Here is a 57,671-nt window from a genome sequence, read left to right as displayed (position 1 = left end):
CGGGTTACCGATCGCCACAGTGTAGTCACCCACGCGCAGCGCGTCGGAGTCGGCAATTTTAATCGCCGTCAGGTTTTTCGGATCCTGAATCTGGATCAGCGCGATATCAGAGCGCGGATCTTTACCCACGACTTTTGCATCGAATTTACGGCCGTCGCTCAGCTGAACTTTAATGGTGCTGGCGTTATCAACAACGTGGTTGTTCGTCACCACGTAGCCTTTCGCCGCATCAATAATCACCCCAGAACCAAGCGCCATGAATTTCTGCTGCTGGCCGCCGCCCTGGCTGTCATCCCCAGCGCCACCGCCCTGACAGAACGGAGAGCTCTGGAATGGCGAACCGTCCTGGCAGAATGGTGAGTTGTCACCAAAGAACTGCTGGAAGTTACGCGGCATACGCGGCGTGTTGACGGTCGTGCTGCCCTCAACGTTAATACTCACCACCGATGGCATCACTTTTTCGAGCATCGGTGCCAGGCTTGGCATCTGCTGCGCGGTTGCTGACGACGACGCGGTCTCGGCTGCCGTAGCCGTCAGAGGAGACAGCGCTAAACCTAAACTCAGAGCCAGTGCACTCATTGCTAATGTGGTTTTTTTCATGTTTCTCAATCTCGATTTACAGGTAACGCATAATTGCTGTGTAACTCAGATTCGTTTTATACCGCTTAGTTCCGGCGATAAGTTTATGGAAAAGGTAAAAATTTATTGGCCGTCTTTACAAAACTCAGCGTTTATTCCACAGCCATGAGCTTGCGGTATTCATCCCAGGCATACAAATCTGTCATACCGCTGATATAGTCCTGGATAAGACGACAGCGATAATAATATTCCATCACTGGCCATTGGGGAGAATGGCGATCCAGCTTACCGACCGCTTCAACATACGCCAGCCGATGACGGGTTGAGAGTTTCTGATAAAGGCGGGATTCGATGGGTATTCCACGCACGCGTTCTTTTTCCACCAGTTCACTGAACTCATCGACCGATAACTGAAGCAATGGAGAGTAAATTTCCAGTAACCCACTGATCACCCGGTATCCCTGTAGCTCTAACTGTTCGACATCCGGATGGCTGAATACATGCCGCATTGCCACATGCTTATAAAGCTCAAGGAGTTGACTGAAACTGCTGTCATCTTCCAGCAGCGCGTGATTGAATTCCCCGCTGAAAATCAGCGGCAAATTATCAATAAAACGCGACGCGGCATACGGCACCAGTTTATTTAGTGTATTGACCCGTAAATACATAAAGAACTGATCTTCCGTGCTGCGGCTTAATGTATTTGAGCGCGATTTCTCCCAGGCATTTTCGACAACCTGAGCAAACAACGACCCTTTTTCATGCTTTCCCCAGGCAGTATAAAGATGCTGATAAAGCTCCTCGACGCTGAATATTCTTTTCTCAACGGCATCTTCAAGGTCGGCAACACAATAGGAAATATCGTCTGCGGCTTCCATAATCCAGGTTAATGGAAAACGGCCGTTTGGCGTCAATGAAAGTTCTTTACGTAGCCGTTCAATATAGGCTTCTTCAGAAAGGTAATAGCCCGGCTTTTTCATCAAATAGCTGTGGGATGCGGGCGTCTCTCCCATCCACCAGGCAGGACGCGTATATTTCAGGATACAGCCGACCTGTGCCCAGGTCAGGTTCATACGCATCAGGGAATGGACCAGTCTGATCCCCTGCGCATTACCTTCGAAGTGACACAGATCCTGGCGCACTTTGCGACGCAGATCGTTCAGCCCCTCTTCGCCTTCGCGCAGGCGTAAATCGCGTACGATGCAGCGGTCATCACTAAGCGGCTGGCTTACCGCATCCGAAGGGTAAAGTCGTTGTTTAAACCAGTCATTGATTGCCGCTTCACCAAAGTGACCAAACGGCGGGTTGCCGATGTCATGCATCAGGCAGGCCATCTCAACGATGCTCTCAAAGGGGCCTGTCAGTTCGTCCAGCCCATAGGTTTCCAGCAAACGTTGCTCTTTGAGACGGTTCAAAATCTCTTTGGCAATGTAACGGCCAACCTGCTGCACTTCCATTGAGTGGGTTAAGCGAGTGCGCACTGCAGCGTTACGTTCAAGCGGAAATACCTGAGTCTTTTGCTGCAGACGACGGATGGCGGGCGAGTTAATGATCCGCCCGCGATCGCTTTCGAAGATACGCAGGATCTCATGTTCGGTCTTGTCGCCCTGCGGCGAACGGAAACGTCGGTGCCAGTTAATTTTGGTGCGAAAATCGATCTGCGCCATGTGCTCCCCCGCGTGAGAAATGCGCTTCCACTAAAGCCCATGATAGACTATGCATCTTAACAAGGCACATCGCGAGTAAATCTATGAAAATCGGCATTATTGGTGCAATGGAAGAAGAAGTTACGCTGCTGCGTGACAAAATTGAGAACCGTCAGACGCTCTCTCTGGGGGGTTGTGAGATCTACACCGGCCAACTGAACGGTGTTGACGTGGCTCTGCTGAAATCAGGCATCGGTAAAGTGGCTGCTGCACTGGGTGCAACCCTGTTGCTTGAGCGCTGCAAGCCAGACGTGATCGTTAATACCGGCTCTGCGGGCGGTCTGGCACCGTCGCTGAAAGTAGGTGATATCGTCGTCTCCGACGAAGCACGTTACCACGATGCTGACGTCACCGCATTCGGCTATGAGTACGGCCAGCTCCCGGGTTGCCCGGCAGGGTTTAAAGCTGACGATAAACTGATTGCGGCGGCAGAAACCTGCATTGCCGAGCTGAACCTCAACGCTGTGCGTGGTCTGATTGTGAGCGGTGATGCCTTCATCAATGGTTCTGTTGGCCTGGCAAAAATCCGCCATAACTTCCCTCAGGCGGTGGCCGTTGAGATGGAAGCGACCGCGATCGCTCACGTTTGCCATAACTTCAACGTACCGTTCGTGGTGGTTCGCGCCATCTCTGACGTGGCAGATCAGCAGTCTCACATCAGCTTCGACGAGTTCCTGACCGTTGCGGCAAAACAGTCCACCGTGATGGTGGAACGCCTGGTGCAGAAACTGGCACGTGGCTAAACATACCGTCAGGGCGCTGGCCGCCCTGCTTCTGCTTACGCCGGTATGGCTCTATGCTGTGCCGCGCGTGATTACACTCTCTCCCGCCAACACCGAACTGGCATTTGCCGCCGGGATCACGCCCGTTGGCGTAAGTAGCTTTTCAGATTACCCCCCGCAAGCGGCAGGTATTGAACAGGTTGCGACCTGGCAGGGAATGAACCTTGAGCGCATCGTCGCACTTAAACCGGATCTGGTGCTGGCGTGGCGTGGCGGTAATGCCGAGCGGCAGGTCAACCAGCTCACCTCACTTGGGATCAACGTCATGTGGATTGATGCCGTGAGCATTGAACAAGTCGCTCAGGCGCTACGCTCTCTCGCCCCTTATAGCCCAACGCCCAAAAAAGCCGAGAGCGCGGCGAAACAGATGCTCAGCGACTATGCCGCGCTAAAATCGCGATACGACACTCCAGTTAAAAAGCGCATCTTCCTGCAGTTTGGTAGCCAGCCGCTGTTCACCACCGGTAAAGGCTCAATTCAGAATCAGGTGCTGGAAGTTTGCGGCGGTGAAAATATCTTTGCTGCCAGCCGGGTACCGTGGCCTCAGGTCAGCCGAGAACAGGTACTGGCACGCCAGCCACAGGCCATTGTCGTGGTCGGAAATGCGAGCGAGATTCCTAAAATTGAACAATTCTGGCGAAACCAGCTAAAAATTCCGGTGATCCCACTCAACAGTGACTGGTTTGAACGCGCCAGCCCGCGTATTATCCTCGCCGCAAAACAGCTCTGTGCCGCGCTGGCAGAGAGTCACTAACATAAGACCCTGTTCGAGGATTTAACGATGCTCGTCTATTGGCTGGATATTCTTGGCACAGCCGTTTTTGCTATCTCCGGTGTCCTGCTGGCCGGGAAACTACGCATGGATCCGTTTGGCGTGCTGGTACTGGGCGTTGTGACCGCCGTTGGCGGCGGGACTATCCGCGATATGGCGCTGGCGAATGGCCCCGTGTTTTGGGTAAAAGATCCCACCGACCTGGTGGTGGCGATGGTTACCTGCCTGTTAACCATCGTCCTGGTGCGCCAGCCCCGCAGATTACCAAAATGGATACTTCCGGTGCTGGACGCCGTCGGCCTGGCCGTGTTTGTGGGTATTGGGGTCAATAAAGCCTTCAATGCGGGAACAGGCCCGATGGTGGCAATCTGCATGGGGGTCTTAACCGGCGTCGGCGGCGGGATCATTCGCGATATTCTGGCGCGTGAAGTGCCGATGATTCTGCGTACCGAGATCTATGCTACGGCCTGCATTATTGGCGGAATTGTTCACGCCACGGCGTACTACACCTTTGCTGTTCCGCTGGAAAACGCTGCCATGCTGGGCATGGTGGTGACGTTGGGAATACGTTTAGCGGCGATACGCTGGCATCTGAAGCTGCCGACGTTTGCGCTGGATGATAATGGAAGATAAAAGCAAAACGGTAACCGTCAGGTTACCGTTTTTGGTCATCAGATGCTGAACGACGAACCACATCCGCAGGTGCTGGTTGCATTCGGGTTGGTCACAACAAAACGTGAACCTTCCAGACCTTCAGTGTAATCCACCGAACCGCCTACCAGATATTGCAGGCTCATCGGGTCAACCACCAGCGCAACGCCCTGCTTCTCGATAGTCATATCGCCATCGTTAACCTGGTCGTCAAAGGTAAAACCATACTGGAAGCCGCTGCAGCCGCCACCGGTAATATAGACACGCAGTTTCAGATCCGGATTGTCTTCATCGGCAATCAGGGTTTTCACTTTGTTGGCTGCTGCTTCGGTAAATTCCAGCGGCAGCGCTACGTCATCACTCATCTTATGCTCCCATGAATACTGCTATTGGGCAAAATTCACCCAATTCTTTATGTCATTATCTAATACCCTGGTATTTCATTCAAGTATTCTGCGTGGCCGCCCGTTCAGCCTCTTGTTTTGCCAGGGTACGCGCCAGGATGGTGGAGTATAGCGGTTTTCCACCCAGGAATTGGGCTAATAGTGTCGCGCCGAGGCAGGTAATGATCATTGGCAAAATGAGCTGGTAATTATCCGTCATTTCCAGCACCAGCACGATGCCGGTCAACGGCGCGCGCAGGGATGCGGCCAGCAGCGCGCCCATTCCAGCCACCGCAAACGTCCCGGCATCCAGATGATAAGCCGGGAAACCCGCTTCAGCCGCCATTCCAAACGCGGTCCCCAGCAGCGTGCCCAGTGCCAGCATTGGCGCGAAAATCCCGCCGGGTGCGCCGGACGAGAAGCACAGCACCGTCGTGATGACTCTAGAAATAAACATAAACAGCAGCAGACCCACGCTGAAATTCCCTGCCGCCGCGATGGGAATCAGCCCGAAGCCGCCGCCGGCGGCATTGGGTTCAATAAACCCGAGTACGCCACACATTCCACCCAGCAGGCCGCCCATCAGCACCCATTTGGTGGTATTTCCGCCGTGAATGCGCTGGAACATATCCTGAGCACGGAGGATAAAGGTGTTAAACAGCGGTCCCACCACGCCGAAAATCATGCCGAGGATCAGGTAAAGCCACAGGGTATTAACCGGCGCGTTGGTCAGTTTACCTACCTCAATGACCGCGCCCTCGCCATTGAAGATGCGAAAAACGATGCTCGACATAATGACGCCAGTAAACACCGCTTTAATCGAAATCAGGTTGTAGCGAAACTGCGCGCGCATCTCTTCGATGATAAACAGGATCCCCGCCAGCGGCGCGTTAAACGCTGCCGAAAGCCCCGCCGCCGCGCCGGTTGCCAGCAGCGTATGGCGCGCTTCGGCGCTACGCATCCGAAACAGATCGCCCACCATGCGGCCGACGTTCCCGCCCAGTTGTACGGTTGGCCCTTCTCGCCCCAGAACCATGCCCGCCCCGAGCGTTCCCATACCCCCGATAAATTTTACCGGGATGACGCGCCACCAGCGCACCGGGCGTAACTCTTCCAGCGCACCTTCAATTTCCGGGATCCCTGAGCCGCCAGCTTCAGGAGCAAATTTGCGCACCAGAAAGTAACCCACCATGGCAAACAGCGCCGACAGTCCGAACGCCCATACCCAAACCAGCCACCGACTATCGGCGAAACCGGCTACGGTGCCAACTCGCCAGTTCAGTACCGCATTGACCGCTTTTTCAAATAGTACACCCACCAGCCCGGCGACTGTACCGACCACGGCAGCAGCCAGCAGAATAGCCAGCGGGGTTTTATCGCGATTGAGCAAACGCCGAATGCTAATACGGTGCTGTATGCGTCTGAACTGTTGTTCTTCAAAAGTGGGGATGTCTGCTTTCATTACCGTTTCTTATCGTCATACAAATAGCCCCAGGGATTCTACCAGAGTGCGCCATGTCATCCCGTGAAAAATACTTAACAATTGTTTAGGAATGAAAGAGGCAAAAATTTCATAACCTTCCGCGGATCACTTAGAATAGTGTGCTTAATCATTTTATACGAACCAGGAACGACGCCATGAGCAAGTCTGAAAACCTCTACAGTGCAGCCCGCGAGCTTATTCCGGGTGGCGTGAACTCACCTGTACGCGCCTTTACCGGCGTTGGCGGCACGCCGCTGTTTATCGAACGTGCTGACGGCGCGTATCTGTATGATGTCGATGGCAAAGCCTACATTGATTATGTCGGTTCCTGGGGACCGATGGTACTGGGGCATAACCACCCTGCTATTCGTAACGCGGTGATTGAAGCGGCTCAGCGTGGCCTGAGCTTCGGCGCGCCAACCGAGATGGAAGTGAGAATGGCGGAGCTGGTGACTGAACTGGTGCCCACCATGGACATGGTGCGCATGGTGAACTCCGGTACCGAAGCCACCATGAGCGCCATCCGTCTGGCGCGTGGTTTTACTGGCCGCGACAAAATCATCAAATTTGAAGGCTGCTACCACGGCCACGCGGACTGCCTGTTGGTGAAAGCGGGCTCCGGCGCGCTGACCCTCGGCCAGCCAAACTCTCCGGGTGTACCGGCTGATTTCGCAAAGCACACGCTAACCTGTACCTATAACGATCTGGATACCGTTCGCGCAGCGTTCGAGCAATATCCACAGGAGATCGCCTGCATTATCGTTGAGCCCGTTGCGGGCAACATGAACTGCATCCCACCGCAACCTGATTTCCTGCCGGGCCTGCGCGCACTGTGTGATGAATTCGGCGCGCTGCTGATCATTGACGAAGTGATGACCGGCTTCCGCGTAGCGCTGGCGGGTGCCCAGTCCTATTATGGCGTTGAGCCTGATCTGACCTGCCTCGGCAAAATTATCGGCGGCGGTATGCCAGTCGGTGCATTCGGTGGCCGTAAGGATGTGATGGAAGCCCTGGCACCAACAGGCCCGGTTTACCAGGCGGGAACGCTCTCCGGTAACCCAATCGCGATGGCTGCGGGCTTCGCCTGCCTGACCGAAGTGGCTCAGCCTGGTATTCATGAGACCCTGACTGACCTCACCACTCAGCTGGCAAACGGTCTGCTGGAAGCCGCCGAAGAAGCGGGTATCCCGCTGGTGGTGAACCATGTGGGAGGGATGTTCGGAATTTTCTTCACCGATGCGAAAACCGTCACCTGCTATCAGGATGTGGTGAAATGTGACGTCGAGCGCTTCAAGCGCTTCTTCCACCTGATGCTGGAAGAAGGGGTGTACCTGGCTCCGTCAGCGTTCGAAGCGGGCTTTATGTCCGTGGCGCACAGCGAAGACGATATCAATAACACCATCGACGCGGCGCGTAAGGTGTTCGCGAAGCTCTAAGGGAATTGCCGGGTGGCGCTAACGCTTACCCGGCCTACCTGCTCTGCTTTCTCAACAGATAAATAAAGTACGGCGCGCCAATAAAGGTCGACAGCAGACCTGCCGGGACCTGATAGGGAAACAGCACCATTCTTCCGCACCAGTCCGCAAACACCAGCATTATCCCGCCCGTTAGCGCCGACATCACAATATGCGGCATGGTCCGGCGAAAACCCATCATTCTGGCGATATGCGGTGCCATCAACCCCACAAAACTTAGCGGTCCTATCGTCATGGTGGCCGTCGCCGTCAGACACGCAGCCAGCAGAAGAAGCGCCACGCGCGTTGGCGTTAGCGCTAACCCGACCGCACGTGCGGTTTCGCCACCCAGCGGCAGGATGGTCATCCAGCGACGACACAGCGGCACTACCGCCAGTAACACGATCATCACGATCCCGGTATGAACAACCTGGCTGCCGGTAGCACTGTACGTTGAGCCGGAAATCCAGGTCAGTATCTTAGCCATACGCGGATCGCCACTCGCCTGAAGCAGCATCAGCAACATGGTAAATGCCGTGCTGAGCGCCATCCCGGCCAGCAGCATTCGGTGCGGGGAAAAACCACCGCGACCAGAAGCAATCAGGATGATTAACAGCGTCACCGCCGCACCAATACTCCCCGCAGGCATCAACCAGCCGAAGGCATTTCCCGGCACGAGGAACAACATCAGCACCACGCCGAACGCCGCGCCAGAGCTAATCCCCAGCACTTCCGGGCTGGCCATCGGATTGCCGGTCAGGCGCTGGATAATACAGCCCGCGACGGCCAACATGACCCCGGCAATTAACGCGGAAAGCACCCGCGGCCAGCGCCACTGCAGAAGTTCATGGAATAAATCGCCCATCGCCCAGTGCCAGCCCGCCGCATCACGCCCAAAAGCCAATGCGGCAAACGAAGCAATAATCAGCAACGCCAGACCGGCAAGGCTAAACCACAGTACTGACTGACGTTCAGCATGAACCTTATCGCCGACATCCATCGCCGGTGCGCTAATACTGCGCAGACGCGGGAGCAGCCAAAGCAGCAGCGGCGCACCAATGAGCGCGGTCACCGATCCCGTCGACACTTCCCTCCAGACTTGCGCCAGCCAGAGAATGATCTGATCGGAAAGCCAGAGGATCAGCGCGCCAATCAGCGGGGCGAGCATCAGGCGCGCCAGAAGACGCCGTGCGCCGAGCATTTTTGCCAGCAGTGGTGCAAAGAGGCCAATAAACCCGATGATGCCAACGGCGTTTACCAGCAAAGCGCTCAATACAATTGCCAGCGTCAGCGCCGCCAGACGAGCCAGCGACAGCGCCAACCCCAGGTTACGCGCCACACCATCATCCAGCCCCATTAACGTTAACGGACGCAGGAGCAGCAGGGTCAGCAGTACACCGCCAATTAGCTGCGGCCACAGACGCTCAACACCACTCCAGTCAGTCTGGGTAAGGGTTCCGGTACTCCACAGGAACATGCTTTGCAGCTGATCGTGATGGAACAGCACCAGCAGTTGATTAATCGCGCCACAATAGAGACTGACCACCAGCCCGGCCAGGATTAGCGTCACGGGGGACAGGCGTTTACCCCAGGCCACGCCAAAGACCAGCGCCCCCACCACACATGCCCCCGCGAGAGCCGCAAACTGCGTGGTTAACGCGCCGGGCAGCGCCCACAGCGTGGTAATGGTGATCCCAAGCTGCGCACCTGTTGCAACACCCAGCGTCGTCGGCTCTGCCAGAGGGTTACGCAGTACCTGCTGGAACAAAACGCCCACCAGGCCTAACCCGGCCCCGACCAGCAGCGAGATCGCCAGACGCGGTAGCAGGCTGTAGTGGAACACCATCTGCTGAATGTTGTTGATATCCGGGGCTGTCAGAGCGGTGCCCCACTCCCCGCGCGGCAATGCCGTCGACAGGTTGAACCAGGTTAAAACCAGCGCAGCAAGGAAGAGTAAGGACAACAGCAGTGCCGGGAAGCGTGCAATACGCGTACTCATGCTTTACCTCCCAGCGCATTATCCAGCACGCGGGCAAAATGCATGGCCGACAGCGTCGCGCCGTAGAACCATACCGCTGGCACGCGCTGGAAACGCTGCTCACGCACAAACGGCATCGCCTGCCAGAGCGGAGTGGCCATCAGCGTTTGCATGCCACGTTCGTTGCCGTGGTCGAAACACAGCACGTCGACATCACGAAATGCCGCCAGGCGGTCAATACCTACGGTCGTACTGCCCCAGAAGTTCATCTCACCTTCCCAGGCATTGCGAATACCAACACTGTCGAGCACGTCCTGGAACAGACAGTTTTTGCCAAAGATCAGCATATGGCGGGCATCCAGTAACGTCATCATCAACAGCGGGCGATCGCCCCGATGGGCAAAGCGCGGCTTCAGGGAATCAATCAGGGCGTCGAATTCGTCGAGATGCTTTTTAGCCTCCGCCTCACGGTTGAGGATATGCGCCATCTCGTTAATAGAGTGTCTCGCCATGGTCAGCGGTTTTTTACCGTCACTGAAGGAGAAACCTCGACCGGGCGCAATACGCGCCATTGTCTCTTCTGACGGACCGTACCCCGCAGACCAGAACAGAAATGACGGCTTCATCTGAGTGAGCAGTTCAAGGTTTGGCTCAGTCCGCAGGCCGACGTCGATCACCGAGTCCGGTAGCTTCGGCTCGTTCACCCAGAGGTTATAGTTTGGAATGTCCGCCACGCCATAAGGCGTGACGCCGAGCGCCATCATCAGCTCGACTGGCAGCCACTCAAGAGCCACGATACGGTGCGGATCGACGGCAGCGGCATGCGCCGTATTCATTTTTAATAACAACGGTGATAGCGCCATTGCCGTCAGCAGGCGACGGCGGCTCATTTGCATTGAATCCAGCATCAGAATACAAAGCTCACCGGTGATGCCCCGGCCGGGTGAGGCAGAATACCCATTGGAATTCCGTAAATGTGTTCCAGCGTTTCGCTGCGCATCAGTTCGGATGGTGTGCCCTGCGCAATCATTTCCCCGCCACGCAGCGCGACGAGGTAGTCACAATAACGCGCGGCCATGTTGATATCGTGCAGGACAGCAATCACCGTCAACCCACGCTGCTGGCTTAAGCGATGCACCAGCGCCAGAACGTCAACCTGATGGGCAATATCCAGCGCAGAAGTGGGTTCATCCAGCAGCAGGCAACGGCTGTCCTGAGCCACCAGCATCGCAATCCACGCGCGCTGACGTTCGCCCCCGGACAGGCTATCCACCAGACGGTGTGCCAGCGGTTTTAATCCCACCAGCGAAATCGCCTCTTCCACTTTTTCTCTGTCGGCGACACCGAAACGCCCAAGCGCCCCGTGCCACGGATAACGTCCAATCGCTACCAGTTCACGCACCGTCATCCCCTCCGCCTGCGGCAGCTGCTGCGGCAAATACGCGACTTTGCGGGCAAAGGCTTTACTGCTCCAGCTCTCCAGCGGTTGGTCATCCAGCAGAATATCGCCTTCCGAAGGCGGCTGATGGCGGCCCAGCATCTTAAGCAAAGTCGATTTACCGGAACCGTTGTGACCAATCAGGCCAGTGACTTTACCGGCAGGGAATGTCAAAGAGAGCGGATGCAGCAAGGTGCGCCCGGGTACGCGAAAGGAGAGATTGTTGAGCGTAAAAGTGGTGTCAGATTGTGTTTTATTATCCTGCATGTCAGCCAACTTAAATAAAAAGGGCACGGCGAACCGTGCCCAAAGAGAGATTAGAAGCGGAAGGTCGCAGTGGCTACAACCTGACGTTCAGCACCCCAGAAGCAACCGTAGGTGTTGAAGCAGCTGGCAACATATTCACGATCGAACAGGTTGTTCACGTGAAGCGCGACGTTTGAGCCGGCCATCCCTACACGCGCCAGGTCGTATCTGACAAGTGCATCAACCACGGTATAGCTGCCCACTTTGAAGGAGTTCGCCGGATCGCCAAAGCTGGAACCGGTATAACGAACGCCAGTACCCAACGTCAGGCCAGACAGCGGGCCATCAAACATGCTGTAATCCCCCCATACGGAGGCCATGTGTTTCGGCACCTGCGCTGGCGTGTTGCCTTTGTAGTTGGTGTCCGTGGTGTATTCCGCATCGGTATAGGTGTAAGAACCGACAACGTTAACGCTCGCAGACAATGCCGCTTTCGCTTCCAGCTCTACGCCACGGGAACGGATCTCACCGCCTTCAACGGAGAAGAATGAGCCCGCTGGATCAGCCATCAGGTTGTTGGTTTTCGTCAACTGGTATACCGCACCGGTAATCACGATCGGACGATCGTTCGGCACGTATTTCACACCCGCTTCGTATTGCTTACCTTTAGACGGAGCAAAGATGTTGCCACTCGCACCAGTCTGGGAAGCCGGTTCAAAGGATTCGCTATAGCTGAAGTAAGGTGTTACGCCATTGTCGAACAGATAGTTAACACCACCGCGCCAGGTGAACTGCGTGTCATCACGTTTAGCTGTCGTGTTCGTTACACGGTTATAAGACTCTTGATCGGCCCAGTCATAACGGCCACCAAGGGTTACCAGCACTTTATCCCACTGCGCCTGATCCTGAACGTACAGACCTGTCTGTTTCTGGCGGTTGAGAATTTGATAAGGGCCGGAAGTTGCAGGATCTTTTGAGCCGAAATCAAAATCGCTGTTCACCGGATGGTAGAGATCCAGCAGCGGTACAGAATCGTCATAACCAAACCAGGAGTTGATGTCATTACGCATACGCATAAAGTCAACGCCGGTCAGCAGAATGTGGTCCACCTCACCGGTAGAGAATTTGCTCTGCAGTTGAGTATCAACGGTGAAGTTCTGCAGTTTTTCATGATCGACAACGTATTTACGCGCCAGGTAATGGCCTTTGTCTGCCGGGGCTAACGCTGCACACTGTTTGTTGCCGCTATTTGCAGGATCGGTACAGACGCCATAGCCGTAAACGCTGTTTTGCGAAGTTTTATTCTCGGCAAAACGCAGGTTCTGACGCACGGTAAAGGTATCGTTGAATGCGTGATCGAAGCTATACCCCACCATTTTCTGGTTACGGGAATAGGTGTTGTTCTTCGCGCCTTCGTTGAAGTCAGTCGGCAGACGATCGCCGTTTGGCAGCGGATCAACCGTTCCCTCTTTTGGCAGCCAGCCGTAGTAGCCCGTTTCAGGCTCGTTCTGGAAATAGGAGAGGAACGTGAAGGTGGTTTTATCATCCGGACGCCAGGAGAACGATGGCGCGATAGCATAACGCTGTTCTTCCGCACGTTCCTGCTGGGCATTGTTAGAACGCGCCACGCCGGTTAAACGGTAGGAGTAAATGCCGTCGTCGTCGATCGCATCGCTAAAGTCAAAGCCAGTCTGGAACAGGCTGTCAGTACCCACTTTGAACTGGATCTCTTTCAGCGGCTCAGTGGTTGGGCGCTTACTCACCATATTCAGCAAGCCACCAGGGCTGCTTTTTCCGTACAGAACAGAAACCGGACCACGCATGATTTCAGCGCGTTCCAGCATATAAGGGTCAATCACCGCGTCGTTATAGAAGTTGCCCTGCATCTTCATACCGTCGAGGTAGTTATTCTGGCTCTGACCATCGGCCGCGAAACCGCGAATGAGCAGGTAGTCATAGGTATTGGACGCACCACGCGTGCCGACAGCAACACCTGGGGTATAACTCAGCGCTTCTTTAACAGAGCGTGGCTGATGCAATGCCATCTCTTCAGCAGTCACGACCGAAATGGACTGTGGGACCTTTTGAATCGGGGTGTCCGTTTTCGTTCCGGTCGCGGATTGCCGTGCAGCGATAGTCGCAGCGGGTCCCCAGGCACTTTCCTGTGCCGCAGGCGCTGCGGTTACCGTAATAGTTTCTTCTTTTTTCGGGGTTTCGGCAGCATGTGCATAAGTCGACATGCCGGCAACCGCTGTGGCGACGACGACCGCGAGTTTACGCAGCGACGTGTTCATTGGCTGAGCAGTATTGGAAAGCGCCATGTTGAATCTCTGATGTGAAAGTGAATGATAACGTAAACGAGAATTATTATTATGAGCGCCAGAATAATATGCGAAACGCTGGTTGCATAGCAAGCAGTAAGCAGCCCTATGAGAATTAAGGGTTTAAGAAATCATCAAGAGAAAACGAAGGGTTAATCAGAGTTAAAGCGAGGGTTAACGAAATGAGGTCTACGGGTAAAAAAAGCCCCCTTCCAGGGAAGAGGGCTTTAAAAGGCTAGTTACCGCCGAACATATCCTTAATCCAGCCGGCGACACCGTCGCTGTCTTTCTTCTCATTCTGCTGCTGCGGCTGTTGCTGCTGCGGCTGCTGTGGCTGAGAAGACGAATCAAACGGATTGCCCGATGGTTGTTCTGGCTGACTTTGCTGACACAGCGCGTCCGGGTTGGTCGTCCAGACCGGCAAGGTACGCATCCCGCCACCGCAGACAAAGTTACCGGAACCATCCACGCCCATATCAACAATGTCTTCCGGCGCGACCAGATTCAGCGGCACCGGGGACTGATTCGCCAGATAACGCTGGTAAATCGACATTGCCCCGCTTGCGCCGTACAGTTTGGTCGGCTGGTTGTTGTCGCGACCGACCCAGGTGATCACCACTTCACGGCCATCAATACCGGCAAACCAGGTATCGACGTTGTTGTTGGTGGTCCCGGTTTTACCCGCCAGATGCAGACCCGGATACTTCGCTCCCAGTTGACGCCCGGTACCACGCTGCACAACCTGTTGCATCGTCCACAGCGTCATATAGGCGGCCTGAGCGGGCACCGCACGTTCAGCCTGCGGGAAGCTCTGATACAGCACAGAACCATCTTCAGCTATTACTGAACGCAGCGCAGACAGCTGTGCGCGGTTCCCCCCGCTGGCAATGGTCTGGAACGCCTGTGCGACTTCGATTGGCGTCAGGTTAAGCGCGCCCAGAATCATTGCCGGTACCGGGTTCAGCTGATCTTTCGAAATACCCAGTTTCTGCCAGGTATCAACAATCGCTGGCAGGCCCAGTGACATGCCCAGATTAACCGTCGGTACGTTCATGGAGCGGGTTAACGCATCCACCAGCATCACCTGGCCGCTGAACTGTTTATCATCGTTCTGCGGTGACCATACCTGGCCATTAGGCTGACGCAGGGAAATTGGCGCATCCGCAATCCAGGTATTCAGGCGGTACTGGTTTGGCTGACTCAGCGCAGTGAGATAGGTCGCTGGTTTTGCCAGAGAGCCGATCGAACGACGCGCCTGCATGGCGCGGTTGTAACCTGCAAACTGTGGCTCAGCCCCGCCCACCATCGCGCGAACTTCACCGGTGTTACGGTCAACCACCACCATCGCGGTTTCAAGATCGGAGAGCTTGCGCTGTTTCTTCAGCGCCGGAATGCCTTCCACTGCCGCTTTTTCCGCGGCATCCTGCGCTACGGAGTCAAAGGTAGTGAAGATCTTCACGCCGGAGAGATCTTTAACCTTATCACCGAGCTTACTTTGCAGCTCCTGACGCACCAGCTGCATAAACGCAGGTTGAGGCGAGATCACGCCGCCGCGCGGCTGAACGCCGAGTGGACGCGCGCTCAGCATCTCGTACAGCTCCTGATCGATCACCTGCTGTTGCTGCAGCAAACGCAGCACCAGGTTACGACGCTCAAGCGCCAGTTTTGGGTTACGCCACGGGTTATAAATTGACGCCCCTTTCACCATGCCAACCAGCAGCGCCTGCTGGTCAAGGCTCAGCTCTTCAACCGGACGGCCAAAGTAGTACAGACTCGCCAGCGGGAAACCACGGATTTCGTTATCACCGCTTTGACCGAGGTACACTTCGTTCATGTACAGCTCAAGGATACGATCCTTGCTGTAACGCGCGTCCATCAGCACGGCCATGTACGCTTCGTTGGCCTTACGCCAGTAAGAGCGTTCGCTGGAGAGGAACAGGTTCTTCACCAGCTGCTGGGTGAGCGTACTCGCCCCCTGCACCGTGCGCCCTGCGGTCAGGTTCGCCAGCACCGCACGCCCTATGGAGTAAAGGCTGATGCCATCGTGCTCGTAGAAGTGACGGTCTTCGGTTGCCAGCAGCGTATCCACCAGCAGATCCGGGAAACCGTTACGGGCCACAAACAGACGCTGTTCACCGTTTGCTGACGAAAGCATGGTGATCAGGCGAGGATCAAGACGGAAGAAACCGAACTGGCGGTTGTTATCCATGTTCTCGATGGTGTCCAGACGATCGCCGTCAAAGGTCAGACGCGCCCGCACCTGTCCCTCTTTGCTGTCCGGGAAATCAAACGGACGGCGGATCATCTCGATGCTCTTCGCCTGCACGGTGAATTCACCCGGGCGCGTCATCTTCGACACCTGACGATACTGGGTGGCTTCCAGCAGCTTCACCATCTCGTTCTTACTGATGGACATATCTGGCTCAAGGTTCACCATGCGGCCATATACTGCCGCAGGCAATTGCCAGACTTTACCGTCGATACGGCTGCGGATCTTCTGATCCAGATAGACGCCGTAAATCGCCATCAGCACAACAAAAATAATGAACAGCTTCAGCAGCAGCCAGAACCAGCCGCGTTTACCCCGAGGCTTACGCCCTTTGCCTTTCCCTTTACGCGGCATCGGTTCTTCATCCTCATAATCGTCTTCATAGTCATCGTCATAGTCCTCATCTCTGAGGCGACGACGGCTTACCTTTTCTTTCACCGGACGCGTTGGTTTTCCCTTACGTCCTATTGGCTCGCGGTCATTCCCCGCCATGCTTTTTCTCCGCAACTTTCAGGCGCAAAGGCCCGATTCTCTTTTCTTCCACATCACCGTGAAAGAAGAAATCTCTCAATTAAGAATATTTCTTCGTACGCCTTGTCGGCGCGGTATTCGCCGGATCGTCCGGCCAAACGTGTTTGGGATATCGACCCTTCATCTCTTTTTGCACTTCCCGGTAGCTGCCCGCCCAGAACGCCCCCAGATCGCGGGTGATTTGTAGCGGACGATGAGCAGGCGACAACAGTTCAAGCACCACCGGCACGCGTCCTTCAGCGATGGATGGCGTGGTCGCCTCACCAAACATCTCCTGCATGCGTACCGCCAGCGCCGGAGGATTATCCTCGTGATAACGAATGGCAATCCGGCTTCCGGTCGGCACAGTGTAATGCCCTGGCAGTTCACTATCCAGACGTTGACGTAATGACCAGTCCAGTAAATTCTGTAACGCGACCTTAACATCAAGGGCTTTTAGTGCCCGCAGCGAGTGTACACCGCTCATTTGCGGCAGCAGCCAGCTCTCCAGCGAGGCAAGCAGCGTCTCATCATCCACCTCAGGCCAGGCATATTCTGGCAGCCAGCGCGCGGCACAGTGCAGACGAATACGGTATTGTTCCGCCTCGGGCGTCCAGTTCAGTACGTTCAACCCTTTTCCCCGAATGCCGTTCAGCATCGCCTGATGCAACTCTTCTTCTGACGGCTTCGCCAGCGGCTTCGTGCCAAGGGTCAATTTGCCAATCTGGCTACGCCGAAACGCCTTCAGGGTGCCCTGAGTGTCATCCCATTCGACAGTATCGGATTGCTGAAGCAGTTGCGGACAGGCACGCGTCAGGGCCTCAATATCGACAGCTATCGCCTGTAATATCCGCGCATCCGGCGACTGGCTGCCCTGCAACAGGAGCGGTGCGATCAGCCACTCATGGCGCGTCAGAGCATCGTCGCTGTCCAGCATCGCGCCCATGCCATTTGCCAACTGATAGCGACCGTCCAGCCCGCGTCGGCGCGCAATTCGGTCCGGAAATGCTTGTGCCAGCAACTGTGCGATAATATCGCTGTCTGGCGAGCCACCACGGCTGTTTAGCCGTCTGCTGAGCTGCTGCGCCCGTTGCTGCCAGTTCCCCTGATTGCGTGAAAATGCCTGCGCCAGATCGCTGCTGCCACCACGCGGCGGCTCCTCAAGAATAGCGGCCAGTTTCGCCGCCGTGGCAATTTCATCTTCCCCTTGCGCGGCAACCAGCATTGCGGCCAGACGCGGATCGTTGCCCAGCGCAGCCATTTTCTGGCCGCGTGTCGTCAGACGCTCGCCTTCAAGCGCGCCAAGCTGGGCCAGCAGTGTACGTGCTGCGGTGAGGTTTACGACAGGAGGCGGATTAAGCCAGGTCAGTTGTCCCGGGTCCGGACAGCCCCATTGCAGCAGATCCATCACCAGACCTGATAAATCACTTTGTAAAATTTCCGGGGGACTTTGTTGTGCCGCGCGTTCAGCCTGCTCTGCACTGGTCAAATGCAGGCAGATACCCGCCTCAAGACGTCCTGCACGGCCTGCGCGCTGTACCATCGACGCCTGGCTTATACGTTGCGTCAGGAGTTTCGTCAGCCCGGTACGCGGGTCAAAGCTTGCCACTCTCTCCTGCGCGCTATCCACCACCAGGCGAATACCTTCGATGGTCAAACTGGTTTCCGCAATATTGGTTGCCAGCACCACTTTGCGCTGCCCCGCAGGCGCGGGGAGAATCGCTTTACGCTGGTCGGTCAGCGACAACGCACCATAAAGCGGACACAACAGGACATCGCTACTGACACGGGAGGCCAGGTGCTCCTGCACGCGCTGGATTTCGCCCACACCGGGTAAAAAAAGCAGCAGCGAACCGGGTTCCTGACGCAACAGTTCTGCGGTGGCGATGGCGACCGCTTCATCAAAACGCTGATGGGCAGGTAGCGGTTGATAACGGCGCTCTACGGGAAACGCTCGCCCTTGCGAGGCTATCACTGGTGCATCAGGCAGCGTCTGCTGCAGCCGTTCGTTATCCAGCGTCGCCGACATAATGAGCAGCCGAAGGTCGTCACGCAGCCCCTGCTGAACATCCAGCAATAGCGCGAGAGCCAGATCCGCCTGCAGGCTGCGTTCGTGGAATTCATCCAGAATCACCAGCCCGACGCCGGTCAGTTCAGGATCGTTTTGCAGCATGCGGGTGAGTATTCCCTCGGTCACCACTTCAAGCCGCGTGGTTGGGCCGATACAGGTTTCAGCGCGCATACGGTAGCCCACCGTCTCGCCCGGTTTTTCGTTAAGCAATTCCGCCAGGCGTTGTGCCACGTTGCGCGCGGCCAGCCTGCGCGGCTCCAGCAGGATAATTTTCCCGCTGATATTCCCGTCTTTCAGGATCTGCAGTGGCAGCCAGGTGGATTTACCGGCCCCTGTCGGGGCGTTCAGCAAAACCTGCGGGGCATGTTGTAAGGCAGCGAGAAGCTCGGGAAGGACGACGGCGACCGGCAATGAGGACACTAACAGCTCCAGAGGGTTAACATTAGTCGGCGTACATTGTAGCATCGGCGCATATCATTACCGAGTCCCCCGTATGTCTGAGTCGAAACGGCTGTTTTTTGCTATTGAATTACCCGCCCCAATACAGCGGCAAATTGTTCGCTGGCGCGCTGAGCACTTCCCGCCGGAAGCGGGTCGCCCTGTTGCCGCGGCTAACCTGCACCTCACGCTGGCCTTTTTGGGTGATGTGAGCGCCGATAAACAGCGGGCCCTGGCATCAATGGCCGGACGGATCTCTCAACCGGGGTTTACGCTACACCTTGATGATGCCGGGCAGTGGTTGCGCTCGCGGGTGGTCTGGCTGGGTACACGCCAGCCGCCTCGTGGGATATTACAGCTTGCGAATATGCTGCGCGCCCAGGCGGCACGCAGCGGCTGTTACCAGAGCCCGCAACCGTTTCATCCGCATATCACGTTGCTGCGCGATGCAGGTCAGGCCGTTGCCATCCCACCACCAGGTTTTCACTGGGCCTTTCCGGTTAATGAATTCGCACTTTATGAATCCGTCTTTGCACAAGGACGCACCCGCTACACGCCGCTACAGCGCTGGACGCTGGGCAATACCGTTAAGGACGCCTGATGAAGTTTAGCCCTCCCCTGCAGCACGCCACGCTGATTCAACGCTACAAACGCTTCCTCGCAGACGTAGTCACGCCTGAAGGAACACAGCTCACCCTGCACTGCCCCAATACCGGTGCTATGACGGGGTGTGCGACACCGGGTGACCGGGTCTGGTATTCCACATCAGAGAATATGAAACGCAAATATGCCCATACCTGGGAAATGACCGAAACACAAAGCGGGGCATTTATTTGTGTTAACACCCTGCGCGCCAATCAGCTGGTTAAAGAAGCGCTAATGAATAATGCCCTTCCCGAACTGGTGGGTTATGACACGCATAAAAGCGAAGTGAAATATGGCGATGAAGGCAGCAGAATTGACTTCATGTTACAGGCGCAAGACAGGCCTGAGTGCTATATTGAAGTAAAATCAGTGACGTTAGCGGAACAGGAAAATGGCTACTTCCCGGATGCGGTAACGCTACGCGGGCAGAAGCATCTGCGAGAGCTAATGTGTGTTGCGGCGGCGGGCAAACGCGCCGTATTGCTGTTTGCGGTGTTGCATTCAGCCATTGAACGATTCTCTCCTGCCCGCCATATTGATCCTAAATACGCGCAATTGTTGAATGAGGCACAAAAGCAGGGGGTAGAGGTTTTGGCTTATAAAGCGGAACTTTCTGCCGATAATATGACTCTGAGATCCTCTCTTCCCATTGTCTTATAAGGGATTAGACGATTGATGATTAAGTGTTCTGGCCGCGTGCGCAAATACGCTTTTCCTCACAGGCTTGTCAAGTGTTACGTTTAGATAATTGCCATCCGGAAAAGCATCTGCTATTTATAGCGACCTGATTTTTCCCCCGACACGGGGATCGATAGTGCGTGTTAAGGAGAAGCAACATGCAAGAAGGGCAAAACCGTAAAACATCGTCCCTGAGTATTCTCGCCATCGCTGGGGTGGAGCCGTATCAAGAGAAACCGGGCGAAGAGTATATGAACGAAGCCCAGCTGTCGCACTTCAAGCGTATTCTTGAAGCATGGCGTAATCAACTCAGGGATGAAGTCGATCGCACCGTTACTCATATGCAGGATGAAGCTGCTAACTTCCCGGATCCGGTCGACCGTGCCGCTCAGGAAGAAGAGTTCAGCCTCGAACTGCGTAACCGTGACCGCGAACGCAAACTGATCAAAAAGATCGAGAAAACGCTGAAAAAAGTCGAAGACGAAGATTTTGGCTACTGCGAATCCTGTGGTGTTGAAATCGGTATTCGTCGCCTGGAAGCGCGTCCAACTGCCGACCTGTGCATCGACTGTAAAACACTGGCTGAAATCCGCGAAAAACAGATGGCCGGTTAATACCAGCGCTGTTTATACACTCCAAAGGCGGGAGTCACTCCCGCCTTGTTACTGTTGATATGTCTGAATCACACTATATTGGGCGCTTCGCGCCATCTCCTTCCGGTGAATTACACTTCGGCTCATTAATTGCCGCGCTCGGCAGCTACCTGCAGGCTCGTGCCAGCCAGGGCAAATGGCTTGTTCGCATTGAAGATATTGACCCTCCGCGTGAAGTTCCCGGTGCAGCAGACACCATTCTGCGTCAGCTGGAACATTACGGTCTTCACTGGGATGACGACGTTCTCTGGCAATCAAAACGTCACGATGCGTATCGGGAACGGCTGGCCTGGCTTCGTGCTCAGGGGCTTTCCTATAACTGCACCTGTACCCGCGCACGCATCCAGAGCGTGGGAGGGGTTTATGACGGTCATTGTCGTACGCTTAATCTTCCCCCGGAAAATGCCGCCGTGCGCATCAAGCAGCGCTCCCCGGTGACGCACTTTAACGATTTACTCTCCGGCAAGATCCACGCCGATGAACGTCTGGCATGTGAAGATTTTATTATCCACCGCCGTGACGGTCTGTTCGCCTACAACCTGGCCGTTGTCGTGGATGACCATTTCCAGGGCGTCACGGAAATCGTTCGTGGTGCAGATCTCGTTGAACCTACCGTGCGGCAAATATCGCTCTATCACCAGTTTGGCTGGAAAGCGCCGGATTACATTCATCTGCCGCTGGCGGTCAATGAACATGGCTGTAAGCTGTCGAAGCAAAACCATGCGCCATCCCTGCCACACGGCGATCCACGCCCGGTTTTGATCGACGCGCTGCGATTTCTCAACCAGAATGTAACCAACGAATGGCAGGATCTGCGTATTGACGAACTGCTGAAAATGGCGATCGCCCACTGGACGCTCACGGCGGTGCAAAAAATCCAGCATTCTCAAATGCGTTGCGCTGAGCTATGATTAGCCGCTTTTTTCATAACAAAACACACTACGAGGTGTACCATTTTTACCCGAGTCGCTAATTTTTGCCGTAAAGTGCTAAGCCGCGAAGAGAGCATGGCGAATGATGCTATTGCACAGCCACACATGTCGGTTATTCCGCGTGAGCAGCACAATATTTCCCGCAAAGATATCAGTGAAAATGCCCTCAAGGTGCTCTATCGTCTGAATAAAGCGGGCTACGAGGCCTATCTCGTGGGCGGTGGAGTGCGTGATTTACTGCTGGGCAAAAAGCCAAAAGATTTCGACGTGACGACCAGCGCCACGCCTGAGCAGGTGCGTAAATTATTCCGTAACTGCCGTCTTGTTGGCCGCCGTTTCCGTCTGGCTCACGTGATGTTTGGACCGGAGATCATCGAAGTGGCGACCTTCCGCGGCCACCACGAAGCGGGCGCATCGGATCGCACCACGTCGCAGCGCGGCCAGAACGGTATGCTGCTGCGCGATAATATCTTCGGTTCTATCGAGGAAGATGCCCAGCGTCGTGACTTCACGATCAATAGCCTTTACTACAGCGTGGCGGATTTCACCGTGCGTGATTACGTCGGCGGTATGCAGGACCTGAAAGAAGGTCTGATTCGTCTGATTGGCACGCCGGAAACGCGCTATCGTGAAGATCCCGTGCGTATGCTGCGCGCCGTGCGTTTCGCCGCCAAGCTGAATATGCGCATCAGCCCGGAAACGGCAGAGCCTATTCCCCGTCTGGCGACGCTGATCAACGACGTGCCCCCTGCCCGTCTGTTTGAGGAAGCCCTGAAACTGCTGCAGGCCGGCCACGGCTTTGAAACTTATAATCTGCTGCGCGAATACAACCTGTTCCAGCCGCTGTTCCCGACCATTACCCGCTACTTCACCGAAAGCGGTGACAGCCCGATGGAGCGCATGATTGCGCAGGTGCTGAAAAATACCGATACCCGTATTCGCAACGATATGCGCGTGAATCCGGCGTTTCTGTTTGCGGCGATGTTCTGGTATCCACTGCTGGAAACGGCTCAAAGAATCACTCAGGAGAGCGGTCTCGCCTATTACGATGCCTTCGCACTGGCCGCGAACGACGTGCTGGACGAAGGGTGCCGTACGCTGGCGATCCCGAAACGTATTACCACGCTGGTGCGTGATATCTGGCAGCTTCAGTTGCGTATGTCCCGTCGTCAGGGCAAACGTGCCTGGAAGTTGATGGAACATCCTAAGTTCCGCGCGGCATTCGATCTGCTGTCACTGCGGGCTGAAATTGAAAGGAATCAGGAGCTACAGCGTCTGGCGCAGTGGTGGGCCGAGTTCCAGGTTTCCGCCCCGCCTGAACAGAAAGATATGCTCACCGGGCTGGATGAAGAGCCGGAACCACGTCGCCGTCATCGTCGTCCGCGCAAACGTGCGCCGCGTCGTGAAGGTGCTTCATGACCCTCGCGTATATCGCCATCGGCAGCAATTTAGCCTCTCCGCTGGAGCAGGTTAACGCTGCCGTACAGGCGTTGGGCGAAATTCCGCAAAGCCGGATCGTGGCCGTCTCTTCGTTTTACCGTACCCCACCGTTGGGCCCGCAGGATCAGCCAGATTATCTCAATGCCGCCGTTGTGCTGGAGACCACTCTGGATGCCGAAACGCTGCTGGATAATACTCAGCGCATCGAACTGCAACAGGGTCGCGTACGCAAAGCCGAACGCTGGGGGCCACGCACTCTCGATCTCGATATTATGTTGTTTGGTCATGAGGTCATAAACACCGACCGCCTCACCGTTCCGCACTACGACATGAAAAACCGGGGTTTTATGCTCTGGCCGCTGTTTGAAGTCGCCCCCGATCTCACCTTTCCGGATGGTATCTCGCTGAAGGCTATTCTGGACACTCTCAAGGCGGAAAGACCCGCTCGCTGGTAATCCTGCATCTTACCGATTAACCCTGAAATATTTGCCGTTAATCGGTTAGCTAAAATCATTGTTCCCCCGAATGTTACTGTTAAAATGCGCAAAGATTCGCTTTTGGGCTATCAGGAAACAGTATGAAACCAACCACCATCTCCTTACTGCAGAAATGCAAACAGGAAAAAAAACGCTTCGCCACCATCACCGCGTATGACTACAGCTTCGCCAAACTCTTTGCCGAAGAGGGTATCAACGTCATGTTGGTCGGAGATTCGTTAGGGATGACGGTACAAGGACATGATTCCACCCTGCCGGTTACGGTTGAGGATATTGCTTACCATACCCGTGCCGTGCGCCGTGGTGCGCCAGCCTGCCTGCTACTTTCCGACCTGCCGTTTATGGCCTACGCCACGCCAGAGCAAGCCTTTGAAAATGCAGCAGTCGTGATGCGTGCCGGGGCCAACATGGTCAAAATCGAAGGTGGCGCCTGGCTCGTTGATACGGTGAAAATGCTCACCGAGCGCGCCGTGCCGGTGTGCGGTCATTTGGGCCTGACGCCGCAATCCGTGAACATCTTTGGCGGTTATAAAGTGCAGGGCCGTGGCGATGCCGCACAAACGCTGTTCGATGATGCCCTCGCCCTGGAAGCCGCAGGCGCACAACTGCTGGTGCTGGAGTGCGTTCCGGTTGAGCTGGCAAAACGCATCACCGACGCGCTGTCGATTCCGGTGATTGGTATTGGCGCAGGTAACGTGACGGATGGCCAGATCCTGGTGATGCACGACGCTTTTGGCATTACTGGCGGACATATCCCGAAATTTGCCAAAAATTTCCTCACGGAAGCGGGCGACATGCGCGCTGCGGTCAGGCAGTATATTGCCGAGGTTGAGTCCGGCGTTTACCCGGGCGAAGAACACAGTTTCCATTAAGGAGTCTCGTTGTGCTAATCATTGAAACCCTGCCGCTGCTGCGCCAGCACATCCGTCGTGCACGTCAGGAAGGTAAACGCATCGCACTGGTCCCGACCATGGGCAACCTGCATGACGGCCATATGAAGCTGGTCGATGAGGCGAGAGCCCGGGCAGACATCGTGGTGGTCAGTATCTTCGTTAACCCAATGCAGTTTGACCGCGCCGACGACCTGGCACGCTACCCGCGCACCCTGCAGGAAGATTGCGAGAAGCTCAAAAAACGCCATGCGGATATTGTTTTCTCCCCAGATCCCGCCGATGTCTACCCTCAGGGTACCGACGAAGCAACTTACGTTGACGTTCCGGGCATTTCCACCATGCTGGAAGGCGCGAGCCGTCCGGGTCATTTCCGCGGTGTGTCCACCATCGTCAGCAAACTGTTCAATCTGGTGCAGCCAGACGTTGCCTGCTTCGGCGAGAAGGATTTCCAGCAACTGGCATTGATCCGCAAGATGGTTGCCGATATGGGTTACGATATCGAGATCGTCGGCGTGCCGATTGTGCGTGCCAAAGACGGTCTGGCGCTCAGCTCCCGTAACGGCTATCTGACGGCCGATCAGCGCAAAATCGCGCCGGGCTTAAGCAAGGTCATGAATACCATGGCTGAGCAACTTCTGGCTAAAGAATTAAGTGCAGAAGAGATTATCGCCCTGGCCGAACAAGCGCTGAACGAAAAAGGTTTCCGCGCTGACGACGTTCAAATTCGCGATGCCGATACGCTGCTGGAGCTTGCAGAGACCAGCAAACGTGCGGTGATCCTGGTGGCGGCATGGCTCGGCCAGGCCCGCCTTATTGACAATAAAGTGGTTGAGCTGGCGTAGTTTTCTCTACCCGGACGATTAAAGGTAAACGTAATGATTCGCAAAATGCTGCAAGGTAAGCTTCACCGAGTGAAAGTCACCCAGGCCGACCTGCACTATGAAGGCTCCTGCGCAATCGACCAGGATTTTCTGGACGCAGCTGGCATCCTTGAAAATGAAGCGATTGATATCTGGAACGTGAACAACGGCAAACGCTTCTCTACCTACGCGATTGCCGCCGAGCGCGGCTCAAAAATTATCTCCGTCAACGGCGCGGCAGCACACTGCGCTGACGTGGGTGACATCGTAATCATCGCCAGCTTCGTCATGATGTCCGACGAAGAAGCGCGCCGCTGGCAGCCGAAAGTGGCCTACTTCGAAGGCGACAACGACATGAAACGCACCGCAAAGGCAATTCCTGTTCAGGTTGCCTGATAAAAAGGCCCGAATTATATCGCCAGATAAATAATTCGGGCCGGCAGATATAATTATCACCAAGAAATATTATTCTTCAAAAAGAAATATTCCGCCAGTCCTTTCCATTTTTTTAAGATTTTATTTAATCTTTTCACAATACCACTATTAACCAACTGGTTTATTTGAAAAAACAGAATAACTAAAGCCCATTTTAAGTAAATTTAAAATTACTTTTTTTAGTGTGCACTCTATTATCCGTTCGCCAAAAACAATGTTTGGCTTTTTAATCTTTTACATGGATATTGTTATGTCACTGAAAAAAATTAGCATGGCAGCTGCTACCGTAGTTCTGGCACTGGGTTCCTCTTCATCTTTCGCTGCTACCGATCTTGGCCTGATCACATTTGACGGCGCAGTTACCGATACCACCTGTACTATTACCACCAACAATGGTGAAGGTACTAACAACATCACTATCGCACTGCCAGTCGTTAAAAAATCCGACGTTGAAAGCACCACTATCGATAAAGGTGTTGGCGCGAAAAACTTCGAACTGCTGCTGACAAACTGCCCAGGAACTGTATCTAAAGCTTCCGCAAACTTCATGTCTAAAAACATGGGTTCCGTGGCTAACGGTACCGTTGATCCAGACTCTAACGTTGCAGGTTCAGCAACCAACGTAAGCCTGGCGATGTATAACAACTCCACCAGCAATACCGATCGTATTATGGTTGGTCAGCCTGACAATAACACGCAGGTTGCACCAGTGACCAATGGCTCCGGCAAACTGTACTACCGTGTGGCTTACGTTCCAGGTTCTGCATGGGTGAAAGACACTAACCCAGTCACTGCGGGTAAAGTCTCTGCTAACGCTTACTTCACCATGAGCTACGAATAATCGTCGATTATTTATTTAATAATGCGCCCGCTTAGCCGTGGGCGCTTGTTTATCTCAATTATCCTGGAGTGGATATGCGACAGCTTAATGCAAAAATGATCAAAGGAATGAAAGCACTCTCTTTTGTGCTGACCAGCATAATGGCATGTCATGCCCACGCTGATATTGTTATCTCCGGAACCCGTATTATTTACCCTGAAAAAGCAAAAGATGTTGTGGTGAATCTGGAAAACAGAGGCTCACACCCTTTACTCGTTCAGTCATGGCTGGATGATGGCCGCGACACGACCGACCCTCAGGAGCTTAAATTACCGTTTGTCATTACACCGCCGGTAACTCGCGTAGAAGCGCAAAAAGGCCAGTCTATCCGCATTACCTCACTCGGCCAGTCATTACCCAAAGACCGTGAATCACTGTTCTGGTTTAACGTGCTGGAAGTACCACCCAAAGCCAAAAACAATGGCGATCAGAATATGCTGCAACTGGCTTTCCGCACGCGTATCAAACTCTTTTTCCGCCCAACAGGACTCAAAGGTTCACCCGATGAATCTGCAAAGCACCTGATCTGGTCGCAGAAAAAAGTTGCTAACGATGTTGTGCTGGTTGCGAAGAATGATTCTGCATACAACGTTTCCATTGCCTCCGCTTCTCTGACCGTTAATGGCAAAAAATATGAAGTGGAGAGTAGTTCTGTGAAACCGTTCTCCAGCGAAACAATGAAAGTGAAAGGGCTGACTGGCATTAGCAACGGCAAAGTTAATTATGCATCTATTAATGACTTTGGTGGAATGCAAGAACAAGAAGCAGCGCTTAACTAATAATAATCATATTACATGGCTATGCCGAATACGTTATCGGCAACACACGGATCGGGATAATAATGTTTTTTCGACGTTCATTTCTGTGCCTTTCTATTAGTGCGGCAATACCTCTGAATGCTATCGCGGATGATATTCAATCCACTGTCAATTCCACAGCGGATGATGTCGAGTTTAACGACCAGTTTTTATTTAACACGGGTAATAAAATCGACGTGGGTCGTTTTTCGCAAGGTAACCCTATTTTACCGGGGAAATATCAGACCAAAATAAATGTTAATGGCAAAGCAAAAATAACTACCGAAGTCGAGTTTAAAGATAACGGCACACCGCGTGCTACGCCGTGTATGACATTAACAACGCTGAGACAGGTCGGTATTAATACTGAATCGCTTGAAAAAGCGGATTCGGGCGATGCGGCAACGTGTTTTGATATCACGAAAGCGTTCCCTGGTGCGACGGTCAACTTTAACTCGTCAACTCAAGAACTGGATCTGACCGTTCCCCAGCTGTACGTGCTTAAACTTCCTCAGGGATATGTCGACCCTTCACTCTGGGAAGAAGGTATTCCTGTCGCAATGGCGTCCTACGACCTCAACGCCTGGCACAGTGAAGGTACGGGCAGCAACAGTGACAGCGCCTATGCAGGCTTACGTTACGGTGCCAATTTAGGCCCGTGGCGTTTCCGTTCACGCGGGAGTCTGAACTGGAATGAAAAAAACGGCAGTGATTACTCAAACCAGGATATTTATCTGCAGAGAGATATCACGCCGCTTAAAGCTCAGATGTTGATTGGCGACTCTTACACGCGTGGTGACGCATTTGACTCGATCGGCCTGCGCGGTTTACGTCTTTATAATGACGATCGTATGCTGCCGAACGGGCTTTCCAGCTATGCGCCTGTCATCCGCGGTGTTGCTAACAGCAACGCCCGTGTCTCTGTAACACAAAGCGGGAACAAGATTTATGAAACAACCGTGCCACCGGGTGCATTTGAGATTTCCGATCTCAGCACTACAGGCTACGGCAACGACCTGCTGGTGACTATCGAGGAAGCCGATGGCAGCAAGCGCTCTTTCTCGGTCCCGTATTCATCCGTGACTCAAATGTTACGTCCGGGCTTCGCACGTTGGGATGTTGGTGCTGGCGAGTTGCATGACGATTCATTGCATGACTCACCAAAAGTGGCTTATGCCACCCTCTATTACGGGCTGAACAATACCTTCACCGGGTATACCGGCCTGCAATATATGGACACCGGTTTTTACGCGGGCCTCGCAGGTCTTGCCATGAACACTGAGATCGGTGCATTTGCACTGGATGTTACCCACTCCAGCGCAGATATCGACGGGCTTCGTACGCTGACAGGCCAGAGTTATCGACTCTCCTTCAGTAAGATGCTCTCGGCAACGGATACGTCATTAAACGTGGCAGCCTACCGCTTCTCCACGGAAGACTACCTCAGCTTGCACGATGCGGCCTCACTGGCCGATCGCGTGAAGTATCGCGATCAGGAACTGAAACCCGGCAGTAATAGCGAGGATGTGTATAGCACCTTCCAGCGTATGAAAAACCAAATTCAGGTCAACATCAGCCAGCCGCTACGCACTGGCAAAGTGGATTATGGTTCGATGTACGTCAACGGTAGCTGGCAGGATTACTGGGATGGCAGCCGTTCAAGCTCTAACTATACCGTGGGTTATAGCAACGCCTTTACCTATGGCAGTTACAGCGTCTCCTTGCAGCGTACTTATGATGAATTTGGTGAACAAGAAGACAGCGTTTACCTCAACGTCAGCCTGCCGTTCGATGCGTTGTTTGGTACGGGTAAACACCCTGCTGGTTTCAACAGCGTTAACGTGGGTCTGAACTCTGATTTCAACGGAAGCACGAGCCTCAATACCACTGCGAACGGCAATACCGAGGACAACCGTTTCAACTACAGCGTGACGACCAGTAATAACCGAACGGATGATAATACGCTCAATCAGATCAGCGGCTATGGCAGCTATAACAGCCCTTATGGTCCGCTAAGCCTTTCTGCCTCAGCGAGCGATGACAACCAGCAACAATATTCTGCCAGCTACAGCGGCGGGATGCTGCTGCATTCCGGCGGGATAACGCTGGCACCAGGCAGCATCAGTGATACCGACTCGCTGGCACTGATTAAAGCCAGTGGAGCAAAAGGGGCACGTCTGAATAACGGTGACGGTGAGATCGGCAATTCCGGCTACGCCATCATGCCTTATCTTTCCGCCTACCGCGAAAACCGTATCGGCCTCGACACCAGCACCATGAGTGCCGACGTTGAAGTGAAAAATACCAGTACGGTTGCCGTACCGCGTAGCGGTGCGGTGGTGCTGGTGAATTTCGAAACCAACGAAGGTCGTTCGGCAGTACTTGAGCTCCAGCGTTCTGATAACGGCTTCATCCCTCTCGGCGCCGACGTGCTGAACGAGAAGGGCGAGATCGTTGGCAGTGTGGGTCAGGCCGGGCAAGCCTATGTTCGCGGTATTGAAGATAAAGGCACGCTCAGGGTTGTCTGGGGTAACGGGCAACAAAGCGCCTGTAACGTTCAATATCAGATTCAACCCAATGCACAGAAGGCGGGTTTGACCACTCTTCTAACCCATCAACTGTGCCGGATGTAATTCATTTATAACAGGGAGTTTTTACTCATGAAGTTCACTTTGAATCATTTCGTTCGCTGCATTTATGCAGCAACGCTTTTGTCCGTCACCAGCGGTTATGCCCAGGCTGCGGATAATCTCGACGTTACCTTCACGGCCAATATCCGGGAAACCACCTGTGATATGGCCATCAGTGGCGGAACAGGCAATGGTAAAAACAACACCATTACACTCGGAACCAATGCGAAAACCCGTATTGATACGATTGCGGCAGGTACAGCGACAACCGATTTCAAACTGGTGCTGACAGAGTGTCCATCCAGCCTCTCTTCACTGAAAACAACCGTAAGCGGATCAGCATCAACGGTTAAAACAGCTATTGCGAACGGCATTACCGCGGCTTCTGGCGGCGCCAGCTATGTTGGGGTGTCGATCGCACGTAGTTCATTGCCAACAGCGCCTTTCGAGATCAACTCGACAGATGACAGTAAACGTATTGTCTGGTCCCCGGGTGAAATCTCAGCACAAGAAGTGCCTTTAACCGCCAAACTGGTAGAAACCCAAGCAGGCAGTGCAACGACAGGTCAGTTCAACGCCGTCGCTACTTTTAACTTCTATTACGAATAACCAGACAGAAAACGGAGAACCTATAATGGAATTTAAACCTACTATCTTTGCCCTCTCTGTTCTGGGATTAGTATCCATGACCGCGTCTGCAACCATTACCGGGACGAGCAGTGTTTCAGCAACCTTTAACACCACCATTGAAGCGGGAACCTGTAGCGCTCAGGTGCAGAATGCTTCTGGCTCACCGGTATCTCAAATAAATTTCGGTGATGTCTTCAAATCCGATCTGGCCAATAAAACCCGTGAAGAGGCGTTCAAAATTGCCTTCACCGGTTGTGCTGGCGTGTCATCAGCAGCCATCAGAGCAACCACTGGCGCAGGTGGCAGTTGTTCCTCCGCCTCCAGCCTGAATTTTGGTGCAAATAACAATACGGCATTTGAACTGTGGAATGGAGATTCAGCGACAGGAACACAACTGAGCTGTAAACCACCACAAACCGAAACCGTGACTATTTCGTCTGGCACAGCGACCTATAATTTGAGTTCGCGCGTTGTGGTCGCTGACGGTAAGACCGTTGCTGATGTCACTACAGGGTCGGTTACTTCGCCTGTCACGTTTCTGGTCACCTATCAATAAGTCATAAAGAACAGGCGGTAGCTTGACGATGCGAAATACACCGTTATTTATAAAAAAATACAGGCTGCTGCTGGCCGTTATTTCAGGTTTGCTGATCCCTGCCTCATCCCATGCGGATGGGGCATGGATGGACGTTAATATCAGGGCCAATATTATTGCCAATACCTGTAAAATTAGCGTCTCGAACGGCGGCCAGGTTCAGTTGCCGGTGGTTGCCCGCAGCTGGTTTTTCAATACCGATGGCAGTAATAAATACAATGCAGCCCAGGATGCAGGCGGAACGCGGTTCTCTGTACAAGTGACTGATTGTGATGATATAGCCAGTGGCGCAGCAAGCAAATTACATTTTAGTTTTGCACCGCAATCAGGTTCTCTGGCTGTGGGGAATAAACAGGTATTTGCTAATGATAAAGAGCAGGAAAGTGACGGAGCCAAAAATGTCGGTCTTGTCATCTTTTCAGACGCGTTCCATCAGAATGTTTTAAAACAGGATGGCAGTTCTGATGTGGTTTACGATGTCACCTCGCAGCAAAAAAACTTTGCTTATCTGACGGATTACGATTTCTATGCTCGTTATCAGAACACAGGGGCGATTACCGCTGGCAGAATTACCAGCAATGTTCTGGTTAGCGTCATGTATGAATAAATTACAAGGAAATGTAATGAAGAAAATAATATTCTCGCTAGTAGGGTTACTATCGCTGATTATAATAAAGCCGGCACTGGCGGATCAGAGTTGTTATATTAACTCCAGTGCCGAAGGTATCTACACGGTTACAAACGATCCTGTTACAGTGGATCTGAATATGGGGATCATTGATGGTTATATTAACTTCGTAGAAGATGCCAACGGGTCGTACGATTATACTATTCCCTTCCGGGGTAGTAATCCTATTGGATGTAAAAGTGCATCCCCCTGGGATAACTCCGTTCATGTGATCACTGACAGCAGTCTGCTTGATACAAAATATACTGGCCCCAGTGGTCAGGCACTTTTTAAAACAAGCGTACCTGGCATTGTCTATAGCGCGACGTTATGGTGCAGCACTGCGGATGGCTGTGGCTCGGGTCACGATAACTTGCAGCTAGAATATCCTGCCGGAGGGGGTAACGAAAATGTATTCCCTTCCCAGGGGGGATTTACCTGGGAAGGAGCTGATTCTAACTGGACATTACGTATAGACTATTTCAGGACCCCTGATTTTAAACCTGAAAAAGGCATTTCAACGGGTCACTCTCTAGCCGGCACCATCGGTCAGTTCAGGATTGGACCTTCGGGACAACCTGTTATTACCTTTACGGTGACAGACAGCACCCTGAACTTCCGCATTCCCGACCTGACCTGCTCAATACAGTTGCAGGGCGGTTCAAACAACGTCAGCCTGGGCGACTATTTTGTCAGTGACATCAAGAAAAACAGTACACAAGCGGTGCCTTTTAGCTTTAGTACGCAGAATTGTTATGCGACAAAATTGACCGTCAAAATGATTAGCGGGTATCCATCTTCGGTTACGGGTCTGCTCGCCAAAAGCGCCGGTAGTGCATCAGGCGTCGCCGTGAAGATCATGAATACCGATCATAACGTTCAGATGATGCCTGATGGTTCAGTCAGCGTTAGCGATATTCGTGATAGTTGGGGGGCTAACACTAGCTACAACTATTCCGCGCAAGTTGTACCGGATGGTAGTGCGGTAAACTCGGGCGATTTCCAGACGGCGGCCACCTTCAGTATTACTTACGAATAAGTGCATTATCCCTGCGGCTGATTACTGATCAGCCGCGACATCGTCTCCAGCGAATCCGTTCTTAAGATGTACAGGCGTTTCAGTAAGAACGGATTATCTCCCGGTTTCACCTTTCCCCTTACCGTCGTCACTGCCAGGTGGAACCCTGCATCGTTCGCCGCTTTTATCGCTTTCTCGTCGTAGCCCCCAAACGGATATGAGAGGTAAAGCACGTGCGGGTTAAACTGCGCCAGGTCCCGTCGTGAGCGCTTAAAATCAAACAAAATATTGTGGTAGCTGCGGCTCAGTAAAATGGGCTGATGATTGACGTCAACGCGGTGCAGAAAATGCGTGTGAGACTGATAGTCGAACACGTCATGCATCTGCTCCAGCTCCGACACGCTCATAAACTGCAGGAATTTTGGTGCCCATTTTTGCGGATGCCGCTTGATGCGTGAGGAAATAATAAACGCCGTCGCCTTAAAACCATACTCTTTCAGTATTGGGTAAGCGTAACGATTCACGGACTTCAGCCCGTCATCGAAGGTGATCGCTACCGCCTTCGCAGGCAGGTTCATCTTATTCCGCACGTACCCTTCCAGCTGGTACATGGTCAGGGTGGTGTAGCCCTGGTCGCGAAGCCAGGTCATCTGGTTGTTAAAGGCCCGCACGCTGGTGGTTGTGGAGGTATGACGAAAACGAGTGTTCTCTTCATCACGCAAAATATGGTGGTAGGTAATAACAGGAATACCGTTGTCTTCCTGTGCATCCAGGCTGCTGACCCATGCCAGACGGTTGCCGATGCGGATCTGGAACCAGGTCTGGTTCAGACGGTCCTTAAGCTTGTTCAGTATAGGGTAGCGAAGATTGGCGCTTAACGTCCCGAACGGTGCGCTACCGCTGGAGGGTGCGTTATAGATCGGCGTGTCTTTCCAGGTAATGAGGTTCTGATTGCTCAGCGGTTTATTCAGATCGCCAAGGCTGTCCTCAACACGCTGTTTCCCCTGAACCGGCTCAAGGTGCCCCTTGTCGATAAAACCCGTGCCAAAACCGAAGCGAAATTCGTAGTAATCCGCCGCCGCAGGTACGACGGCCAGGATTTGCCCCGCGCGCACATTGCCAACATTAATGACGCTGTTCCCCACCTGCGCCCAGATCGCCGCATCTTCGGTGGTTTGCATATATTGAGCAGGCAGGCTTTGCTGACTGAGTAAACTGGCAGAAGAAATGCCAGACACGAACATCAATAACAGGAAAACAATACGCGTGAACATGAGGGTCTTATTCGAAGCGGAAATACTTATGCCATTGTAGCAAAAGCGACATCAATACCAACGTTTAATTCTTATACAGGTCATGAAGCAGGACGAAAGGAGGATTTTTTTGCTGCTGATGCCACAAGCTGCTGACTTCCGGTGCGCCCTGCACAACAATAGCGTCACGGAATCCGGCACTGGTTAACGTTTCACGCTGCGGATACATCATTTTCAGTAATGGAAGGCTGATGCCCGAGATCACCTCACAGCAATCATGCTTATGGCTCAGCAATGCGGCTGCGCGGTAAGGCGCCGCGCCCGATTTATCGGTCAAAAAAATCACGCCATCACCGGTGTCGGTTTCATGCAGGGCATCGCACATCATGCGGCTGAGCATGTTGGTGCTCAATCCACGCCAATAATTTACCGCCCGGCATTGCGCCAGCTGGCCAAATTTGGCTTCAAGCTTATCCAGCATGTCCTGCGCCCGTTCATCGTGGCAGGTAATCACCCATCCCAACATAACTCTCTCCTTAGCAGGCAAGTAGTTTAGCGGAGTGAAGGTTCGCTTTGGGTGATAACTGTCAAAGAAAGTGCCCGGCAAACAGAATGTCGCCGGGCAGACGGTTAGCTGCGCAGACCGCGCCCGCGCTGGATCAAATACCAGCACAGCAGATAGAAGAAGAGGATAAACACCACCAGCACCGCCACCGTGGTAAACAGCGGCACATCGGTAATGCCAAGGAAGCCAAAGCGGAAGCCGCTGATCATGTACACAATCGGGTTCAGGTGCGACAGTGCCTGCCAGAACGGAGGCAGCAGCGTGAGGGAGTAGAATACCCCACCCAGATAAGTCAGTGGCGTCAGCACAAAGGTCGGGATCAGGCTGATGTCGTCAAACGTTTTGGCGAAGACTGCATTCAGCAGGCCAGCCAGCGAGAACAAGATTGCCGTCAGCAATAACGTCAGCGCGACAAACAGCCAGGAATGCACCTGGAACGGCACAAAGAACAGCGAGATCGCCGTGACCAGAATCCCCACGCAGAGGCCACGCGCCACGCCGCCACCGACATAACCGGCGATAATGACGTGCGTTGGCACAGGCGCGACCAGCAGCTCTTCAATATTACGCTGGAACTTGGCGCTAAAGAATGACGACGCCACGTTGGCATAGGCGTTAGTGATCACCGCCATCATGATCAGACCCGGCACGATAAACTGCATATAGGTAAAACCGTGCATCTCACCAATCCGGGAGCCAATCAGGTTGCCGAAGATGATGAAATAGAGCGTCATGGTGATCACCGGCGGCACCAGGGTTTGCACCCAGATGCGCATAAAGCGGTTAATCTCTTTCGCCCAAATACTTTTCAGCGCGACCCAGTAAAGATGCGTCATGCCTTGTCTCCTTGTTTATCCTGCACCAGAGAGACAAACAGCTCTTCCAGTCGGTTCGCTTTGTTACGCATACTTAAGACCTGAACACCCTGTGCGCTTAGCTGAGAGAACACGCTGTTAATCCCCTGCTCACGCAGCACTTCCACTTCCAGCGTCGAGGTATCCACCAGACGATACTGATACCCTTCCAGTTTTGGCAGCGGGCTTTTCGCCGCCAGGTCGAGGATAAAGGTTTCTGATTTCAGCTTGGAGAGCAGGTCTTTCATCGAGGTGTTTTCCACCAGCTCGCCATTCTGAATGATGCCGATGTTGCGGCACAGCATCTCAGCCTCTTCCAGGTAGTGGGTGGTCAGAATAATGGTAGTGCCTTTGTCGTTAAGATCTTTCAGGAACCCCCACATTGAGCGGCGAAGTTCGATGTCCACACCAGCGGTGGGCTCATCGAGGATCAGCAGTTTTGGTTCATGCATCAGCGCACGGGCAATCATCAAACGGCGCTTCATCCCACCGGATAACATCCTCGCACGTTCGTTACGCTTTTCCCACAAATCGAGCTGTTTTAGATACTTTTCGCTGCGCTCAAGCGCCTCTTTGCGCTCAACGCCGTAGTAACCTGCCTGGTTCACTACAATCTGTTGTACGGTTTCAAAGGGGTTAAAGTTGAACTCCTGCGGAACCAGCCCCAGCTGGCGCTTGGCGTTCACCACGTCTTTTTGCAGGTCATAACCAAAGACGCTGACCCGACCGGACGTTTTATTAACCAGCGAGCTGATAATACCGATCGTGGTGGATTTCCCCGCGCCGTTCGGTCCCAGAAGCGCGTAAAAATCACCGGCCTCTACTTTTAGATCTATCCCGCGTAGCGCCTGAACGCCACCTGGATAGGTTTTTTTAAGCTGCTCAAGCTCCAGTGCAATAGCCATGAATTTAACTTACCTTCAGTTCTTACACACGTTGTGTGGTTTCATTAAAAGTCGGGTTACCCTATAGTAGCGCAACGCAATAACTCGGTTACAGGTCGCTAACCTCCATGAACAACATAGATACACTCATCAGCAACAATGCACTATGGTCAAAAATGCTAGTGGAGGAAGACCCCGGATTTTTTGGAAAACTGGCGCAAGCCCAGAACCCACGCTTTCTGTGGATTGGGTGTTCCGACAGCCGCGTCCCGGCCGAACGCCTGACCGGCCTCGAGCCCGGCGAACTGTTTGTTCACCGTAATGTCGCCAACCTGGTGATCCATACCGACCTCAACTGTCTTTCTGTGGTTCAGTATGCCGTTGACGTTCTGGAAGTCGAGCACATCATTATTTGCGGTCACTATGGCTGCGGCGGCGTGCAGGCGGCGGTTGAAAACACGGAACTGGGGCTCATTGATAACTGGCTGCTGCACATCCGCGATATCTGGTTCAAACATAGCTCACTGCTCGGCGAAATGCCGCAGGAGCGTCGCATGGACACCCTTTGCGAACTCAACGTGATGGAGCAGGTCTATAACCTGGGCCACTCAACGATTATGCAATCGGCGTGGAAGCGCGGGCAGAAGGTCTCTGTCCACGGCTGGGCGTACGGTATTCACGATGGCCTGCTGCGCAATCTGGAAGTGACTGCAACAAACCGCGAAACGCTGGAACAGCGTTACCGTTCGGGAATTGCCAACCTTCAGCTTAAGCATGTAAACCATAAATAAAGCCGGGAATTTTCTCCCTCTCCCACAGGGAGAGGGCCGGGGTGAGGGCATCAGCCCACCATTACTCGTCCAGCAATACCACTTTCCCCACATACGGCAGATGACGATAGCGCTGCGCGTAGTCAATGCCGTAACCGACGACGAATTCGTCAGGAATCGAGAAACCCACGAACTCCACCGGAACCTGTACTTCACGGCGGTCAGGCTTATCCAGCAATGTGCAGATAGCCAGGGATTTCGGTTCACGCAGGCTCAGGATCTCGCGCACTTTAGACAGCGTGTTGCCGGAGTCGATGATGTCCTCAACGATCAACACATCTTTGCCACGAATATCTTCATCCAGGTCTTTCAGGATTTTCACATCACGGGTTGTGGACATGCCGCTGCCGTAGCTGGAGGCGGTCATAAAATCGACCTCATGTGGCACATGCACTTCACGGCACAGGTCTGCCATGAACATGAAAGAGCCACGCAACAGACCGACCAGCACCATTTCGCTGCCGCTGTCCTTGTAATGTTCGGTGATTTGACGACCCAGTTCGGCGATACGCGCTTTGATCTCGGCTTCCGGGATCATCACTTCAACAGTATGTTTCATATTACTAACCATATGATTTTAATGAAAATCTCTCAATGCGGATGAATTAATCTCCGGCATCGATACGCAAGCCAGCCATTATATCAGCAAATGGATAACCCTGGCGTATGAGTTGTAAAAAGCAAATATTGTGATTCCGATCACATTTGTTAATGCCTATAATTAATTGCTAGCAAATAATTAACAAAACTGACGAGTACTTTTCTATGGCTGAAACAAAATCTCAACAGCCGCGTCTACTGGTGACATTAACAGCGGCCTTCGCAGCTTTCTGCGCGCTGTATTTGTTAATCGGTGGCGTCTGGCTGGTCGCGCTTGGCGGCTCCTGGTACTACCCAATTGCAGGTTTGGTTATGGTTGGTGTAACCATCCTGCTATTGCGTAGAAAACAATCCGCGCTGTGGCTGTATGCTGCATTACTCCTCGCCACCATGATCTGGGGCGTCTGGGAAGTCGGGTTCGACTTCTGGGCACTGACGCCACGTAGCGACATCCTCGTGTTCTTTGGTATCTGGCTGATCCTGCCCTTCGTGTGGCGTCGCCTGATTGTGCCTTCCAGTGGTGCCGTTGCAGCGCTGGTGGTAGCCCTGTTAATCAGCGGTGGCATCCTGACCTGGGCCGGTTTTAACGACCCGCAGGAAATCAACGGTACGCTAAACGCGGAATCCACGCCTGCTGCGGCTATCTCGCAGGTGGCGGACGGTGACTGGCCTGCGTATGGTCGTAATCAGGAAGGTCAACGCTACTCCCCGCTGAAGCAGATCAACGCGGATAACGTTAAAAACCTGAAAGAAGCCTGGGTATTCCGTACTGGCGATCTGAAGATGCCAAACGATCCGGGCGAACTGACCAACGAAGTGACGCCAATTAAAGTGGGCGATATGCTTTATCTGTGTACGGCGCACCAGCGTCTGTTCGCGCTTGATGCGGCCACGGGTAAAGAGAAATGGCACTTCGACCCACAGCTCAATTCCAACCCGTCGTTCCAGCATGTCACCTGCCGTGGCGTCTCTTACCACGAAGCGCGTGCCGATAATGCCAGCCCGGAAGTCATTGCCGACTGTCCTCGCCGCATTATGCTGCCGGTGAACGATGGCCGCCTGTTCGCCATCAACGCCGAAACGGGCAAGCTGTGCGAAACCTTTGCCAACAAAGGTATCCTTAATCTGCAGACCAATATGCCGGACACCACGCCGGGTCTGTATGAGCCAACCTCTCCACCGATCATCACCGATAAAACCATCGTGATTGCTGGTTCGGTAACAGATAACTTCTCCACGCGTGAAACCTCCGGCGTCATCCGTGGTTTCGACGTGAACACCGGTAAACTGCTGTGGGCCTTCGACCCGGGCGCGAAAGATCCCAATGCGATCCCGTCAGATGAACACACCTTTACCTTTAACTCGCCAAACTCCTGGGCGCCAGCGGCGTATGACGCGAAGCTGGACCTGGTCTACCTGCCAATGGGTGTAACCACACCCGATATCTGGGGTGGTTACCGCACGCCAGAGCAGGAACGTTATGCGAGCGCTATCGTGGCGCTGAATGCGACCACCGGTAAGCTGGCCTGGAGCTACCAGACCGTTCACCACGATCTGTGGGATATGGACATGCCATCCCAGCCGACACTGGCGGACATTACCGTTAACGGTAAAACCGTTCCGGTGATTTACGCTCCGGCGAAAACCGGCAACATCTTCGTACTGGATCGCAGCAACGGTAAACTGGTTGTGCCTGCGCCAGAAAAACCAGTTCCGCAGGGTGCGGCAAAAGGCGATTACGTCAGCAAGACGCAGCCATTCTCTGACCTGAGCTTCCGTCCGAAGAAAGATCTGAGCGGTGCAGACATGTGGGGTGCCACCATGTTTGACCAGCTGGTGTGCCGCGTGATGTTCCACCAGTTGCGCTACGAAGGTATCTTCACCCCGCCTTCTGAGCAGGGCACGCTGGTCTTCCCGGGTAACCTGGGGATGTTCGAATGGGGCGGGATCTCCGTTGACCCGAACCGTCAGGTGGCGATTGCCAACCCGATGGCGCTGCCGTTCGTTTCCCGTCTGATCCCACGTGGCCCAGGTAACCCAATGGAGCCACCGAAAGACGCGAAAGGCACAGGGACCGAATCCGGCATTCAGCCGCAGTATGGCGTGCCGTTTGGCGTGACGCTGAACCCGTTCCTGTCTCCGTTTGGTCTGCCGTGTAAACAGCCTGCCTGGGGTTATATCTCCGGTCTGGACCTGAAAACTAACCAGATTGTGTGGAAAAAACGTATTGGTACGCCACAGGACAGCATGCCGTTCCCGATGCCAGTTCCGGTGCCGTTCAATATGGGTATGCCGATGCTGGGTGGCCCAATCTCCACCGCCGGTAACGTCCTGTTCATCGCGGCAACCGCAGATAACTACCTGCGCGCGTACAACATGACCAACGGCGAGAAACTGTGGCAAGGCCGTCTGCCAGCCGGTGGACAGGCAACGCCGATGACCTATGAAGTGAATGGCAAGCAGTACGTTGTCATCTCTGCGGGTGGTCACGGTTCGTTTGGCACGAAGATGGGCGACTATATTGTCGCGTATGCACTGCCTGATGAAAGTAAGTAACTAAAAAGGCCCGGTGGCGCTACGCTTACCGGGCCTACGGTTCGAGATGTAAGCCGGGTAAGGCGACGCCGCCACCCGGCTTTTTTATACCGTGAACCCCAACATCATCCCCGTATCTTCATGCTCCAGCAGATGACAGTGCGCCATATAGGCAAACTCTTTCGGCGCGGCATGGTCAAATTTCACCAGCACCTCGCTGACCCCTCCTTCAACCCTGACGGTATCTTTCCAGCCCGCGCGATGCACATCAGGCGCTTTGCCGTTCTCTGAAAGAATGCGGAACTGGGTACCGTGGATATGGAACGGATGCAGCATCATGTCGCCTTCGCCAGAAATCACCCAACGCTCAAACTGCCCTTTTGTGGCAGCAAACATTGGCGTGTTCATGTCGAACGCCTGGCCGTTGATCATGTTGGCATTGTGGAAGTCAAAGCCATGGTCACCATGATTCATGTTGCCCATGCCGCCCATTTTGCCGTGGTCCATATTCATATGCCCCATCATCTGCCCGTGGTGCATCCCCGCCATCGCCCGATCGCCATATTTCGCCATCAGCGCCTGCATACCCATCATATCGAGCATCGGGTTCATGGAAAGCTGCAGCTTACGTTGGGTTAAACCTTCAAGGGAAGGTAACGCCGGGAGCGACGTCAGCGTATCCTGCAGCGTGCCCGACGCTGTAACCTGCAGTGGCTGGATCCGCAGCACCGGGTGCGGCTTGTCAAAGGGCGCAACCGCCATACCCATCTGACTGACCGGCAACGTGACCAGGTCAAACACTTTGCCGTCACTGATATCCACCAGCACTTCAAAACGTTCCCCCATCAGCATTGGGAGCTCGCTCACTTTCACCGGTTCAGGTAGCAATCCGCCGTCGCTGGCGACCACGTACAGAGGACGATTATCACTGGTAGCAAAGTTCAGGGAGCGTGCATTGCACCCGTTAAGCAGACGTAAACGCAGCCAGCCCTTCGGCGCGGCGTGCTGCGGATAAATGGCGCCGTTGGTCAGCAGAGTATCACCAAACCAGCCTACCGCCGCGGTCATCACATCCAGTTGATAATCAATCTGACCGTCTGCGGTGAATTTTTTGTCCTGGACAATCACCGGTACATCGTCGATCCCCCACTGTTTAGGCAGACGCAGCAGGCGGCTTTCGTCATCTTCAATCAGCACCAGGCCCGCCAACCCCATTGCCACCTGATGGCCCGTTTTGCCGTGCTGATGGGGGTGGAACCAGCAGGTCGCGGCGCGCTGGTCAGGAGTAAAGGTAACGCTGCGCGTACCGCCCGCTTTAATAATCCCTTGCGGACCGCCGTCGACCTCGCCCGGCACCTCCAGCCCGTGCCAGTGCAGCGTCGTCTCTTCTGCCAGCGTGTTGTGAATATCAACGGTGACGGCTTTCCCTTTACGTAGCTGAAGCGCTGGACCAAGCAGATTGCCGTTATAACCCCACGTAGTAGCGTTGTGTCCACCGAAGGCCGTTTTACCGGACTGAACAACAAGCTGGATACGACTACGGGCGTCAGCAGTCAGTAAGTCCGGGATGGGTAAGGCAGGTCTGTCAGCCGCGAAGACTGTGCGGCTCCACAGTGGTAATGCGCTGGCAACCCCCAGCGCAACGGAATATTTTAAAAAATCACGACGTTGCATGTTCATTTCCTTATTTCCAGCCGGCGATCTTTTGAGCATAAACCCTCCCCTTACCGGAAGGTCAAGTAAAGCGGTAATAATAAAGATCGTCGCACTGGCACCAAGTATGCTAACGTTATTTTTCCGTGAAGCAGTGGTAGAAGCAATGAAGACGTTTTTCAGGACAATTTTGTTCACCAGCCTGATGGCAATGTGTGCGAACAGCTATGCGCTAAGTGAAAATGAAGCGGAAGATATGGCCGATCTGACGGCGGTTTTTGTGTTCCTGAAAAATGATTGTGGCTACCAGAATTTACCCAACGGGCAAATTCGCCGCGCGCTGGTCTTTTTTGCTCAGCAGAACCAATGGGACCTCAGCAATTACGACAGCTTCGACATGAAATCTCTTGGTGAAGACAGCTACCGTGACCTGAGCGGTATTGGTATCCCTACTGCCAAAAAATGCAAAGCGCTGGCTCGCGATTCACTCAGCCTGCTCGCCTACGTGAAATAAGCTTCCCGACGCTCCTTGTTGAGCCTGTAGCCGTGCAACCACGGTGAGAGTTAGCTATCATGTTTCGCTCACTTTTTGTGAATGTAACGGATGTTAACAAAGGAGGAGTCTGCGTATGGCCGACCACACGTTGTGGCATGAAACACTGCATGACCAGTTTGGTCAGTACTTTGCCGTTGATAACGTGCTCTATCATGAGAAAACCGATCACCAGGATCTGATCATCTTCGAGAATGCCGCCTTTGGCCGCGTCATGGCGCTGGACGGCGTCGTGCAAACGACCGAGCGAGATGAGTTTATCTATCATGAAATGATGACCCACGTCCCGCTGCTGGCGCACGGGCATGCGAAGCATGTCCTGATTATCGGCGGTGGCGACGGGGCTATGCTGCGTGAAGTTTCCCGCCATCGCTCTATTGAAACCATCACCATGGTGGAGATCGATGCGGGCGTGGTCTCTTTCTGCCGTCAGTACCTGCCCAACCACAATGCTGGTAGCTATGACGATCCGCGTTTTAATCTGGTGATTGACGACGGGGTTAACTTCGTTAATCAGACCACGCAGACCTTTGATGTCATTATCTCGGACTGTACCGACCCCATCGGCCCAGGCGCGTCGCTGTTTACTTCCTCCTTCTACGAAGGCTGCAAGCGCTGCCTGAATCCTGGTGGGATCTTTGTCGCGCAAAATGGCGTCTGCTTCCTGCAGCAGGATGAAGCTCTCGATAGCCATCGCAAACTGAGCACCTACTTTGGCGACGTCAGCTTCTACCAGGCCGCCATTCCGACCTACTACGGCGGGATCATGACCTTTGCCTGGGCGACGGATAACGACGTGCTGCGCCATCTCTCCACCGAAATTATCCAGGCCCGTTTCCATCAGGCTGGTCTTCAGTGCCGATATTACAATCCTGCTGTTCATACCGCAGCGTTTGCGCTGCCACAGTATCTTCAGGACGCCTTATCCACTAAGGGGGTGAGCTAATTGAAAAAGCTTAAACTACATGGCTTTAACAACCTGACCAAAAGCCTGAGTTTTTGTATTTACGATATCTGCTATGCCAAAACAGCGGAAGAACGCGATGGTTACATCGCCTATATCGATGAACTCTACAACGCCAACCGTCTGACCGAGATCCTGTCAGAAACCTGCTCGATTATCGGGGCAAACATCCTGAATATCGCCAGACAGGATTATGAACCTCAGGGTGCCAGCGTAACCATTCTGGTGAGCGAAGAACCCGTCGATCCTAAGCTTATCGACAAAACCGAACATCCGGGCCCGCTGCCGGAAGTGGTTGTTGCTCACCTTGATAAAAGCCATATCTGCGTTCATACCTATCCGGAGAGCCATCCGGAAGGTGGGCTGTGTACGTTCCGCGCCGATATAGAAGTGTCGACCTGCGGCGTGATCTCCCCGCTGAACGCGCTGAACTATTTAATCCACCAGTTGGAATCCGATATCGTCACCATTGATTACCGCGTGCGCGGTTTCACCCGTGATATCAACGGCATGAAGCACTTCATTGACCACGAGATCAACTCGATTCAGAACTTTATGTCTGAGGATATGAAGGCGCTGTACGACATGATGGACGTGAACGTGTATCAGGAGAACATCTTCCATACCAAGATGTTACTGAAGGAATTCGACCTTAAGCACTACATGTTCCACACGAAGCCGGAAGATCTGAGCGAAGAAGAGCGTAAGGCCATCACTGACCTGCTCTGGAAAGAGATGCGCGAAATCTACTACGGCCGCAATATTCCGGCCGTGTAAGTGTTGCCCGGAGCAAGGATGCTTCGGGAAATTATCTCTGTTTCATAAACTCGCGGTATGCATTCACCACCTTCAGGAAGTCTTCAACGCCGCACAGCGACAGACTTTCTTCGTCGTAGTAGCTCATCCCCTCTTCCATCTCGTCACCCGAGAATTCAAGCTGGTTGGCTCGCACCATCACCTCTTCACCGTCCATCCACAGCGTGTATTCGTGTCCGGCACGTTGCCAGGAGCGTTCACTGCCTTTCACCGTATTCGCCGCCTGTTCAACTTCATCAAGAAGTGAGAGATTTTCTTTCACCTCTTCGTTAAACCAGTGTCCAACGGCTTCGTGGCCCATCGACATACGCACTTTCACCACTCCGGTGATGTCGCGCAGAAATTCGTAATCCATAGTGTTTTCCTCTGCAAAGCCATTAGGGTAATTATCGCAGCAGAGAGGAAGAAAAAAAGCGTGGGAGGTGGGAGGAATGAAAATAAAAAGGTGAGAGCGAGGCCTTGCAGCCTGATGCTCTCACCTACAGCCCCTCCCCCGCAGGAGAGGGTAGCATTTATTACACTGCCGTCTGGAAGATAACGCCGTCAGCTTTCTCAGTGTACTGAGACAACTGATCGAAGTTCAGATAGCGGTAGGTATCCACCGCCGTCTTATCAACCTGAGCGACAAAGGTCTGATACTCTTCCGGCGTAGGCAGTTTACCAATCAGCGCTGCAACCGCCGCCAGTTCCGCAGAGGCCAGATAGACGTTCGCACCAGTACCTAAACGGTTAGGGAAGTTACGGGTAGAGGTAGACACTACCGTCGCACCGTCAGCTACGCGCGCCTGGTTACCCATACACAGGGAACAGCCAGGGATTTCAATACGCGCCCCGCTCTTACCAAATACGCTGTAGTAGCCCTCTTCGGTCAGCTGAGCCGCGTCCATACGGGTTGGCGGTGCCACCCACAGACGGGTTGGCAACTGGCCTTTATGGGTATCCAGCAGTTTACCTGCCGCGCGGAAGTGACCGATGTTGGTCATACAAGAACCGATGAACACTTCATCGATCTTCTCGCCCTGAACATCAGAGAGCAGACGCGCATCGTCCGGATCGTTCGGTGCACACAGAATTGGCTCTTTGATATCCGCCAGATCGATGTCGATCACTGCCGCGTATTCTGCGTCAGCATCAGCTTCCAGCAGCTGCGGATCGGCCAGCCATTTTTCCATGCCCTGGATACGACGCTCCAGCGTACGACGGTCGCCGTAGCCTTCTGCAATCATCCACTTCAGCAGCACGATGTTAGAGTTCAGATACTCAATAATCGGCTCTTTGTTCAGCTTGATGGTACAGCCCGCAGCAGAACGTTCAGCGGAGGCATCGGTCAGTTCGAACGCCTGCTCAACTTTCAGATCAGGCAGACCTTCAATTTCCAGGATACGGCCAGAGAAGATGTTTTTCTTCCCTTTCTTCTCAACGGTCAGCAGGCCCTGTTTAATCGCATACAGCGGGATCGCGTGAACCAGGTCACGCAGGGTGATACCCGGCTGCATTTTGCCTTTGAAGCGCACCAGAACAGATTCCGGCATATCCAGCGGCATCACGCCAGTTGCCGCAGCAAACGCCACCAGACCAGAACCCGCCGGGAAGGAGATACCAATCGGGAAACGAGTATGGGAGTCACCGCCGGTACCCACGGTATCTGGCAGCAGCATACGGTTCAGCCAGGAGTGGATAACACCATCACCCGGACGCAGGGAAACCCCACCACGGTTCATGATGAAGTCAGGCAGCGTGTGGTGTGTCGTCACATCAACCGGCTTCGGATACGCCGCAGTGTGGCAGAAGGACTGCATCACCAGATCGGAAGAGAAGCCCAGGCACGCCAGGTCTTTCAGTTCGTCACGGGTCATTGGGCCAGTGGTATCCTGGGAGCCCACAGAGGTCATCTTCGGCTCGCAGTATGCACCAGGACGGATACCGGCGACGCCGCATGCACGACCAACCATTTTCTGCGCCAGTGAGTAACCGCGATTGCTTTCCGCAACGTCTTTCGCGTGACGGAATACATCGCTGTGTGGCAGACCCAGCGCTTCACGCGCTTTGGTTGTCAGGCCACGGCCAATAATCAGAGGAATACGGCCACCTGCACGCACTTCGTCGATCAGCACATCGGTTTTCAGCTCGAAGCTTGCCAGCAGTTCGTTGGTTTCGTGGTTACGTACTTCGCCTTTGAACGGATAAACGTCAATCACGTCGCCCATGTTCAGGTTAGAAACATCCACTTCGATCGGCAGTGCGCCCGCATCTTCCATGGTGTTGAAGAAGATCGGAGCAATTTTTCCGCCGAGGCACAGACCGCCACCGCGCTTATTCGGCACGTGTGGAATGTCGTCTCCCATGAACCACAGCACGGAGTTGGTCGCGGACTTACGGGAAGAACCGGTACCCACAACGTCACCCACGTAGGCCAGCGGGAAACCTTTTTTCTGCAGAGCTTCGATCTGTTTGATCGGGCCGACGCTGCCCGGCTGATCCGGCTCAATGCCTTCGCGGGCGTTTTTCAGCATCGCCAGAGCATGCAGAGGAATATCAGGACGAGACCACGCATCCGGCGCCGGAGAGAGGTCATCGGTGTTGGTTTCGCCGGTCACTTTAAAGACGGTAACGGTAATTTTTTCAGCCAGAGCAGGACGGTTCAGGAACCATTCGGCATCAGCCCAGGATTGCATCACCTGCTTCGCATAGACATTGCCCGCTTTCGCTTTTTCTTCCACATCGTAGAAGTTATCGAACATCAGCAGCGTTGAGGAGAGCGCTTTAGCGGCAATCGGTGCCAGCTTGTCGTTATCCAGCGCGTCAATCAGCGGATGAATGTTGTAACCACCCTGCATGGTGCCGAGCAGTTCAATGGCTTTTTCAGGAGTAACCAGTGGGGAGGTGGCTTCGCCTTTGGCGATAGCAGCAAGGAATCCGGCTTTTACGTAGGCAGCTTCATCTACGCCAGGCGGTACGCGGTTGATCAACAGATCTAACAGGAATTCTTCTTCGCCCTTAGGCGGGTTCTTCAGCAGCTCGACGAGCGCGGCCATTTGGGTTGCATCTAAAGGTTTGGGTACAATTCCCTCGGCGGCACGTTCTGCTACGTGCTTACGGTATTCTTCTAGCACGACGGTTCTCCTCGCTCTCATTGTCATATGCGGCGGGCGTTCTCTTCACGCTCCTGTGAGACAGCAGTTTGTAGGGTAAATGCCCGATACCGCGTCGGGCAGCATAGCAGGATTTCTGCACAGTGTTAATCCGTTTACAAAAAAGCAACATTAAAAAATTTGCTGAATCGTTAAGCATGGTGTAGCGGGGAGAGGAGATGATTAGAAGGTACAAAAAAACCGCCTCACAGCGGTTAATTTGTTGCCTTGCGGTGGTAGCACACAGGGCGGGCAGATTTGCGGCAATCCCAACTTGCCTGGTTCTGCCTTTCCCGGTGGAGAATGAACCCGCGTAGCCTTTACAGGAACGCACGCAATGGAGATGCGAATCACTGCGCTGATCGTTGTGATTGGTTTACTGCTTACCGCGCTGCACGGTGGCTGGAACATATCCGACATCACGGTGCTGTTTGTGGTCAACCTCGGCAACTAGCTGCTGGCCGCTCACAAGAGCGGCCTTCTGAAATCCCAGCGATTTTTCCAGCATCACATATAATTGTGTAATAAATGCTCACACTCTTTATCCGGATACCCCGGATGGTTTCCCAAGAAAAGTCAAAACAGTAAAAGACGGGTGAATAATACTCACGCCAACCGTAACGCCTCACGGCACAGCGCTTGTCTCGTTGGAGTCATTTTATGAAGTTGTCTTTTAAGCCACATCTGCTTGTTCTTCTTTGCAGTACCGGGCTGCTTGCTGCCTCTGGCGTCATGTTCGTCAAAAGCCGTGCAACGGAGCCTGTAGCCCCGGCTCCCGTCGTACAGCAACCCGTTGCACCGGTAGCAACCCCTGCTCCCCAATCGGCTCCTGCCGCGACACCAACATACTCTGCCGCGCAAATCGATCAGTGGGTTGCCCCTATCGCGCTCTACCCGGACGCGTTGCTGTCGCAAATTTTGATGGCATCAACCTACCCGGCCAACGTCATCCAGGCTGCACAGTGGTCGAAAGACAACCCTAAAATGGAAGGTGATGCCGCTATTCAGGCCGTTGCCAGCCAACCCTGGGATCCCAGCGTAAAATCGCTGGTCGCCTTTCCTCAGTTGATGTCACTGATGGGAGAGAACCCACCGTGGGTACAAAATCTGGGCGATGCGTTCCTCGCGCAACCCAAAGATGTGATGGATTCCGTTCAACGCCTGCGCGTGCTGGCTCAGAAGACCGGAGCCTTACAGTCGACACCTCAACAAACGGTCACCACGGTGACAAAAGCGGCGCCGTCTAAAACGAGCACCAGCGAGTCAACCACGACAAACACAACGTCCGCACCGGCTCCAACGGTGATCAAAATTGAATCTGCCGATCCACAAGTCGTGTACGTTCCCACCTACAACCCTAATACGGTTTACGGAACCTGGCCAAACACCGCTTATCCCCCCACCTATCTCCCGCCTTCACCCGGGGAGCAGTTTGGCAACAGCTTCGTTAACGGTTTAGGCTTCAGCCTGGGCGTCGCGACAACCTATGCCATCTTCAGCAGCATCGACTGGGATGATGACGATGACTGGGATCATCACCATGACGACTGGGATAATCACGGCGGCTATAACCGCAACGGTGATAACAACATCAATATCAACGTTGAGAACTTCAATAAAATCAGCGGGCAGCGCCTGACGGATGCCAACCGCACCTGGCAGCACAACCCGGCTTATCGGGAAGGCGTACCCTATCCGACGAGCCAGCTCAACAACCGCTTCCACTCCACCAACGCGGCCGCAGGGTTAAGTTCAACGCAGCAAAAACCGGTTAATCGCGATAGCCAGCGTCAGGCCGCCCTCAGCCAGATGGAGAAATCAACGGGTAAAACCTTCCCTCAAACGGCACGTCCGGGAACCAAAGATGTCCAGCGCAAGGCCTCAAATGAGCAGCTGAAGCAGATTTCCCAGCGCAACAACTACCGTGGCTATGACACCAAACCGCAGACGACAAAGCGGACGACTACACAGCAGCGTGATAATCGTCAGACCACAGCGCAAAGAAATGAAAAACGGGTTTCGCAACCTGCGCAGCAACGCACAACCCAGCAGCGAATCAGTCAGCCCCGGGCTAATGCTCTGAGTGGCAACGACAGCCGCTCCGCCAACTGGCAGGCACAGCAGCAGCGAGGGGCGCAAAGCCGACAGATCGCTCGTCAACAACAACCGCACCAGGCAGCTGGCGGACGCGCTGAACGCCGTGAAATTCGACATCGTTAAGGGAGCCGACATGAAAAGTAAACTACTCAGTGGAATGGTGTTGTTCATGCTTTCGGCCTCGGCTATGGCGCAACAATCTTTTAGCACGCCTGACCAGGCGACCGACGCACTGGCAAATGCCATTCGTGATCAGAATGAAAGTGCAATGAATAACCTGCTTGGAGAGAACTGGCGCGATTTCCTGCCCCCTGAAGGCGTCGACCCTGATGCCGTCGATCGCTTCCTGCGCGACTGGAAAGTCCGTCATAACACCGTGGTTGAAGGTAATACGGCGCATCTTGTTGTCGGAGAGACTGACTGGCAACTTCCTATCCCGGTCATCAAGACCAATTCCGGCTGGCAATTTGATATCAAAGAAGGTGCTGAGGAGATCCTGACCCGCGAAATTGGGCGTAACGAGCTCGCAGCGATTGAAGCCTTACATGCTTACGTGGATGCACAGCAGAGCTATTATGCGATGAACCAGAAGTATGCCCAGAAGATCGTCAGCACCACAGGGAAAAAGGACGGTTTGTACTGGCCTGCATCACCTGGTGAAACGCCCAGCCCGCTCGGCCCGGCCTTCAGTCCAAAAGAACCGGGTACTGGCTATCACGGCTATCGCTTCAGAATTTTGCCGGATAACCACGGTTTCGCAATGGTTGCCTGGCCGGTCAGCTACGGCCAGACGGGCGTAATGAGCTTTTTGATAAATCAGGACGACAAGGTGTTTCAGTCGGATCTCGGCAGCGATTCGGAGCAAAAGGCGCGGGCGCTGGCCTCATATGCTCCTGATAAAACCTGGCAGCCCGTCGAGCCCTGAATGTGCGGTAGCTCTTCTCCAGCGAGGCCTGTAGGCCGGGTAAGGCGAAGTCGCCGCCCGGCTTTTTAACTTACAGAATATTTGCGACCGATTTTGCCAGTTGCGCTTCCAGAACCGGTTTCGCTTCTTCGAATTTCAGGTTCACTTTATTAGCATTAGACACGACACGTGTCTGATACTTAGCGCGATCGCCCTGCTCGGAGCTGGTCTGCAGTTTCACGCCCGATGTGCCCTGACGCAGTGCCGCGATGTTATCGGTGGTGACTTTTGCTTTGCTACGCTCAGAGATCTGCAGGTCGGTCACCATGGTATAGTTCACATCTTCTACCATCGCATCCGCCGCCATACCGATCAGACCTGCCGCCAGACCCACACCCAACGCCGCACCAGAAGAGTTGCTGTTGTAGGCCGTAATACCGGCACCCAGCGCAGCACCAACAGCGGCACCTTCATAGCCGGTTTTCAGATAGCCCTGAGATTCTCGCAGGTCCATTTTGTCTGCTTTCAGAACGTTAGCCTGCACCCAATAGTATGCGCTGTCAGGAGAGCTGGTGACCTTGTATCCCTTGGCACTCAGATCGTTTGCCAGCAGCGTCTGCAGGTTGCTCATGTCTTTATCAGAGGTGTTTTTAACCTGAATGTAGACTGTTTTTTCGTTAGATGGCTCCAGCCAGATGGTTTCGCTCATCTGAGTTTTCACTTCCAGATTACGTTTTTTCACCGCAGTGGTCATCGCACCACACCCGGTCAGCGTCATCGCTGCTGCCACTAAGCCAATCACCGCAACTTTCTTCAAAGACATGTTATTTCCTTTTTTCGTGTAATCAAAAGTCCAGAACCCCTAAACCGTGCGGCCAGTAGCTACACAATGGTGAAAAAGGTATCGGCAGATGAGAGAAAATTTTTAGCGGAAATATCAATAAGATACCTACCATAATGGGTAGGCTTTAGACAAAAAAAACGCCTCCGAAGAGGCGTTTAGCAATCGTGAAGAAACTTATTTCTTCTTCGCTTTCGCGTTTGGCAGGTCGGTGATGCTGCCTTCAAACACTTCTGCCGCCAGGCCCACAGACTCGTGCAGAGTTGGGTGAGCGTGGATAGTCAGCGCGATGTCTTCAGCGTCACAACCCATTTCGATAGCCAGACCGATTTCACCCAGCAGCTCACCGCCGTTGGTACCGACAATCGCACCACCGATAACGCGGTGAGTCTCTTTGTCGAAGATCAGTTTGGTCATACCGTCTGCGCAGTCGGAAGCGATAGCACGGCCAGAAGCAGCCCACGGGAAGGTGGCGGTTTCGTAGCTGATGCCTTTCTCTTTCGCTTCTTTCTCAGTCAGACCAACCCATGCAACTTCTGGCTCGGTGTACGCGATGGATGGGATCACTTTCGGATCGAAGTAGTGTTTCATGCCGGCGATAACTTCAGCGGCAACGTGACCTTCGTGAACACCTTTGTGTGCCAGCATTGGCTGACCGACGATATCGCCGATAGCAAAGATGTGCGGCACGTTGGTGCGCAGCTGTTTGTCAACGCGGATGAAGCCACGGTCGTCCACTTCCACGCCAGCTTTGCCCGCGTCGAGGTTTTTACCGTTCGGCACACGGCCGATAGCCACCAGCACGGCGTCGTAACGCTGTGGTTCGGATGGGGCTTTTTTGCCTTCCATGGAAACGTAAATACCGTCTTCTTTCGCTTCAACGGCAGTGACTTTGGTTTCCAGCATCAGGTTGAATTTCTTGCTGATGCGTTTGGTGAAGACTTTAACGATGTCTTTGTCAGCAGCCGGGATAACCTGGTCGAACATTTCAACCACGTCAATATCTGAACCCAGCGCATGGTACACGGTACCCATTTCCAGACCGATGATACCGCCACCCATAACCAACAGGCGTTTTGGAACGGTTTTCAGTTCCAGCGCATCGGTGGAATCCCAAACACGTGGATCTTCGTGCGGAATGAATGGCAGTTCGATTGGGCGAGAGCCTGCCGCGATGATCGCGTTGTCGAAGTTAATCACGGTTTTACCGTTTTCGCCTTCCACTTCCAGGGTGTTCGCACCGGTGAATTTACCCAGACCGTTTACCACTTTCACTTTACGGCCTTTGGCCATACCTGCCAGACCGCCGGTCAGCTGAGTGATAACTTTCTCTTTCCAGGTACGAATTTTGTCGATATCGGTTTTCGGCTCGCCGAAGACGATACCGTGTTCAGCCAGCGCTTTGGCTTCTTCGATAACTTTGGCTACGTGCAGCAGCGCTTTAGAAGGGATACAGCCGACGTTCAGACAAACACCACCGAGGGTGCTGTAACGTTCTACGATGACGGTTTCCAGACCTAAATCCGCGGCGCGGAATGCTGCGGAGTAACCTGCCGGGCCTGCCCCAAGTACTACGACCTGAGTTTTGATTTCTGTGCTCATCATGACCTCTTAATTTATACCCGTCGTCCACCGGGTCGTTCTATCCGCCCGCAGTTTACAAAATTGTTAACAATTTTGAAACAACAAACGGCTCACGAATTGTCGCTTTCGCCAATAACCTCACAAACACCATGAGATTACCAGAAAAAAGCCGGCCGTCAGGCCGGCTTTTCGATTACATCACCAGGCGGCGAATGTCGCTCAGGGTGTTGTTGATAATGGTGATGAAACGCGCACCATCAGCACCGTCGATCACGCGGTGGTCGAAGGACAGAGAGATTGGCATCATCAGACGCGGTACGAACTCTTTGCCATTCCACACCGGCTCCATCGCGGACTTGGACACACCAAGGATCGCAACTTCAGGCGCGTTCACAATCGGTGCGAAGTGGGTTGTACCCAGGCCACCGATGCTGGAGATAGTGAAGCAACCGCCCTGCATTTCGCCTGCAGTCAGCTTACCATCACGCGCTTTTTTGGAGATCACGGTCAGTTCACGGGACAGCTCAGTGATGCTCTTCTTGTTCACGTCTTTGAAGACCGGAACAACCAGACCATTTGGCGTATCAACCGCAACACCGATGTTGATGTATTTCTTCAGCGTCAGCTTCTGGCCATCTTCGGACAGGGAGCTGTTGAAGCGTGGCATCTGCTCAAGAGCAGCGGCAACGGCTTTCATGATGAAGACCACTGGGGTGAATTTCACGTCCAGTTTACGCTTCTCAGCTTCGGCGTTCTGCTGTTTACGGAACGCTTCCAGATCGGTGATATCGGTTTTGTCGAAGTGCGTAACGTGCGGGATCATCACCCAGTTACGGCTCAGGTTAGCACCAGAGATTTTCTGGATACGGCCCAGTTCCACTTCTTCGATTTCGCCGAACTTGCTGAAGTCCACTTTCGGCCATGGCAGCATGCCCGGGATGCCGCCGCCTGCCGCTGCAGCTGGTGCAGCTTCAGCGCGTTTCACCGCGTCTTTCACGTAAGTCTGAACGTCTTCGCGCAGGATACGACCTTTACGGCCAGTCCCTTTCACTTTCGCCAGGTTAACACCGAATTCGCGCGCCAGGCGACGAATCAGCGGAGTCGCGTGGACGTAAGCGTCGTTTTCAGCGAACTCAGATTTGCCTTCCGCTTTTGCAGCAGGGGCAGCAGCTGGTTTAGCAGCCTGAGCCGGTGCAGCAGTTGGTGCTGGAGCAGCCGCGGCCGCCGGAGCAGCAGCAGGCGCAGCGCCTTCTACTTCGAAGACCATGATCAGAGAGCCGGTAGACACTTTGTCGCCAGTGCTGATTTTGATCTCTTTAACGGTACCCGCGAATGGCGCAGGGACTTCCATGGAAGCCTTGTCGCCTTCTACGGTGATCAGTGACTGTTCAGCGACAACTTTGTCGCCCACTTTAACCATCACTTCGGTCACTTCAACTTCGTCACCGCCGATGTCTGGTACATTAACGTCTTTCGCGCCACCAGCAACCGCTGGAGCCGCGGCCGCCGGAGCAGCTGCCTGTGCAGGCGCAGCAGCAGGTGCAGCACCCGCCACTTCGAAGATCATGATCAGAGAGCCAGTAGACACTTTGTCACCGGTGTTGATCTTGATCTCTTTAACGGTACCCGCGAACGGCGCTGGCACTTCCATAGAGGCTTTGTCGCCTTCTACGGTGATCAGTGACTGCTCAGCCGCAACGGTATCGCCCACTTTCACGAGGATTTCAGTGACTTCAACTTCGTCACCGCCGATGTCAGGCACGTTAACTTCTTTCGCGCTCGCGGCAGCTGCTGGAGCAGCGGCGGCCGGAGCGGCTTTCTTCTCTTCCTGCGCAGGTGCAGCAGCTGCTGCACCGTCGGCGGAATCGAAAATCATGATCAGTTTGCCAGTCTCGGTTTTATCGCCAACAGAGACTTTGATCTCTTTAACGATGCCAGCCTGAGGAGACGGGACTTCCATAGAGGCTTTGTCGCCTTCTACGGTGATCAGCGACTGTTCAGCTTCAACTTTGTCGCCTACTTTGACCAGGATCTCGGTGATTTCAACTTCATCAGCCCCGATGTCCGGTACATTGATTTCGATAGCCATTATTCTTTTACCTCTTACGCCAGACGCGGGTTAACTTTTTCTGCATCGATGTTGAATTTGGTAATTGCTTCCGCAACCACTTTCTTATCGATTTCGCCACGTTTAGCCAGTTCGCCCAGTGCTGCTACAACCACGTAAGAAGCATCAACTTCGAAGTGGTGACGCAGGTTTTCGCGGCTGTCAGAACGACCGAAGCCGTCAGTACCCAGTACGCGATAATCATCAGCAGGTACGTAAGTACGAACCTGCTCAGCGAACAGTTTCATATAGTCAGTAGACGCCACCGCTGGCGCGTCGTTCATCACCTGAGCGATGTACGGAACGCGTGGGGTTTCCATTGGGTGCAGCATGTTCCAGCGCTCACAATCCTGGCCATCACGCGCCAGTTCAGTGAAGGAGGTCACAGAGTACACATCGGAACCGACACCGTAGTCCTTCGCCAGGATCTGTGCTGCTTCACGTACGTGACGCAGGATAGAACCGGAGCCCAGCAGCTGAACTTTACCTTTGCTACCTTCGAGGGTTTCGAGTTTGTAGATACCTTTGCGGATACCTTCCTCGGCACCTGCTGGCATTGCCGGCATGTGGTAGTTTTCGTTCAGGGTGGTGATGTAGTAGTAAACGTTCTCTTGTGCTTCACCGTACATGCGCTGCAGACCGTCATGCATGATGACTGCCACTTCGTACGCGTAAGACGGGTCGTAAGAGATACAGTTAGGGATAGTCAGAGACTGAATGTGGCTGTGACCATCTTCGTGCTGCAGACCTTCACCGTTCAGGGTCGTACGACCGGAAGTACCGCCTACCAGGAAGCCGCGAGCCTGTTGGTCGCCAGCCTGCCAGCACAGGTCACCGATACGCTGGAACCCGAACATGGAGTAGTAGATGTAGAACGGGATCATTGGCAGGTTGTTGGTGCTGTAAGAGGTCGCAGCAGCCAGCCAGGATGCGCCAGCACCCAGTTCGTTGATACCTTCCTGCAGGATCTGACCTTTCTCGTCTTCTTTGTAGTATGCAACCTGCTCACGGTCCTGCGGGGTGTACTGCTGGCCGTTCGGGCTGTAGATACCGATCTGACGGAACAGACCTTCCATACCGAAAGTACGCGCTTCGTCGGCGATGATTGGAACCAGACGATCTTTGATCGATTTGTTCTTCAGCATCACGTTCAGGGCACGAACGAAAGCGATGGTGGTAGAGATTTCTTTGTTCTGCTCTTCCAGCAGCTGAGAGAAGTCTTCCAGCGCTGGCAGTTCCAGTTTCTCGGTGAAGTTAGGCTGACGAGCTGGCAGGTAGCCTTTCAGCGCCTGACGACGTTCGTGCAGGTACTTGTGCTCTTCAGAGCCTTCCGGGAAGGTGATGTAAGACAGGTTTTCTACCTGCTCATCGGTCACTGGAACGTTGAAACGGTCGCGGATATAACGCACGCCGTCCATGTTCATTTTCTTAACCTGGTGAGCGATGTTTTTACCTTCTGCGGTATCACCCATGCCGTAACCTTTGATGGTGTGGGCCAGGATTACAGTCGCTTTACCTTTGGTTTCCTGCGCTTTTTTCAGTGCAGCGTAGACTTTCTTCGGATCGTGACCACCACGGTTCAGGGCCCAGATCTGCTCGTCAGTCCAGTCTGCAACCAGTGCTGCGGTTTCAGGATATTTACCGAAGAAGTGCTCACGAACGTAGGCACCGTCTTTGGATTTGAAGGTCTGGTAGTCACCGTCAACGGTTTCGTTCATCAGCTGGATCAGTTTACCGCTGGTGTCTTTACGCAGCAGCTCGTCCCAACGACCGCCCCACATGACTTTAATCACGTTCCAGCCAGCACCGGCGAAGATGCCTTCCAGTTCGTTGATGATCTTACCGTTACCGGTGACCGGACCATCCAGACGCTGCAGGTTACAGTTGATGATGAAGCACAGGTTGTCCAGCTTCTCACGGGTCGCGATGGTGATCGCACCTTTAGATTCTGGCTCATCCATTTCACCGTCGCCCAGGAAGGCGTATACGGTCTGCTCAGAGGTGTCTTTCAGACCACGGTGTTCCAGATATTTCAGGAACTTAGCCTGGTAGATCGCACCGATTGGGCCCAGACCCATAGAAACGGTCGGGAACTGCCAGAAGGTTGGCATCAGTTTAGGGTGCGGATAAGAAGACAGACCTTTACCGTGAACTTCCTGACGGAAGTTG

49 protein-coding genes (2 of these 49 only partly in view) are annotated in these 57,671 nt (G+C 53.8%); 27 read left to right on the top strand and 22 right to left on the bottom strand.

Going from position 1 to position 57,671, the window contains the following annotated elements; translation table 11 throughout:
- Together degP and dgt are read right to left on the bottom strand one after the other, a co-directional pair.
- Positions 1 to 600: the 5' end (the start) of a serine endoprotease DegP gene (degP, locus tag JGF26_RS15530; protein ID WP_032666893.1), read on the bottom strand. The gene continues 837 nt to the left of window position 1, outside the view; 600 of the gene's 1,437 nt are visible here — the first part of the coding sequence; its start codon is at positions 598 to 600; the stop codon falls past the left edge of the window.
- Positions 601 to 731: 131 nt separating this feature from the next.
- On the bottom strand, positions 732 to 2,246 hold the full coding sequence (gene dgt / locus JGF26_RS15525) for a dGTPase (RefSeq protein WP_134708316.1): 1,515 nt from the start codon (positions 2,244 to 2,246) through the stop codon (positions 732 to 734).
- A gap of 83 nt (positions 2,247 to 2,329) precedes the next feature.
- Between dgt and mtnN the strand changes: the two genes are divergently transcribed.
- Genes mtnN through JGF26_RS15510 form a run of 3 tightly spaced genes read left to right on the top strand, consistent with a single transcriptional unit; the run spans position 2,330 to position 4,472 of the window.
- The gene (gene mtnN / locus JGF26_RS15520; RefSeq protein WP_028018306.1) at positions 2,330 to 3,028 is read left to right on the top strand and encodes a 5'-methylthioadenosine/S-adenosylhomocysteine nucleosidase; all 699 of its coding nucleotides are present in this window, start codon (positions 2,330 to 2,332) and stop codon (positions 3,026 to 3,028) included.
- Positions 3,021 to 3,821, top strand: a complete 801-nt coding sequence (gene btuF, locus JGF26_RS15515; RefSeq protein ID WP_049005309.1) for a vitamin B12 ABC transporter substrate-binding protein BtuF — start codon at positions 3,021 to 3,023, stop codon at positions 3,819 to 3,821. Before mtnN ends, btuF begins: the two co-directional genes overlap by 8 nt.
- Before the next feature lie 27 nt (positions 3,822 to 3,848).
- Positions 3,849 to 4,472 (top strand): TRIC cation channel family protein, encoded by a 624-nt coding sequence (locus tag JGF26_RS15510; RefSeq protein ID WP_028018308.1) that lies wholly within the window; start codon positions 3,849 to 3,851, stop codon positions 4,470 to 4,472.
- Between the two features lie 38 nt (positions 4,473 to 4,510).
- Here the strand turns inward: JGF26_RS15510 and erpA are convergent, their stop codons facing one another.
- Positions 4,511 to 4,855, bottom strand: a complete 345-nt coding sequence (gene erpA / locus JGF26_RS15505) for an iron-sulfur cluster insertion protein ErpA (RefSeq protein WP_013095643.1) — start codon at positions 4,853 to 4,855, stop codon at positions 4,511 to 4,513.
- A gap of 79 nt (positions 4,856 to 4,934) precedes the next feature.
- Positions 4,935 to 6,335 (bottom strand): H(+)/Cl(-) exchange transporter ClcA, encoded by a 1,401-nt coding sequence (gene clcA, locus JGF26_RS15500; RefSeq protein WP_108089597.1) that lies wholly within the window; start codon positions 6,333 to 6,335, stop codon positions 4,935 to 4,937.
- 176 nt (positions 6,336 to 6,511) lie between these two features.
- On the opposite strand from clcA, the gene hemL reads away from it, so the two are divergent.
- The gene (hemL, locus tag JGF26_RS15495; RefSeq protein WP_134708315.1) at positions 6,512 to 7,792 is read left to right on the top strand and encodes a glutamate-1-semialdehyde 2,1-aminomutase; all 1,281 of its coding nucleotides are present in this window, start codon (positions 6,512 to 6,514) and stop codon (positions 7,790 to 7,792) included.
- 34 nt (positions 7,793 to 7,826) lie between these two features.
- On the opposite strand, the gene fhuB is transcribed toward hemL, so the two are convergent.
- The 6 genes from fhuB to hrpB all read right to left on the bottom strand — a co-directional run bounded on the left by fhuB (position 7,827) and on the right by hrpB (position 19,063).
- Complete coding sequence (gene fhuB / locus JGF26_RS15490; protein WP_134708314.1) at positions 7,827 to 9,809, bottom strand: Fe(3+)-hydroxamate ABC transporter permease FhuB; 1,983 nt, start codon at positions 9,807 to 9,809, stop codon at positions 7,827 to 7,829.
- Complete coding sequence (fhuD, locus tag JGF26_RS15485; protein ID WP_134708313.1) at positions 9,806 to 10,696, bottom strand: Fe(3+)-hydroxamate ABC transporter substrate-binding protein FhuD; 891 nt, start codon at positions 10,694 to 10,696, stop codon at positions 9,806 to 9,808. The genes fhuB and fhuD overlap by 4 nt, the downstream gene beginning before the upstream one ends.
- Entirely contained in the window at positions 10,696 to 11,493 is a 798-nt protein-coding gene (fhuC, locus tag JGF26_RS15480) for a Fe3+-hydroxamate ABC transporter ATP-binding protein FhuC (RefSeq protein WP_049005303.1), read from the bottom strand. The genes fhuD and fhuC overlap by 1 nt, the downstream gene beginning before the upstream one ends.
- Positions 11,494 to 11,543: 50 nt before the next feature.
- Entirely contained in the window at positions 11,544 to 13,793 is a 2,250-nt protein-coding gene (fhuA, locus tag JGF26_RS15475; protein ID WP_134708312.1) for a ferrichrome porin FhuA, read from the bottom strand.
- 235 nt (positions 13,794 to 14,028) lie between these two features.
- Positions 14,029 to 16,554, bottom strand: coding sequence for a bifunctional glycosyl transferase/transpeptidase (gene mrcB, locus JGF26_RS15470; protein ID WP_049005301.1), 2,526 nt, complete (start codon positions 16,552 to 16,554; stop codon positions 14,029 to 14,031).
- A 79-nt stretch (positions 16,555 to 16,633) separates the two neighbouring features.
- The gene (gene hrpB, locus JGF26_RS15465) at positions 16,634 to 19,063 is read right to left on the bottom strand and encodes an ATP-dependent helicase HrpB (protein WP_134708311.1); all 2,430 of its coding nucleotides are present in this window, start codon (positions 19,061 to 19,063) and stop codon (positions 16,634 to 16,636) included.
- A gap of 73 nt (positions 19,064 to 19,136) precedes the next feature.
- On the opposite strand from hrpB, the gene thpR reads away from it, so the two are divergent.
- The 16 genes from thpR (at position 19,137) to JGF26_RS15385 (ending at position 33,352) form a co-directional block, all read left to right on the top strand.
- Positions 19,137 to 19,682 (top strand): RNA 2',3'-cyclic phosphodiesterase, encoded by a 546-nt coding sequence (gene thpR, locus JGF26_RS15460; RefSeq protein ID WP_049005299.1) that lies wholly within the window; start codon positions 19,137 to 19,139, stop codon positions 19,680 to 19,682.
- The gene (gene sfsA, locus JGF26_RS15455) at positions 19,682 to 20,386 is read left to right on the top strand and encodes a DNA/RNA nuclease SfsA (RefSeq protein WP_129323910.1); all 705 of its coding nucleotides are present in this window, start codon (positions 19,682 to 19,684) and stop codon (positions 20,384 to 20,386) included. Before thpR ends, sfsA begins: the two co-directional genes overlap by 1 nt.
- A 176-nt stretch (positions 20,387 to 20,562) precedes the next feature.
- Entirely contained in the window at positions 20,563 to 21,018 is a 456-nt protein-coding gene (gene dksA / locus JGF26_RS15450; protein ID WP_001155232.1) for an RNA polymerase-binding protein DksA, read from the top strand.
- Between the two features lie 59 nt (positions 21,019 to 21,077).
- Positions 21,078 to 21,968 carry a tRNA glutamyl-Q(34) synthetase GluQRS gene (gluQRS, locus tag JGF26_RS15445; protein ID WP_134708310.1) on the top strand — a complete coding sequence of 297 codons (891 nt, stop codon included), beginning with the start codon at positions 21,078 to 21,080 and terminating at the stop codon, positions 21,966 to 21,968.
- Positions 21,969 to 22,010: 42 nt separating this feature from the next.
- Entirely contained in the window at positions 22,011 to 23,408 is a 1,398-nt protein-coding gene (gene pcnB, locus JGF26_RS15440) for a polynucleotide adenylyltransferase PcnB (protein ID WP_028018320.1), read from the top strand.
- Entirely contained in the window at positions 23,405 to 23,884 is a 480-nt protein-coding gene (gene folK / locus JGF26_RS15435) for a 2-amino-4-hydroxy-6-hydroxymethyldihydropteridine diphosphokinase (RefSeq protein WP_128348538.1), read from the top strand. The genes pcnB and folK overlap by 4 nt, the downstream gene beginning before the upstream one ends.
- A gap of 122 nt (positions 23,885 to 24,006) precedes the next feature.
- Entirely contained in the window at positions 24,007 to 24,798 is a 792-nt protein-coding gene (panB, locus tag JGF26_RS15430) for a 3-methyl-2-oxobutanoate hydroxymethyltransferase (RefSeq protein ID WP_049005295.1), read from the top strand.
- A gap of 11 nt (positions 24,799 to 24,809) precedes the next feature.
- Positions 24,810 to 25,661, top strand: a complete 852-nt coding sequence (gene panC / locus JGF26_RS15425; protein ID WP_134708309.1) for a pantoate--beta-alanine ligase — start codon at positions 24,810 to 24,812, stop codon at positions 25,659 to 25,661.
- 33 nt (positions 25,662 to 25,694) lie between these two features.
- A complete protein-coding gene (gene panD, locus JGF26_RS15420; protein WP_006810068.1) occupies positions 25,695 to 26,075 on the top strand; it encodes an aspartate 1-decarboxylase in 381 nt (126 codons plus the stop codon).
- Positions 26,076 to 26,364: 289 nt separating this feature from the next.
- Entirely contained in the window at positions 26,365 to 26,955 is a 591-nt protein-coding gene (locus JGF26_RS15415; RefSeq protein ID WP_050482924.1) for a fimbrial protein, read from the top strand.
- A 95-nt stretch (positions 26,956 to 27,050) separates the two neighbouring features.
- Positions 27,051 to 27,773: a fimbrial chaperone gene (locus JGF26_RS15410; RefSeq protein WP_050482925.1), complete on the top strand. Its 723-nt coding sequence runs from the start codon at positions 27,051 to 27,053 to the stop codon at positions 27,771 to 27,773.
- A 62-nt stretch (positions 27,774 to 27,835) separates the two neighbouring features.
- Entirely contained in the window at positions 27,836 to 30,424 is a 2,589-nt protein-coding gene (locus JGF26_RS15405; protein WP_134708308.1) for an outer membrane usher protein, read from the top strand.
- A 27-nt stretch (positions 30,425 to 30,451) separates the two neighbouring features.
- Positions 30,452 to 31,030: a fimbrial protein gene (locus tag JGF26_RS15400; protein WP_134708307.1), complete on the top strand. Its 579-nt coding sequence runs from the start codon at positions 30,452 to 30,454 to the stop codon at positions 31,028 to 31,030.
- A gap of 25 nt (positions 31,031 to 31,055) precedes the next feature.
- Positions 31,056 to 31,607, top strand: a complete 552-nt coding sequence (locus tag JGF26_RS15395) for a fimbrial protein (RefSeq protein ID WP_134708306.1) — start codon at positions 31,056 to 31,058, stop codon at positions 31,605 to 31,607.
- A gap of 28 nt (positions 31,608 to 31,635) precedes the next feature.
- Positions 31,636 to 32,253 (top strand): fimbrial-like protein, encoded by a 618-nt coding sequence (locus tag JGF26_RS15390; RefSeq protein ID WP_134708305.1) that lies wholly within the window; start codon positions 31,636 to 31,638, stop codon positions 32,251 to 32,253.
- A 16-nt stretch (positions 32,254 to 32,269) separates the two neighbouring features.
- The gene (locus JGF26_RS15385; protein WP_167587204.1) at positions 32,270 to 33,352 is read left to right on the top strand and encodes a fimbrial protein; all 1,083 of its coding nucleotides are present in this window, start codon (positions 32,270 to 32,272) and stop codon (positions 33,350 to 33,352) included.
- Between the two features lie 5 nt (positions 33,353 to 33,357).
- On the opposite strand, the gene JGF26_RS15380 is transcribed toward JGF26_RS15385, so the two are convergent.
- The 4 genes from JGF26_RS15380 to JGF26_RS15365 all read right to left on the bottom strand — a co-directional run bounded on the left by JGF26_RS15380 (position 33,358) and on the right by JGF26_RS15365 (position 36,908).
- Complete coding sequence (locus JGF26_RS15380; protein WP_028016720.1) at positions 33,358 to 34,605, bottom strand: polysaccharide deacetylase family protein; 1,248 nt, start codon at positions 34,603 to 34,605, stop codon at positions 33,358 to 33,360.
- 64 nt (positions 34,606 to 34,669) lie between these two features.
- Complete coding sequence (locus JGF26_RS15375) at positions 34,670 to 35,110, bottom strand: PTS sugar transporter subunit IIA (protein WP_134708303.1); 441 nt, start codon at positions 35,108 to 35,110, stop codon at positions 34,670 to 34,672.
- Positions 35,111 to 35,214: 104 nt separating this feature from the next.
- The gene (locus JGF26_RS15370) at positions 35,215 to 35,985 is read right to left on the bottom strand and encodes an ABC transporter permease (protein ID WP_028016718.1); all 771 of its coding nucleotides are present in this window, start codon (positions 35,983 to 35,985) and stop codon (positions 35,215 to 35,217) included.
- Positions 35,982 to 36,908 carry an ABC transporter ATP-binding protein gene (locus JGF26_RS15365; RefSeq protein WP_028016717.1) on the bottom strand — a complete coding sequence of 309 codons (927 nt, stop codon included), beginning with the start codon at positions 36,906 to 36,908 and terminating at the stop codon, positions 35,982 to 35,984. Before JGF26_RS15365 ends, JGF26_RS15370 begins: the two co-directional genes overlap by 4 nt.
- Before the next feature lie 107 nt (positions 36,909 to 37,015).
- Here JGF26_RS15365 and can point away from each other — a divergent pair, with 107 nt between their 5' ends.
- Positions 37,016 to 37,678, top strand: coding sequence for a carbonate dehydratase (can, locus tag JGF26_RS15360; protein WP_028016716.1), 663 nt, complete (start codon positions 37,016 to 37,018; stop codon positions 37,676 to 37,678).
- 61 nt (positions 37,679 to 37,739) lie between these two features.
- Here the strand turns inward: can and hpt are convergent, their stop codons facing one another.
- Positions 37,740 to 38,276: a hypoxanthine phosphoribosyltransferase gene (gene hpt / locus JGF26_RS15355; protein ID WP_008501948.1), complete on the bottom strand. Its 537-nt coding sequence runs from the start codon at positions 38,274 to 38,276 to the stop codon at positions 37,740 to 37,742.
- Positions 38,277 to 38,482: 206 nt separating this feature from the next.
- Here hpt and JGF26_RS15350 point away from each other — a divergent pair, with 206 nt between their 5' ends.
- Positions 38,483 to 40,873, top strand: a complete 2,391-nt coding sequence (locus tag JGF26_RS15350) for a glucose/quinate/shikimate family membrane-bound PQQ-dependent dehydrogenase (protein WP_134708302.1) — start codon at positions 38,483 to 38,485, stop codon at positions 40,871 to 40,873.
- Between the two features lie 84 nt (positions 40,874 to 40,957).
- Here the strand turns inward: JGF26_RS15350 and cueO are convergent, their stop codons facing one another.
- Positions 40,958 to 42,526, bottom strand: coding sequence for a multicopper oxidase CueO (cueO, locus tag JGF26_RS15345; RefSeq protein WP_108089579.1), 1,569 nt, complete (start codon positions 42,524 to 42,526; stop codon positions 40,958 to 40,960).
- Positions 42,527 to 42,671: 145 nt separating this feature from the next.
- On the opposite strand from cueO, the gene JGF26_RS15340 reads away from it, so the two are divergent.
- The 3 genes from JGF26_RS15340 (at position 42,672) to speD (ending at position 44,799) form a co-directional block, all read left to right on the top strand.
- Complete coding sequence (locus JGF26_RS15340) at positions 42,672 to 43,019, top strand: YacC family pilotin-like protein (protein ID WP_028016713.1); 348 nt, start codon at positions 42,672 to 42,674, stop codon at positions 43,017 to 43,019.
- A 115-nt stretch (positions 43,020 to 43,134) separates the two neighbouring features.
- The gene (gene speE, locus JGF26_RS15335; RefSeq protein ID WP_028016712.1) at positions 43,135 to 44,004 is read left to right on the top strand and encodes a polyamine aminopropyltransferase; all 870 of its coding nucleotides are present in this window, start codon (positions 43,135 to 43,137) and stop codon (positions 44,002 to 44,004) included.
- Positions 44,005 to 44,799 carry an adenosylmethionine decarboxylase gene (gene speD, locus JGF26_RS15330; protein WP_028016711.1) on the top strand — a complete coding sequence of 265 codons (795 nt, stop codon included), beginning with the start codon at positions 44,005 to 44,007 and terminating at the stop codon, positions 44,797 to 44,799.
- 31 nt (positions 44,800 to 44,830) lie between these two features.
- Here the strand turns inward: speD and yacL are convergent, their stop codons facing one another.
- Together yacL and acnB are read right to left on the bottom strand one after the other, a co-directional pair.
- Positions 44,831 to 45,193 carry a protein YacL gene (yacL, locus tag JGF26_RS15325; protein WP_134708301.1) on the bottom strand — a complete coding sequence of 121 codons (363 nt, stop codon included), beginning with the start codon at positions 45,191 to 45,193 and terminating at the stop codon, positions 44,831 to 44,833.
- Between the two features lie 160 nt (positions 45,194 to 45,353).
- Entirely contained in the window at positions 45,354 to 47,951 is a 2,598-nt protein-coding gene (gene acnB, locus JGF26_RS15320) for a bifunctional aconitate hydratase 2/2-methylisocitrate dehydratase (protein WP_129323919.1), read from the bottom strand.
- 678 nt (positions 47,952 to 48,629) lie between these two features.
- Here acnB and JGF26_RS15315 point away from each other — a divergent pair.
- Both JGF26_RS15315 and JGF26_RS15310 read left to right on the top strand, forming a co-directional pair.
- Positions 48,630 to 50,189: a DUF3300 domain-containing protein gene (locus JGF26_RS15315; RefSeq protein WP_134708300.1), complete on the top strand. Its 1,560-nt coding sequence runs from the start codon at positions 48,630 to 48,632 to the stop codon at positions 50,187 to 50,189.
- A gap of 10 nt (positions 50,190 to 50,199) precedes the next feature.
- Positions 50,200 to 50,991 (top strand): DUF2950 family protein, encoded by a 792-nt coding sequence (locus tag JGF26_RS15310; RefSeq protein ID WP_134708299.1) that lies wholly within the window; start codon positions 50,200 to 50,202, stop codon positions 50,989 to 50,991.
- A gap of 70 nt (positions 50,992 to 51,061) precedes the next feature.
- On the opposite strand, the gene traT is transcribed toward JGF26_RS15310, so the two are convergent.
- The 4 genes from traT to aceE all read right to left on the bottom strand — a co-directional run.
- Positions 51,062 to 51,793, bottom strand: a complete 732-nt coding sequence (gene traT, locus JGF26_RS15305; RefSeq protein WP_028016706.1) for a conjugal transfer complement resistance protein TraT — start codon at positions 51,791 to 51,793, stop codon at positions 51,062 to 51,064.
- A gap of 195 nt (positions 51,794 to 51,988) precedes the next feature.
- Positions 51,989 to 53,413: a dihydrolipoyl dehydrogenase gene (lpdA, locus tag JGF26_RS15300; RefSeq protein WP_023332094.1), complete on the bottom strand. Its 1,425-nt coding sequence runs from the start codon at positions 53,411 to 53,413 to the stop codon at positions 51,989 to 51,991.
- A gap of 175 nt (positions 53,414 to 53,588) precedes the next feature.
- Complete coding sequence (gene aceF, locus JGF26_RS15295) at positions 53,589 to 55,484, bottom strand: pyruvate dehydrogenase complex dihydrolipoyllysine-residue acetyltransferase (RefSeq protein WP_134708298.1); 1,896 nt, start codon at positions 55,482 to 55,484, stop codon at positions 53,589 to 53,591.
- A 14-nt stretch (positions 55,485 to 55,498) separates the two neighbouring features.
- Positions 55,499 to 57,671, bottom strand: the 3' portion of a protein-coding gene (gene aceE / locus JGF26_RS15290) for a pyruvate dehydrogenase (acetyl-transferring), homodimeric type (protein ID WP_028016704.1). Its footprint extends 491 nt past the window's final position; the window shows 2,173 of its 2,664 coding nt (coding positions 492–2,664); the start codon falls outside the window, past its right edge; it ends in the stop codon at positions 55,499 to 55,501.

It is taken from the genome of Enterobacter sp. E1 (genome assembly GCF_016809815.1).
GTDB lineage: Bacteria > Pseudomonadota > Gammaproteobacteria > Enterobacterales > Enterobacteriaceae > Enterobacter > Enterobacter adelaidei.
Note: the sequence above shows the minus strand (reverse complement) of the source record. Positions and strands in the feature narration are given on the sequence as shown.

Excerpts from the sequence above, each read along its gene's own strand:
- dgt (WP_134708316.1), bottom strand. The coding sequence starts at position 2,246 with ATGGCGCAGATCGATTTTCGCACCAAAATTAACTGGCACCGACGTTTC.
- mtnN (WP_028018306.1), top strand. The coding sequence starts at position 2,330 with ATGAAAATCGGCATTATTGGTGCAATGGAAGAAGAAGTTACGCTGCTG.
- JGF26_RS15510 (WP_028018308.1), top strand. The coding sequence starts at position 3,849 with ATGCTCGTCTATTGGCTGGATATTCTTGGCACAGCCGTTTTTGCTATC.
- erpA (WP_013095643.1), bottom strand. The coding sequence starts at position 4,855 with ATGAGTGATGACGTAGCGCTGCCGCTGGAATTTACCGAAGCAGCAGCC.
- clcA (WP_108089597.1), bottom strand. The coding sequence starts at position 6,335 with ATGAAAGCAGACATCCCCACTTTTGAAGAACAACAGTTCAGACGCATA.
- hemL (WP_134708315.1), top strand. The coding sequence starts at position 6,512 with ATGAGCAAGTCTGAAAACCTCTACAGTGCAGCCCGCGAGCTTATTCCG.
- fhuB (WP_134708314.1), bottom strand. The coding sequence starts at position 9,809 with ATGAGTACGCGTATTGCACGCTTCCCGGCACTGCTGTTGTCCTTACTC.
- fhuD (WP_134708313.1), bottom strand. The coding sequence starts at position 10,696 with ATGCTGGATTCAATGCAAATGAGCCGCCGTCGCCTGCTGACGGCAATG.
- fhuC (WP_049005303.1), bottom strand. The coding sequence starts at position 11,493 with ATGCAGGATAATAAAACACAATCTGACACCACTTTTACGCTCAACAAT.
- fhuA (WP_134708312.1), bottom strand. The coding sequence starts at position 13,793 with ATGGCGCTTTCCAATACTGCTCAGCCAATGAACACGTCGCTGCGTAAA.
- mrcB (WP_049005301.1), bottom strand. The coding sequence starts at position 16,554 with ATGGCGGGGAATGACCGCGAGCCAATAGGACGTAAGGGAAAACCAACG.
- thpR (WP_049005299.1), top strand. The coding sequence starts at position 19,137 with ATGTCTGAGTCGAAACGGCTGTTTTTTGCTATTGAATTACCCGCCCCA.
- sfsA (WP_129323910.1), top strand. The coding sequence starts at position 19,682 with ATGAAGTTTAGCCCTCCCCTGCAGCACGCCACGCTGATTCAACGCTAC.
- dksA (WP_001155232.1), top strand. The coding sequence starts at position 20,563 with ATGCAAGAAGGGCAAAACCGTAAAACATCGTCCCTGAGTATTCTCGCC.
- gluQRS (WP_134708310.1), top strand. The coding sequence starts at position 21,078 with ATGTCTGAATCACACTATATTGGGCGCTTCGCGCCATCTCCTTCCGGT.
- folK (WP_128348538.1), top strand. The coding sequence starts at position 23,405 with ATGACCCTCGCGTATATCGCCATCGGCAGCAATTTAGCCTCTCCGCTG.
- panB (WP_049005295.1), top strand. The coding sequence starts at position 24,007 with ATGAAACCAACCACCATCTCCTTACTGCAGAAATGCAAACAGGAAAAA.
- panD (WP_006810068.1), top strand. The coding sequence starts at position 25,695 with ATGATTCGCAAAATGCTGCAAGGTAAGCTTCACCGAGTGAAAGTCACC.
- JGF26_RS15415 (WP_050482924.1), top strand. The coding sequence starts at position 26,365 with ATGTCACTGAAAAAAATTAGCATGGCAGCTGCTACCGTAGTTCTGGCA.
- JGF26_RS15410 (WP_050482925.1), top strand. The coding sequence starts at position 27,051 with ATGATCAAAGGAATGAAAGCACTCTCTTTTGTGCTGACCAGCATAATG.
- JGF26_RS15405 (WP_134708308.1), top strand. The coding sequence starts at position 27,836 with ATGTTTTTTCGACGTTCATTTCTGTGCCTTTCTATTAGTGCGGCAATA.
- JGF26_RS15400 (WP_134708307.1), top strand. The coding sequence starts at position 30,452 with ATGAAGTTCACTTTGAATCATTTCGTTCGCTGCATTTATGCAGCAACG.
- JGF26_RS15395 (WP_134708306.1), top strand. The coding sequence starts at position 31,056 with ATGGAATTTAAACCTACTATCTTTGCCCTCTCTGTTCTGGGATTAGTA.
- JGF26_RS15390 (WP_134708305.1), top strand. The coding sequence starts at position 31,636 with ATGCGAAATACACCGTTATTTATAAAAAAATACAGGCTGCTGCTGGCC.
- JGF26_RS15385 (WP_167587204.1), top strand. The coding sequence starts at position 32,270 with ATGAAGAAAATAATATTCTCGCTAGTAGGGTTACTATCGCTGATTATA.
- JGF26_RS15380 (WP_028016720.1), bottom strand. The coding sequence starts at position 34,605 with ATGTTCACGCGTATTGTTTTCCTGTTATTGATGTTCGTGTCTGGCATT.
- JGF26_RS15375 (WP_134708303.1), bottom strand. The coding sequence starts at position 35,110 with ATGTTGGGATGGGTGATTACCTGCCACGATGAACGGGCGCAGGACATG.
- JGF26_RS15370 (WP_028016718.1), bottom strand. The coding sequence starts at position 35,985 with ATGACGCATCTTTACTGGGTCGCGCTGAAAAGTATTTGGGCGAAAGAG.
- JGF26_RS15365 (WP_028016717.1), bottom strand. The coding sequence starts at position 36,908 with ATGGCTATTGCACTGGAGCTTGAGCAGCTTAAAAAAACCTATCCAGGT.
- can (WP_028016716.1), top strand. The coding sequence starts at position 37,016 with ATGAACAACATAGATACACTCATCAGCAACAATGCACTATGGTCAAAA.
- hpt (WP_008501948.1), bottom strand. The coding sequence starts at position 38,276 with ATGAAACATACTGTTGAAGTGATGATCCCGGAAGCCGAGATCAAAGCG.
- JGF26_RS15350 (WP_134708302.1), top strand. The coding sequence starts at position 38,483 with ATGGCTGAAACAAAATCTCAACAGCCGCGTCTACTGGTGACATTAACA.
- cueO (WP_108089579.1), bottom strand. The coding sequence starts at position 42,526 with ATGCAACGTCGTGATTTTTTAAAATATTCCGTTGCGCTGGGGGTTGCC.
- JGF26_RS15340 (WP_028016713.1), top strand. The coding sequence starts at position 42,672 with ATGAAGACGTTTTTCAGGACAATTTTGTTCACCAGCCTGATGGCAATG.
- speE (WP_028016712.1), top strand. The coding sequence starts at position 43,135 with ATGGCCGACCACACGTTGTGGCATGAAACACTGCATGACCAGTTTGGT.
- yacL (WP_134708301.1), bottom strand. The coding sequence starts at position 45,193 with ATGGATTACGAATTTCTGCGCGACATCACCGGAGTGGTGAAAGTGCGT.
- JGF26_RS15315 (WP_134708300.1), top strand. The coding sequence starts at position 48,630 with ATGAAGTTGTCTTTTAAGCCACATCTGCTTGTTCTTCTTTGCAGTACC.
- JGF26_RS15310 (WP_134708299.1), top strand. The coding sequence starts at position 50,200 with ATGAAAAGTAAACTACTCAGTGGAATGGTGTTGTTCATGCTTTCGGCC.
- traT (WP_028016706.1), bottom strand. The coding sequence starts at position 51,793 with ATGTCTTTGAAGAAAGTTGCGGTGATTGGCTTAGTGGCAGCAGCGATG.
- lpdA (WP_023332094.1), bottom strand. The coding sequence starts at position 53,413 with ATGAGCACAGAAATCAAAACTCAGGTCGTAGTACTTGGGGCAGGCCCG.
- aceF (WP_134708298.1), bottom strand. The coding sequence starts at position 55,484 with ATGGCTATCGAAATCAATGTACCGGACATCGGGGCTGATGAAGTTGAA.